Here is a 57,373-nt window from a genome sequence, read left to right on the forward strand (position 1 = left end):
ACCTCGGCCTCCTTCCAGGCCTCTGCTGCGAAAGACGCGGCGGTGCTGAGCAAAAGCGCGGCCAACCCTAGTGTCACGGTTTTCATCGAAATCTCCCTGCTGATCCGAGGATGCGCGGCAATCGCGGCCTCGCTCGATCAACGCGCAGGCACCGACGTTTATTCCCGGGCATGCCAACACAATGGTGATTGGCAGAGGGCCCCGGGCGTCGCTATATCGGCGCCGTAAAGTCGGAGTTCTGGAATGGCACTCGATATAGGCTATGTCAGCGCGGTCGGGGCAGGGGCGATCTCGTTCCTGTCGCCTTGCGTGCTGCCGCTCGTGCCGCCCTATCTCTGCTACATGGCCGGCGTGTCGGTCGACGATTTTCGCGGTAATGCCGGAGCGGCAGCCAAAGCCGGCGCCCGCACCGCGCTGCTTTATTCCTCGATTGCCTTCGTGCTCGGCTTCTCGACCGTGTTCGTCGCGCTGGGCGCCGGCGCCTCGACCATCGGCCGCCTTCTGCGCGTCTGGCAGGAGCCGCTGGCAATGGGCGCCGGCGTGCTGATCATCCTGATGGGGCTGAATTTCCTCGGTATCCTGCGTATTCCGCTTTTGTCGCGCGAGGCGCGTTTCCAGTCGCAGGGCAAACCGGCAAGCGCGGTTGCGGCCTATGTCATGGGACTGGCCTTCGCCTTCGGCTGGACGCCGTGCATCGGCCCGGTGCTGGGGCCGATCCTGACGCTGGCCGGCGGCCGCGAGACAGTGGGCGAAGGCGCATTGCTACTCGCCGCCTATTCGCTCGGCCTCGGTATCCCATTCCTGATCGCGGCACTGTTTTCCGGCGCCTTCATGCGTTTCCTCGGCAAATTCCGCGTCCATCTCGGCCGCGTCGAGAAGGCGATCGGCGCATTGCTGGTCGTCGCCGGCGTGTTTTTCCTCACCGGCGGGGTGCAGGCCGTGTCGTATTGGCTGCTGGAGAATTTTCCGCTGCTGGGCCGGCTGGGATAAGGCTGTCGGTATCGGGTGCGCACAAGATTGAACCTGTGACCCGCTGATTAAGAGTCGGCTGCTCACCATCTCACCGGAATTTAACCGCATTGGTGCAGCATGGCGCCCACTGCTAGCATGATTTGATTCCCAACGCTTTTCCTATGGTTGTCCTTCCATGAACCAGAGAACATGCCTATCCGTCATCCTCGCCGCCGGCGAAGGCACGCGCATGAAGAGCGCGCTGCCCAAGGTGCTGCACCAGATCGCCGGGCTGCCGATGGTCGCGCATGTGGTCAAGGCGGCCGAGGCAGCGGGCGCCGGCGACCTTGCGCTGGTGATCGGCCACGGCGCCGAGGAGATGCGCAAGGCGGCGCAGAAATTCGCGCCGGAGGTAGAGGCTTTCGTGCAGGAAAAGCGCCTCGGCACTGCGCATGCGGTGCTTGCCGCGCGCGCTGCTATATCAAAAGGTTACGACGATATCCTCGTCATGTTCGGCGATACGCCGCTGATCGATCCGGACGCCCTCACGGCCGCGCGCCTGAAGCTGGCGCAAGGTGCTGCCGTCGTGGTCATCGGCTTCCGCACGGCGAACCCCACCGGCTATGGCCGCCTGATCGAAAAAGGTGGCAAGCTCGTCGCCATCCGCGAGGAAAAGGACTGCTCCGACGAGGAGAAGAAGATCACCTTCTGCAATGGCGGGCTGATGGCGATTGCCGGCAGCCAGGCGATGAAACTGCTCGACGCCGTCGGCAACAGGAACGCCAAGGGCGAATACTATCTCACCGATATCGTCGAGCTTGCCAGCAACCAGGGCCTCGATGTCGTCGCCACCGAAGCCAGCTTCGAGAATGCGCTCGGCATCAACAACCGCGCCGAGCTGGCACAAGCCGAAGGCATCTGGCAGGCACGCCGTCGGCACGAAGCGATGCTTTCGGGCGTGACGTTGATCGCGCCAGAAACGGTGTATTTCTCGCACGACACCGAGATCGGCGCCGATACTATTGTCGAGCCGAACGTCTGGTTCGGGCCCGGTGTGAAGATCGCAGGCGGCGCCAGGATTCACGCCTTCAGCCATATCGAAGGCGCCATCGTCGCCGCTCATTGCGATGTCGGCCCCTTCGCGCGGCTGCGGCCGGGCGCCGATCTCAAACAGAAAGCCAAGGTCGGCAATTTCTGCGAGGTCAAGCAGGCCGTCATCGAGGAGGGCGCCAAGGTCAACCATTTGACCTATATCGGCGACGCGCGGGTGGGCGCCGGGGCCAACATCGGCGCCGGCACGATCACCTGCAATTATGACGGCTATCTGAAGCACTTCACCGATATCGGCGAGGGCGCCTTTGTCGGATCGAATTCCTCGCTTGTCGCGCCGGTCACCATTGGCAAGGGCGGCTATATCGCCTCGGGCAGCGTCATCACCGAAAGCGTGCCCGACGATGCGCTGGCCTTCGGGCGCGCCCGCCAGAAGACGATCCCCGGCAAAGGCAAGGAATTGCGCGAGCGCTTCGCGTCGGCCGCGGTTGCCAAAAAGAGGTAAAACCGGTCTTCAAAAACTGAACGATTGCAGTAACTGGATTGCAAGTGCGCTGTGTCATGATGCATGCGTACGAGACTGTTCCCATTACACGGAACGAAACGCAAAGTAACTTTCGCGAGAGCCCGGCAATCCGTAGATAGCGCCGGGTTCTGCCGGGGATTGGGGACTGTCTGCATGTGCGGTATCGTTGGAATTGTCGGCCATTCGCAGGTTGCGCCGCTCATCGTCGATGCGCTGAAGCGGCTTGAATATCGAGGCTACGATTCGGCCGGCGTCGCCACCATAGAGAAGGGGGCGCTTGGCCGCCGCCGCGCCGAAGGCAAGCTGGTCAATCTCGAACGCCGGCTGAAGGACGAGCCGCTCGACGGCACGATCGGCATCGGTCACACCCGCTGGGCCACGCATGGCGTGCCGAACGAGACCAACGCGCACCCGCATTTCTCCAATGGCGTCGCCATCGTCCACAACGGCATCATCGAGAATTTCGCCGAGCTGCGCGACGAACTGATCCGCGACGGCTATTCCTTCTCGTCGCAGACCGACACCGAGGTCGTCGCGCATCTGGTGGCGCGGGAAGTCGCGAAAGGCTTGAAGCCGGTCGATGCCGCGCACAAGGCGCTCAAGCGGCTGGAAGGCGCCTTTGCGCTGGCGATCATGTTCACGGGCGACGAGGACCTCATCGTTGGCGCTCGCAACGGCCCACCGCTGGCGGTCGGCCATGGCGACGGCGAGATGTTCCTGGGCTCCGACGCCATCGCGCTTGCCCCGTTCACCAATTCGATCACCTATCTGGAAGACGGCGACTGGGCGGTGGTGCGCCGCAGCGGTGTCGCCATCTTCGACATCGACGGCGAAAAGGTCGACCGCAAGCGCCAGCAATCGCTCTCGACCAGCTTCATGGTCGACAAGGGCAATCGCCGCCACTTCATGGAGAAGGAAATCCATGAGCAGCCGGAGGTGATCTCGCACACGCTGGCCCATTATGTCGATTTTGTTTCCGGCGTCTCCAAGCCGCTCGACCTGCCGTTCGACTTTGCTACGATTAACCGGCTGGCGATTTCGGCCTGCGGTACCGCCTATCTCGCCGGACTGATCAGCAAATACTGGTTCGAGCGCTATGCTCGGCTGCCGGTCGACATCGATGTCGCCTCCGAATTTCGCTACCGCGAAATGCCGCTGTCGAAGAACGACGCCGCCTTCTTCATCTCGCAATCGGGCGAGACCGCCGACACGCTGGCCTCGCTGCGCTATTGCCGCAAGGCCGGCATGAAGATCGGCGCCGTCGTCAACGTGCGGGAATCGACCATGGCGCGCGAATCCGACGTCATCTTGCCGACGCTGGCCGGGCCGGAGATCGGTGTCGCCTCGACCAAGGCCTTCACCTGCCAGTTGTCGGTGCTGGCCTCGCTCGCCGTCCGGGCAGGCGTGGCGCGCGGCACGATTTCACGGGACGAGGAAAAGTCGCTGGTGCGAGCGCTTTCCGAGGCGCCGCGCTATGCCAACCAGGTGCTCAAGCTCGAAGAGCAGATCGAACGGATCGCGCGGGACCTGTCGCGCTACAAGGACGTGCTCTATCTCGGACGCGACACCAATTTCCCGCTCGCCATGGAAGGCGCGCTGAAGCTCAAGGAGATCTCCTACATCCACGCCGAAGGCTATGCCGCGGGCGAGTTGAAGCATGGCCCGATCGCGCTTATCGACGAGAACATGCCGGTCATCGTCATCGCACCGCATGACCGCATCTTCGAGAAGACGGTGTCCAACATGCAGGAGGTGGCGGCGCGCGGCGGCAAGATCATCCTGATCACCGACGCCAAGGGCGCCGCGCAGGCGAGCGTGAAGACGATGGAGACGATCATCCTTCCGGACGTGCCGGAAATCATCTCGCCGATCATCTACGCGCTGCCGATCCAGATGCTGGCCTATTTCGCCGCCGTTTTCATGGGCACCGACGTCGACCAGCCGCGCAATCTGGCGAAATCGGTGACGGTGGAGTAGGCGTTTTTTAAACAGGTGCTTTAAAAACTTCGCAGTTCCAAAGCGGCTTCCGGTTCACTAGTGTTTGCGCTGCAACTCGCGCCCCGGTGAACCATGTCAGATGCTCTCAAGACCTCCGGCATGACCCGGCTGAGGAACTATTTCCTCACAGGCTTCGTCGTCTGCGCGCCGCTGGCGATCACCGCCTATATCGCGTGGTCCTTCATCGGTTGGGTGGATTCCTGGGTCAAACCCTATATTCCGGCACGCTACAGTCCCGATACCTATCTGCCGTTCCCGGTTCCGGGGTTCGGGCTGATCGTGGCGCTCGTCTTGATCACGCTGATCGGGTTCATGACCGCCAATATCGTCGGCCGCGCCATCGTCAATTTCGGCGAGCGCCTGCTTGGCCGAATGCCGCTGGTGCGGGGCATCTATCGCTCGCTGAAGCAGATTTTCGAAACCGTGCTGTCGAACAAAGGTGACATGTTCCGCCAGGTCGGCTTGGTCGAATATCCGCGCAAGGGGGTGTGGTCGCTGGTGTTCGTGGCCAGCGAGAAGGAAACCGAGATCAACCAGAAGCTTGACCAGGAAGGCGATCCGCTGACCGCTGTCTTCATGCCTTGTACGCCCAATCCGACGACGGGCTTCCTGATGTATGTGCCGAAGTCGGACATCGTGCTGCTCGACATGACGATCGAGGATGGCGCCAAGCTGATCGTCTCGGCCGGGCTGGTGGCGCCGGAGGTGAAAACGAAGCTGGTGACACTGAATGGCGAGCCGATCACCGGCACCCTGGCCAATCCGCCGCTCGGGCCTTATCCCGCCCGCAGGAGCCGCACCGCCTCGTCGCGGCCGAACAAGTAGAGCAGCAGGCGCAGCGCTTCGCCGCGCTCGGTCTGCAGGTCCGGATCACGCGACAGGATCAGCCTTGCGTCATCGCGGGCCGCTTCGAGCAGGTCCGCATGCGCCTCGATGCGCGCGACCTGGAAGCCCGGCGTGCCGGACTGACGGGTGCCAAGCAATTCGCCTTCGCCGCGCAGCTTCAGGTCCTCCTCGGCGATCACGAAACCATCCTCGGTCTCGCGCATCACCGACAGGCGCCGCTTGGCCGTTTCGCCGAGCGGATCCTTGTAGAGCAATACACAGGACGAAGGCTTGTCGCCGCGCCCGACGCGGCCGCGCAACTGGTGCAGCTGGGCGAGGCCGAAACGTTCGGCGTGTTCGATGACCATGATGGTCGCGTCCGGCACGTCGACGCCGACCTCGATGACGGTTGTGGCAATCAGGATACGTGTCTCGCCCTGCTTGAAGGCGCGCATCGCTTCGTCCTTCTCGGCGCCCTTCATGCGGCCGTGGACGAGGCCGATCCGGTCGCCGAACAGCGGCTTCAGGGAAGCAAAGCGGTCCTCGGCCGACATCAGCTTTATCTCTTCGGATTCTTCCACAAGCGGGCATATCCAGTAGATTTTCTGACCGCCGGCCACCGCTTCCACCATGCGATCGACGAGTTCGTCCAGCCGCTCAAGCGGCAGCGTGACGGTGCGGATCGGCTGCCGGCCGGCCGGCTTTTCCGTCAGCTTGGAGACGTCCATGTCGCCGAAGGCGGTCAGCACCAGCGTGCGCGGAATGGGGGTTGCTGTCATCACCAGCATGTCTGGCGCGTCGCCCTTGGCGGTGATGGCAAGCCGCTGGTGAACGCCGAAGCGATGCTGCTCGTCCACGACGGCAAGGACGAGGTCGTGGAACGCCACCGTTTCCTGGAACAGCGCGTGGGTGCCGATGACGATGTCGATCTCGCCGCCGGCCAGTCCCGCCAGCGTTTCGGCGCGTTCGCGGCCCTTTTCGCGACCGGTGAGGATGGCCGTGCGCATGCCTGCCCGTTCCGCCAAAGGGGCGATCGTCGCCAGATGCTGGCGCGCCAGGATTTCGGTCGGCGCCATTAGGGCAGCCTGGCCGCCAGCCTCGACGGCACGCGCCATGGCCAGGAGCGCAACGACCGTCTTGCCGGAGCCGACGTCGCCTTGCAGGAGGCGCAGCATGCGCTCGGGGTCGGCGAGGTCTGCATTGATTTCGGCGAGCGCGAATTCCTGGGACGCGGTCAATGTGTAGGGCAGGGCCGCGCGCAGCTTGTCGACGATCCGGCTGTCGCCGGTGAGCGGCCGGCCGGACAGCCTGCGGACCCTCGACCGGACCAGGGCGAGTGACACCTGGCCCGCCAGCAACTCGTCATAGGCGAGGCGCCGCCATGCGGCGCCTTCGATGGCGACATCGATCGGGTCCGCGGGATGATGGATGCGGGCCAGCGCGTCACCGAAAGACGGGAAACTCTGGCGGCGCATGAAAGCACCATCCTGCCACTCAGGCAGTTCCGGCAGACGGCCGAGCGCCTGGCCGATGGCGCGGCGCAGCACCTTGGCGGACAGCCCCGCCGTGAGCGGATAGACCGGCTCGACCAGCGGCAGGTTTTCGGCGTCGCCGGCCAAGGCGATATGATCCGGGTGGACCATGGTCGGGCGCCCGTTGAACCATTCCATGCGTCCGGAGACCACGACATGCTCGCCCACAGGCATCGATTTTTCCAGATAGGCAGCATGGGCGTGGAAGAAGGTCAGCGCCACTTCGCCGGTATCGTCATGGGCGTAGACCCGGTAAGGCACCGACCTGTTGCCGCGCGGCGGCGGCTGGTGGCGGTCGATGCGCAGGTCGAGCGTGACAATGGCGCCTTCGGCCGAGCCGGCAATGCCCGGCCGGTTGCGGCGGTCGATGACGGTATGCGGCAGCACGAACAGAAGATCGCCGGCGCGCGCCGCTCGGTCGCCGAGATCGGCCGCGACGACTTTTTCGATCAGCGCACCGACCTTCGGCCCGACACCGGCGAGCGACGTGATCGGGACGAAAAGCGGGTCAAGGATGGAAGGACGCATGATGTCAGCTTATGTCGCGACGGCTGCAGCGCAAGGCTGACAGCCTCTTCTATCCACGCTATATGCGCCGCAGCAAGCGAGGATGCGGCACAATGACGGGAACGAAACGATCAAGCGAGGGGCTCGACGCCCGCCGCCGCAAGCTCTTGTTTCGCTCCTGGCACCGCGGCATGCGCGAGATGGACCTTATCCTTGGCACCTTCGCCGATGCTGAGATCGGCGCCTTGACCGGCGATGAAATCGACCAATATGAAAAGCTCCTCGATATTCCCGACACCGAGTTCCTGCCCTTGATCACCGGCGAACGTCCTGTTCCCGCCGAAATTGATTGTGCGGTCCTGCAAAAAATCATGGCTTCACGCCGGACAATGACCTTTTGAAGAACGCTTCCATGAGCCTCATTCCCACCATCGGCTTGCCGAAAGGCCGTGCCGGCCAGTTCATCGTCGACGGCGTCGCCGACGGCTATGAAGCCTTCGCGCTGGTGCAGGCGGCGCGCGAGATCGCGCCCGACAAGCCGGTGCTGTTCGTGGCGCGCGACGGGCAGCGCCTGCCGGCAATCACAGAGGCGCTGGCCTTTGCCGCTCCCGGCCTGCCCGTGCTGGAACTGCCCGCCTGGGACTGCCTGCCCTATGACCGCGTCTCGCCCGGCTCGGATGCGGCCGCCCGGCGGCTCGACGCGCTCGCCGCCATGATCGCGCTGGCGAGGAAGCCGCATCGCGCCGTCATTCTCACCACCGCCAATGCGCTGCTCCAGCGCATTCCGCCCGCGGATCTCATCGAGGCGCAGACCTTTCACGCCAAACCTGGCAACCAGATCGATATGAACGCGCTGGTGTCGCGGCTGGAGACATCGGGCTTCGAGCGGGTGCCGACGGTGCGCGGCATCGGCGAGTTCGCCGTGCGCGGCGGCATCCTTGACCTGTTCGCGCCTGGCTGGACCGAGGCGCTGAGGCTGGATTTTTTCGGCGATACGCTGGAATCGATCCGCGTCTTCGACGTGGCCACGCAGCGCACCACCGGGCAGCGCAAGTCCATGGCGCTGCAGGCGATGAGCGAGGTGGCGCTGACGCCCGAGACGATCAGCCGCTTCCGCCGCGCCTATATCGAAGCGTTCGGCGCGCCGTCGCGTGACGATGGGCTTTACGCCGCGGTCAGCGAAGGCCGGCGCTTCGCGGGCATGGAACATTGGCTGCCGTTCTTCTACGAGCGGTTGGAGACCGTGTTCGACTATCTGCCGGACACGCCTGTCGTTTTCGACCATCTGGCGCATGAAGCGCTTGCCGAACGCCACACGCTGATCCTCGATCACTACGAGGCGCGCAAAAAGCAGGCCGAAGGTGCGCTGAAGGACGCGGTGCCCTACAAGCCGGTGGCGCCGGACCTGCTTTACCTCTCGCCGGAAAATCTCGTCGCTTCTCTCGGACCGCGCGAAGCGATCGACTTCACCGCCTTCGACGCACCGGATGCGGGAGCAAGAAAGGTCTTCCACGCCGGCTCGCGCCATGGCCGCAGCTTCGCGGAAGAGCGCGCCGACCCCAACGTCAATGTCTTCGACGTGGCGGTGAAGCACATCGCCGACGAACGCGCGGCACGCCGCCGCGTCATTGTCGCCGGCTGGACCGAGGGCTCGCTCGACCGGCTCGGCCAAATTCTCGCCGAACATCGTCTGGGCAATCTTGCGCCGGTGGCGACCTTGGCGGAGGCGGAGAAACTCGAGCCGGGGCAGGCGGCATTGGCCGTGCTGCCGCTGGAATCCGGTTTCGAGACCGAAAGACTGGTCGTCGTCGCCGAACAGGACATTTTGGGCGACCGGCTGATCCGGCGCTCCAAGCGCAAGAAGCGCGCGTCCGACTTCATTGCCGAAGCCTCGGCCCTGTCGGCTGGCGACATCGTCGTCCATGCCGACCACGGCATTGGCCGCTTCATCGGCCTGCGCACAATCGAAGCCGTCGGGGCGCCGCATGATTGCCTGGAAATCCACTATGCCGGCGACGACCGGCTGTTCCTGCCGGTGGAAAACATCGAGCTCCTGTCGCGCTACGGCTCCGATACAGCCGAGGCGACACTCGACAAACTCGGCGGCGGCGCCTGGCAATCGCGCAAGGCGCGGCTGAAGAAACGCCTGCTCGACATGGCCGGGCAGTTGATCCGCATCGCCGCCGAACGGCAGATGCGCGCTGCACCCCCGCTGGTGCCGGCGGAAGGCCTCTATGGCGAGTTCGCCGCGCGCTTCCCCTATGAGGAGACCGATGACCAGCAGACGGCGATCGATTCCGTCAGGGACGATCTGGCGGCCGGCAAGCCGATGGACCGGCTGATCTGCGGCGATGTCGGTTTCGGCAAGACCGAGGTGGCGCTGCGCGCCGCCTTCATCGCGGCGATGGAAGGGTTCCAGGTGGCGGTCGTCGTGCCGACAACCCTGTTGTCCCGCCAGCATTTCAAGACCTTCTCGCAGCGCTTTTCCGGCCTGCCGATCCGCGTCGCCCAGGCATCGCGGCTGGTCGGCGCAAAGGATCTGGCAGAGACCAAGAAGGGCATTGCCGAAGGGACGGTGGATATCGTGGTCGGCACCCACGCGCTGCTCGGCAGCGCGATCTCGTTCAAGAATCTCGGCCTACTGATCATCGATGAAGAGCAGCATTTTGGCGTCAAGCACAAGGAACGGCTGAAGGACCTGAAGACCGACGTCCACGTGCTGACGCTGTCGGCGACGCCTATCCCGCGCACGCTGCAACTGGCATTGACCGGCGTGCGCGAACTGTCGCTGATCGCCACGCCGCCGGTCGACCGCATGGCGGTGCGCACCTTCATCTCGCCCTTCGATCCGCTGGTCATTCGCGAGACGTTGTTGCGCGAGCGTTATCGCGGCGGCCATTCCTTCTATGTCGTGCCGCGCATCAGCGATCTGGCGGAAATCCATGATTTCCTGAACCAATCCGTGCCGGAACTGAAGGTGGCGGTGGCCCATGGCCAGATGCCGCCGGGCGAACTCGACGACATCATGAACGCCTTCTACGACGGCCAGTACGACGTTCTCTTGTCGACCACCATCGTCGAATCCGGCCTCGACATCCCGACCGCCAACACGCTGATCGTCCATCGCGCCGACATGTTCGGCCTGTCGCAGCTCTATCAGTTGCGCGGCCGTGTCGGGCGCTCGAAGGTGCGCGCCTACGCACTGTTCACACTGCCGGCCAACCGCAAGCTGACCGACACCGCCGAACGTCGGCTGAAAGTGCTGCAGTCGCTCGACACGCTGGGCGCCGGCTTCCAGCTCGCCAGCCACGACCTCGACATCAGAGGCGCAGGCAATCTGCTCGGCGAAGAGCAGTCCGGCCACATCAAGGAAGTCGGCTTCGAGCTCTACCAGCAGATGCTGGAGGAGGCGGTCGCGGAGGTGAAGGATTCCGGCGAGGTGCTGGATGGCGGCTGGTCGCCGCAGATCGCCGTCGGCACGGCGGTGATGATCCCGGAGAGCTATGTGCCGGACCTGCAGCTCAGGCTGGCGCTCTATCGGCGCCTCGGCGACCTCGAGAGCACCGAGGAAATCGATGCTTTCGGCGCCGAGCTGATCGACCGTTTCGGCCCGCTGCCGGAGGAGGTGAAGCATCTGCTCAAGATCGTCTTCATCAAAGCCCTCTGCCGCAAGGCCAATGTCGAGAAGCTCGATGCCGGGCCGAAGGGCGTGGTCATCCATTTCCGCAAGCGCGAGTTTTCCAACCCGGTCGGACTGGTCAAATTTATCGGCGAGCAAGGCTCGTTGGCAAAGATCCGGCCGGACCAAAGCGTCGTCTTCACCCGCGACTGGCCAACGGCGGAAAAGCGTTTGGCGGGCTCGGCTGTCGTCATGACGCAACTGGCGCGGCTGGTAGAGAAGGCGGCGTAGCCAGCCCGGCCCATTCGCCAGCGCTGAAATTCCGGTCTAGAATAGGAAATCGGCTTCGTGTATGGAGCCGCCACCCCACATGGGGGCTGGAAATGGCGGGCGAGGGTGCTTGCCGGAAAGAGCGTTGGGTGCAGCGATGACGAAATGGTCGCCGAATTCGTGGAGGGCAAAGCCGATCAAGCAGGTCCCTGCTTATCCGGACCTTGCCGTGCTGAAGAACACGGAGGCCCAGCTCGCCACCTTTCCGCCGCTGGTTTTTGCCGGCGAGGCGCGCAAGCTGAAGAAGCAACTGGCCAGCGTTGCCGCCGGCGAGGCGTTCCTGCTCCAGGGCGGCGACTGCGCCGAGAGCTTTGCCGAACATGGCGCGGACAACATCCGCGACTTCTTCCGCGTCTTCCTGCAAATGTCGGTGGTGCTGACCTTCGCCGGTGCGCAGCCGGTGGTGAAGATCGGCCGCGTTGCGGGCCAGTTCGCCAAGCCACGCTCGTCCGACAACGAGACCAAGGGCGAGGTGACGCTGCCGAGCTATCGCGGCGACATCATCAATGGCATCGAATTCGACCTCAAGTCGCGCATTCCCGATCCTGCCCGCCAGGAAATGGCGTACCGTCAGTCGGCGGCAACGCTCAATCTTTTGCGCGCCTTCGCGCAGGGCGGCTACGCCAGCCTGGAGAATGTGCATCGCTGGATGCTCGGCTTCGTCTCCGACAGCCCGCAGGCCGAAAAATACGAGTCGCTTGCCAACCGCATCACCGAGACGATGGATTTCATGCGCGCGGTCGGCATCACCTCCGAAACCAATTTCGCGCTGCGCGAGACTGATTTCTATACCAGCCACGAGGCGCTGCTGCTCGGCTATGAGGAAGCGCTGACGCGTGTCGATTCGACCTCCGGCGACTGGTACGCGACGTCTGGCCACATGATCTGGATCGGTGACCGCACCCGCCAGCCCGACCATGCGCATGTCGAATATTGCCGCGGCATCAAGAACCCGCTCGGCCTGAAATGCGGCCCGTCGCTGACGCCGGACGGCTTGCTGGAACTGATCGACCTGCTCAACCCCGAGAACGAGCCAGGCAGGCTGACGCTGATCGCGCGCTTCGGTTCCGACAAGGTCGCCGAGCATCTGCCGAAGCTGGTGCGGGCGGTGCAGAAGGAAGGCCGTAGCGTCGTCTGGTCGTCAGACCCGATGCATGGCAACACGATCGAGGCGGCCGGCTACAAGACGCGGCCGTTCGACCGCATCCTGAAGGAGGTGCAGACGTTCTTCGAGGTGCACCGCGCCGAAGGCACGCATCCGGGCGGCATCCATGTCGAGATGACCGGCAAGAACGTGACTGAATGCACTGGCGGTGCCCGCGCCATCACCGCCGAGGAATTGCAGGACCGCTATCACACCCATTGCGACCCGCGCCTCAATGCCGACCAGGCCATCGAACTGGCGTTCCTGGTGTCGGACCTGCTCAAGAAAAGCCACCCGGTGCAACACAAGCAGGTCGCCAACGGCTGACCCCCGTCCAAAGCAGTTCACAGGAAAAGCGCTTCCTGCGAAAAATCAGTCTTGCTTGTAGAGCAGCCAGCTCTTGCCGGCGCGGCCCGCCATCGTCGAATGCCTGGTCACGCGGTTACGTCCGCTGACCTTTGAGCGGTAAAGCGCCCGGTCTGCCTTGCTGTAGAGGTCTTCAGGGCCCTCGGCTTCGGATGCCATGCAGATGCCCATCGAGACGGTGACGGTGCCGTAATTCATGCCGGTCTGGCTGCTGGTGAAAGGCGATTGCTCGATCAGCGCGCGAATGCGTTCGGCGATTTCGTAGGTGGCGTCCTCGCTTGCGCCCTCGACGATCAGCGCGAATTCCTCGCCGCCGGTGCGGGCGACGAACATGTCGGCGCGAATGCTGGTCTGGAATATATCGGCGATGATCTGGAGGATCTTGTCGCCGACGGGATGGCCGTACCTGTCGTTGATGTCCTTGAACCGATCGATGTCGGCGAGGATCAATGCATTGAACAGGATGCCTTTGTTGCTGTTGTAGATCCTGGTGATTTCCTTGTCGAAGGCGCGACGGTTCCAGATTTGCGTCAGGGGGTCGGTGTCGGCCAGGCGCTTGTATTCCTCGAGCTTCGACTTGACGCTTTCCAGTTCCTCGGTCTTGTCGCTGAGCGTCGAGGCAACTTGCCGGCCATGATCGATCGTCGAATTGGTGGCGACCGCCATGGCGTTGACGATCTTCTGCAGAACATCCGGCGACAGCAGGCTGTTTCTGCCGAGTCCGCTCGACGTTTCGTTGAGGATCCTGCCGTATTTCTCGATGTGGCTGCGCTCGCTCCTCAGCAGCGAAGCGATGTCCTCAAGTTCATTGGCGATGACTTCCCTGGCGTGCTCGACGATGCCGGAGCCATGGTTCTGGGCAAAGAAGGCGCGTCCGATCCGGTCGAGGTCGTCCTGTGTCGGTCGGCCGCTCAGCGACACGACGGCAAGGCTGAGCTCGCGATTGGATCCGCTCAAGGCCTCGTAGAAGATCTCGTAATTGCGTGGCAGGCCGAGCACGCCGAGCTGGCGCATTGTGGCGAGGACGGTGCTCGCAATATCGGTGCTTCGTTCGCTCTGGGCGGCTGCCGGCTGCATGTTCTGTTCACTCTTCCCCGGGAACACGCTGCATTCGCAGGCATCCAATGTCGCCGACCTGGGGAACGCTGGCCATTCCAGTCCATCTTGCGAAGAAGGCGCGTCCCCACTCACGACTTTCGCTTGCGAGGATCATAGATGCAGCAGCGCTAAAGTTTCCTTAATCCGCTGAATCCGGCCTGTTTTTCGCTGATTCCGGCTTTACACGCCTTCATCCGTGAACAAACAATTCCCGAGCGCGCCAAATGCATGTCGCATTTTCTTGCGCGCAGCCACCGAAAAGCTGGGATCCTGTCAGCAGCGATTTCTTTTGGGATGGTGCGATGAGTGAAAATCATACGGGATCGTGTCTCTGCGGAGCGGTTCGCTTCAGGACGCGAGGGCCGTTGCGCGGCGTCATCTATTGCCATTGCTCGCAATGTCGCAAGCAGAGTGGACATTTCTATGCCGCAACCAATGTCCCGGACGCCAATATCGATATCGACGGCGCCGACAACATCAGCTGGTATGAGGCGTCCGCCTTCGCCGGGCGCGGTTTTTGCAAGACATGCGGATCGCTGCTTTTCTGGAAACCGCGGGACGACGCCTATGTTTCGGTTCTGGCGGGATCGTTCGATGAACCGACAGGCCTCGAGGGCCAATGCCACATATTCGTGGGTGACAAGGGCGATTATTATTCTATCGACGACGCGCTGCCTCAATTCGAGAAGTCGACCCCATCGGTGAAGGTCGCCGACGAATGAATTTTGGGTGAGCCAGCTTATTCCATTGATCGGGCCATTGCTTTATCCCGTGCCGGTGATTCGCAAAGGGGTTTGGCATGCAGCGGCTGATCGACGCTTATTTCAACTCGCTGCGGGCGTTCCGCAAGCTGGCCGCAACTGAAAAAGCTTTCCAGCAGGAGCTGGCGCTGCTCGCCCTTGCCCTTCCGATCGGCTGGTTCGTTTCGGTGTCGTGGCGCGGCTACGCGCTGCTGATCGGCGCGGTGCTGCTCCTGATCATGGTCGAGGTGCTGAACACCGGCATCGAAGCGGCCTGCGATGCCTTTAGCCGCGAATTCAATGTCGACATCCAGCTGGCCAAGGACTGCGGTTCGCTGGCGGTACTGATCTCCGTGGCGATCGTCGCCGGCGTCTGGGGCATCGCGATCATCGAGCGTATCGTCGGGCTGCCGATCTGAGCTTTCGACCGCCGGCCGGCGGTCAGTTTTCCCTGGCGCGTTCCTTTCGGGCGAAATGGCGGGCGATGAGCCAGGCGAGTACGGCCACGGCCAGGCCGATAGCCAGGCCCACCAATATCCGCTCATGGCGAAGCAGCGCCTGGCCGATGAAATGCTCGGCGCCCAACCCGAAGACATAGCCGATGGTGCTGAACAGCACCGCCCAGACTGCCGAGGAAATGGCGTTCAAGACGATGAAGCGGGGTGCGGCGATGTTCGACAGGCCGGCCGCGATGCCACCGACCAGGCGCATGCCATAGACGTAGCGGTTCGACAGCACGAAGATGTTGGGATGGGTGTTGAGCAGACGATAGGCGCGGCGGAAGCCGGGCCGCTTGCGCAACCCGACGACATAGCGATGGTCCGCGAAACTTCTCCCCAGGATGAAGAAGCAGGTGTCGCCGGCGAAGGCCCCAAGCGCTGCCACGACGACAGTCTGCCAGAGGACGAAGATATGCTGATGGGCGAAGAAGCCACCGAGTATGGCGGCACTCTCGCCCTCGGCGACACAGCCCAGAAAAACGGCGATCAGCCCGTATTGTTCGATGAAATGATGGATCGCGTCGCTCATGACGGCGATTGCTGCGACAGCCTCTCGTCGATCCGCTTGACCAGTTCGGCCAGCCGCACGATCTCGTCGCGCATGCCGATGATCTGGCCGTGGCGCATTTCGTCCAGCTTTTCATGCAGCGCCATGATCTCGATCTCGGCCTTCAGATTGACCTCGTAGTCGTGGGCGGCATCGATGCGGTCGCGCTCGGTCTGGCGGTTCTGCGCCATCATGATCACCGGCGCCTGCAGCGCCGCGACCATGGACAGGACGAGATTGAGGAAGATGAACGGGTAGGGGTCGAAGGCGTCGCGCGCCAGAAGCCAGGCATTGGCTGATGTCCAGACGATCAGGAAGGCAATGAAGCCAAGGATGAACGACCAGGAACCGCCGATGCGGGCGATGCTATCGGCAAGGCGGTCGCCAAAGGTCTGGTGGAAGGCGACGGCCTTGTTGGTGTCCCTCGAGATCGTGGTGCGCTCGAGCGTCGACTGCAGCACCCGGTTCTCCAGGGCACTGAGACCGTCTGGCTTTCGTCTCAGCCAGCGGTTCGCCAGATCGTCGATTGTCTTGTTCATGGCCGTCTCCAAGGGCTTGGCTGGCGATAGAGGTAGAGGCTGCCGGGCCGCGCGGGAAGTGCTAGATTTGATGGGAACCGGAGGGACTTATGGTCGACTTCAAGAAAATTCGCGCTCGCGCCGCAAAGCGCAAGGGCGGCGAGGAGGAACTGGTCTCGCTGCTCGGGCCGATTCCCGACAACGCCGCCGTGGCCGACATCGGCGATGACCGTATCCTGTCGACGATGGCCGAGCGCGTCTTCGCCGCTGGTTTCGTCTGGCGCGTCATCGAGCAGAAATGGCCCGGATTCGAAGAGGCGTTCCTGCGCTTCGAGCCGAAGCGGTTGCTGTTCCAGCCTGACGATTTCTGGCATGAACTGGCATCCGACCAGCGCATCGTGCGCAATCCGCAGAAGATCAAATCCGTTCGCGACAACGCTGCCTTCGTCGAGCGCGTGTCAAAAGAGCATGGCGGCTTCGGCACATTCCTCGCCGAGTGGCCCGCCGACGACCAGGTCGGGCTGATGGCCTATCTCGGCAAGCATGGGAGCCGGCTCGGCGGCAATACCGGCCAGTATTTCCTGCGCTGGCTGGGTTGGGACGCCTTCGTCATTTCGGCCGACATGGCGGCCGCCCTTCGCGATGCCGGGCTTGATATCGCCGAAAGCCCGACGTCGAAGAAGGATCTCGACAAGATCCAGGCCCAGGTCAACCGTTGGGTTGCGGATACCGGCCTGCCGCGCCGGCACATTTCGCGCATCCTGGCGATGTCGATCGGGGAGAACCATTCGCCGCAGGCGCTGCGCGACTATATGGGCAACGACTGATGTCGAAATTGGCCCAAGCAAACGCCATTGCGGGGCGAATTTTGCCGCGCTAAGTCAGCAGCATGACCAAGAAGCCCGACATACTGCGCATCGCCGTTGCCCAGCTCAATCCGACAGTCGGCGACGTCGCCGGCAATCTCGCCAAGGCCCGCGAGGCGAGGGCGGATGCCGCGCGTCAAGGCGCCGATCTCGTGCTCTACACCGAGCTTTTCCTCGCCGGCTATCCGCCTGAGGATCTGGTGCTGAAGCCCGCCTTCCTGAAGGCCTGCGAGCGGGCCGCGCAGGAGATTGCCGCCGACACCGCCGATGGCGGTCCCGGCGTCATCATCGGCACGCCGCTAAAGCGCAAGACCGGCACCCACAACTCGATCGTCTTCGCCGATGGCGGCAAGATCATCGCCGAGCGCTATAAGCTCGATCTGCCGAATTATGGCGAGTTCGACGAGAAGCGCGTCTTCCAGGCCGGACCGGAGATCCAGGGGCCCGTCAATTTCCGCGGCGTGCGTCTGGGAATCCCGATCTGCGAGGACATCTGGGGCGACATCGGCGTCTGCGAGACGCTTGCCGAGAGCGGCGCGGAAATCCTGCTGGTGCCGAACGGCTCGCCCTATTACCGCGCCAAGATCGATGTGCGCCACCAGGTCGTCATCCGCCAGGTCATCGAATGCGGGCTGCCGATGATCTACGCAAACCAGCTCGGCGGCCAGGACGAGCTGATCTTCGACGGCGCGTCGTTTGCCATAGGTGCCGACAAGCGGCTCGCTTTCCAGATGAGCCAGTTCGAGGAGGCGGTCGACATCACCACCTGGAGGAGACGGGGCGAAAACTGGGTCTGTTCGGAAGGACCGATGTCGAAGATCCCCGAACGGGAGGAGGCCGACTACCGCGCCTGCATGCTGGGCTTGCGCGATTACGTCAACAAGAACGGTTTCAAGAACGTCGTGCTCGGCCTGTCGGGCGGCATCGATTCGGCCATCTGCGCGGCCCTTGCCGTCGATGCGCTGGGCGAGGAGCGGCTGCGCGCGGTAATGATGCCTTACCGCTATACGTCGAAGGATTCGCTCAAGGATGCTGAAGACTGTGCCCGCGCACTCGGCTGCCGCTATGACATCGTGCCGATCTTCGAGCCGGTCGAAGGTTTCCTTCATGCGCTGACGCAGCTTTTCGAAGGCACCAAGGAAGGCATCACCGAGGAGAACTTGCAGAGCCGCGCGCGCGGCACCATCCTGATGGCGATTTCCAACAAATTCGGCTCGATGGTGGTTACGACAGGCAATAAGAGCGAGATGTCGGTCGGCTATGCCACGCTCTATGGCGACATGAATGGGGGCTTCAATCCGATCAAGGACCTGTACAAGATGCAGGTCTATGCACTGTCGCGCTGGCGCAACAGCCACGTGCCGCCGGGCGCGCTCGGACCGTCGGGCGAGGTGATCCCGAAGAACATCATCGACAAGGCGCCGTCGGCGGAACTGCGCGAGAACCAGACCGATCAGGATTCGCTGCCGCCCTATCCGGTGCTGGACGACATCCTCGAATGCCTGGTCGAGAACGAGATGGGCGTCGACGACATCGTCGCGCGCGGCCATGACCGGGCGACGGTGACGCGCATCGAGCACCTGCTCTACGTCGCCGAATACAAACGCCGGCAGGCGGCGCCCGGCGTGAAGATCACCAGGAAGAATTTCGGCCGCGACCGTCGCTATCCCATCACCAACCGGTTCAGGGATCGCGGCTAGACACCGTTCCGGCCGAAAATTCGCGTCATGCCGCAGGCGAGGGTAGCGATGCCTGAGTGTGAAATCAGCTTCGACCTGTCACGGATCGACTTCAGGGCGACATCCGACCTGTTGATGGCAAGCTATTGGGGCGGCGGGCGCAGTGACGAGACCCACCGCCGCGCCTTCGCGAATTCGCTCTGCGTCGGCGCTTATGTCGAAGGTAAACAGGTCGGCTTCGGCCGGGCGATCACCGACCGCACAGTGTTTGCCTATCTGGCCGATATCATCGTCTGGCCGCAGCATCGCGGGCAGGGCATCGGCTCGCGGCTGGTGCAGGCGCTGATCGATCACCCCGAGCTCGGTAGCGTTTCGCACTGGAGCCTGTCGACCAGCGACGCGCATGGGGTTTATGAAAGACTGGGATTCAAGGCATCGACCGATGGCCGGTACATGCGCCTCGATCGTAAGCCGATCCGCTGACCAAGCGCCATTGCCGTTGTTGCAAATTTATCCCAGTGCTTGGACCAGATGCCGTTTTGGCGACTGCCAGCCTTGGCGATGCGATGAGGCATCTCTATAAGGACCTCTCCGCGATTCCCTTTAGGGAGGACCGAATGCCAGGATTTGACATCGTTATGCGAGGCCGCGAAGCCTAGGTCCCGACCGGCGCGCCGCAGGGTTTTCACCCTCGGAACGAAGCCGGATCGAGAACAGGCCTTTGCCGATGCCGGTCGCCGCCTTCTTCGGGCAAGCGGCCATTCATAACCGAACCTCCGCATTCCCGGGCATTGAGCCCCTTGCGCGGTTTTTTCATTTTTGACCTTACCGGGATCGGGCTTTTTGCGCCCGAATGACATCATGGCTCGTTTTCGAATCGATTTGCGCGCGAGCGCCTTTCGCAGCGTTCTTGGCTTTACTTTCACCCATTGGCGGCGCCAGCCCTGGCGGCTTTCGCTGATCATGGCTGGTTTCCTGCTGTCGACGCTGGCCGATGTGCTGACGCCGCTCTATTCCGGCCGGCTGGTCGATGCCGTCGCCAGCAGCGCCGGCGCCGACGAGATCGCCTGGAATGCCGCGATGACCGCGTTTTCCATGCTGATGGCGTTGGCGCTGGCAGGGGTCATCCTGCGCAATCTGGCCTTCATGGGAATCGTCGAACTGACGCTGAAGATGATGGCCGACATCGCCGCCGACGCCTTCCATCGTGTCCAGCGCTTTTCCACCGACTGGCATGCCAACAGCTTCGCCGGATCGACCGTGCGCAAGGTGACGCGCGGCATGTGGGCGTTGGACCTGCTCAACGACACGATCCTGATCGCGCTGCTGCCGTCGATCGTCATGCTCGTCGGCTCGACGCTGCTGCTGGGCTGGTTCTGGCCGCTGATGGGAGCGGTTGTCGCCGCCGGCTCGGTGCTGTTCATCGCCGTCACGGCGATGCTGTCGCTTGGTTATGTCGCGCCGGCGGCCAGGCTCGCCAACACCTGGGACACGCGCCTTGGCGGCTCGCTGGCCGACGCGGTGAGCTGCAACGCCGTGGTCAAGGGGTTTGGCGCCGAGGAGCGCGAGGAGAACCGGCTTGCGAAGGTCGTCGCCAAATGGCGTGCCCGCACGCGGCGGACCTGGGTGCGCGGCACCATCAACGGCACCACGCAAGGGGTGCTGCTGCTGGTGATGAGAGCGGCGGTCATCGGCCTGGCGCTGATGCTGTGGTCGTGGGGGCAGGCAACGGCCGGCGACGTCGCCTTCGTGCTGACTTCTTTCTTCGTCCTGCAAGGCTATCTCAGGGATATCGGAACGCATATCCGCAACCTGCAGCGCTCGATCAACGACATGGAGGAACTGGTCGATTTCCAGTCCGAACCGCTCGGCATCGAGGATCGGCCCGGCGCCGGACCGATCCGCATCACGCAAGGGGGCATCGCCTTCGACGACGTCACCTTCCATTATGGCAGTCACCGTTCGCCGCTCTATCGCGATTTCTCGGTCGATATCGCGCCGGGCGAGCGGGTCGGGCTGGTCGGCCATTCCGGGTCGGGCAAGACGACTTTCGTCAAGCTGATCCAGAGGCTCTATGACGTGAACGCCGGCCGGATCCTGATCGACGACCAGGACATTTCGGAGGTGGCGCAGGCGTCGCTGCGCGCGCAGATCGCCATCGTGCAGCAGGAGCCGATCCTGTTCCACCGCTCTCTGGCCGAAAACATCGCCTATGCCCGACCCGGCGCCACGCAGGCCGAGATCGAGCACGCGGCAAAGCTGGCGAGCGCGCACGACTTCATCGTCAACCTGCCGAAGGGCTACGGCACACTCGTCGGCGAGCGCGGCGTGAAGCTGTCGGGCGGCGAGCGCCAGCGCGTGGCGATCGCACGCGCGTTCCTCGCCGATGCGCGCATCCTGATCCTGGACGAGGCGACGTCGAGCCTCGATTCAGAATCGGAGGTGCTGATCCAGCAGGCGATGGAGCGGCTGATGGTCGGCCGCACCACGCTGGTCATCGCGCACCGGCTTTCGACGGTGCGGGCGCTCGACAGGCTGTTGGTCTTCGATCGCGGCAAGATCGCCGAGGAAGGCTCGCATGACGCGCTGATCCGGCTGCCGGGCGGCATCTACCGCCGCCTGTTCGAGCGCCAGGCGCTCGAATTGACCAAGGGACTTGTCACCTGATCGGGGATGGCCTCCGGCTCTGGCCCGGAGGCCATCCCATCAGGCGCCGGCGGCCTGACGGGCGGGCGGCGCGGGACATGCGATTGCTGGCGGAGCCGCGTCCGCCAAGTCTTTTCATTGCTTGCGCCATGTTCTATGTCTGCGGCACGGCACGGGGGCGCGTCTTGTCAATCACAAAAGCATCCGGTACGCCCCGCTCATGACAGTTACCGTTCGTTTCGCCCCTTCGCCGACAGGCCGCATCCATATCGGCAATGCGCGCACCGCCCTGTTCAACTGGCTGTTCGCCATGAACCATAAGGGGCGCTTCATCCAGCGCTTCGACGACACCGATGTCGCGCGCTCGAAGCAGGAATTTTCCGACGCCATCCTTTACGACCTGCATTGGCTTGGCATCTTTCCCGACACCACCGAATACCAGTCGCGTCGCTTCGAGATCTATGACGCGGCGGTCGAGCGGCTGAAGGCGGCGGGTGTTCTCTATGCCTGCTATGAAACGCCGGAGGAGCTCGACCTCAGGCGCAAGGTGCGCCGTACGCGCGGCTTGCCGCCGGTCTATGGCCGCGAGGCGCTGACGCTGACGTCGGAACAGATCGCCGAATATCAGGCCGATGGCCGCCGGCCGCACTGGCGCTTCCTGCTGCCCAATTTCACCGGCGATCCGCAGCAGCCGGAGCGCACCGAAATCCATTGGAACGACCTAGTGCGCGGGCAGGAAACCGTCGATCTCGCCTCGCTGTCGGACCCGGTGCTGGTGCGCGAGGACGGCACCTATCTCTATACGCTGCCATCCGTCGTCGACGATATCGAGATGGGCGTCAGCCATGTCATCCGCGGCGACGACCACGTCACCAACACCGGCGTGCAGATCGCGCTGTTCCGGGCGCTGGGTGCCGAGCCGCCGGAATTCGGCCACCACAATCTGCTGACCACCGTTTCGGGCGAGGGGCTGTCGAAGCGCACCGGCGCACTCTCCATCGAAAGCCTGCGCGAGGACGGCATCGAGCCGATGGCGGTCGCATCGCTGGCCGTGCTCGTCGGCACGTCGGAGAATGTCGCCGCCGCGCACGACCTGACCGAACTCGCCAGCCGTTTCGACCCGGCGGCGACCTCGAAGTCGGCGGCAAAGTTCGACCCGGACGAGCTTTTCGTGCTCAACCGGACGCTGCTGCACCAAATGCCGTTCTCCGAAGCGCAGAATCGGCTGGTGGTGCTCGGCATATCGGGCGAGCAGGCGGAACCGTTCTGGCTGGCTGTGCGCGGCAATCTCGACAGGCTGGCCGATGCTGTCGGCTGGTGGCGCATCCTGCGCGAAGGGCCGCAGGAGAAGCCGGAATTTTCCGACGCCGATCGAGATTTTCTTCACCAGGCCATCGATCTGCTGCCCGAGGAGCCTTGGAACGGGACCGTCTGGAAGGACTGGACGGCCAAGATCAGGGAAGCGACCGGCCGCAAGGGCAAGGCGCTGTTCATGCCGCTGAGGCTCGCCCTTACCGGACTGACTTCGGGACCGGAGCTTGCAGATCTATTGCCGCTGATGGGTCGGGAAGGAACGTTGGCCCGACGACCCTGACCTTCCGCTGTTCCGGCGGCAGCGTCGAGACCGGCGATGCGACCGGTTTGACCGCAAGCCGCTTGATGGCGTCGCGGTCCAGCCCGCCTGCGGCGTTTGCCAGCGTCTCGGGATCGGCACCTGGATCGGGTTTGGAGGCAGGCACCGGAATGAACGGGGCGCCCTCCGTTTGCGGCCGCGACTGTTGCTGGCTTGGCGGATTGCCGCCGATGATCTGGAAGTTCTGCGCGGCGTTGCAGCCGCAGGCCGGCGGCCGCGACAGGTTGGGCTGCTTGTAAAGATAGGCCGTCGGCAGTTCGCTGTAGGGTCGGCCGGTGACCGACGATGTCATGTCGGCTGAATCGTCGCCCATGCCGCGCGAATAGAAGACCTGGATCTCGGTGCCGGGACAGCTCGATTCGCAGTTCTTCTGGTCGCGCTCGAAATCGCCGACCGAGGCGGCATTCGACATCGGAAAGAAGTAGCCGTCGCAGGTGCGCACGCAGGTGGTACGGAACTCGCCGCCGACGCCCGGAAAATCCGGTATGCCGGACCGGCCCGGCACGCGGCGGATATTGCGCTCCTCGTCGGGATCGTCAGACTGGTCGAGCGTATCGAGCCGGCGTGTGTCGCCGCCGAACAGCTGGTCGAACAGATTGCCGTTGCCTTGTTCCCGTTTCGCTTCGCGCAAGAGTTCGCGGCGGGGCGCCACCGCGTCCTCGCGGCAGCCATTGGTGTCGAGCGCGGCCAGGATGCGTGCGCGATCGCGCCGCGAACCGCCGCCGGCGAGGCGGGCGCGCTTGGCCTGCAAGCTATCGAGATTGGCGTTCATGCGCTCGATGGTGGCGTTGAACCCAGCGCATTGGCTGACATTGCGGCTGAATAGAGAGAAGCCGCAGCCGGCGCTGCTGGACTGGCCGCGCGCCTTTGAAATCTGCTCGCGTTGCCGGTCGATCGCGGCGTCATATTTCCGGATCAGGGCCGGACCGCCACTGCCGCGCGAGGTCGCGGCAAGATCGGTCTCGAGCTGGCGGCAGACACGCGAGGCGGCCTGCGGCTCGGAGACGGCGGCGCCCGAAAGCAGCAGGCCAAGCAGCACGGCGAGATGCGCCTGCTTCCACCCTTTGCCCATCATCCGCCGAAACCCTGCTTGGTTGTTCGCCGCACGCTACGTGCTCGTGGTTAAACCGCAGTTTACCCCCGAATTGGTGTTCAGCCCAGATCGACGACAGCTTGCGCCTTGTGGGCGGCCTCGACCACCGCCAGCGCTGTCATGTTGACGACGCCGCGCGAAGTCACCGAGGGCGTCAGGATATGCGCCGGCTTGTCGGTGCCGAGCAGGATCGGGCCGACATGCAGGGCATCCATCATGGTCCTGAGCGCTGTCAGCGTGATGTTGGCGGAATCGAGGTTGGGGAACACCAGGAGATTGGCTTCGCCCTTCAGACGCGAATGCGGATAGACGCGCTGGCGCAGATGTTCCGACAGCGCGGAATCGGCATGCATCTCGCCGTCGCATTGCAGCTCGGGCGCGATGCGCGCCAGGATCGCCGCCGCCTGCCGCATCTTGAGCGCACTCGGCGAATCGCGCGAGCCGAAATCCGAATGCGACAGCAGCGCCGCCTTGGGCTCGATGCCGAAGCGCTGGATCTCCTCGGCCGCCAGCACGGTCATTTCGGCGATCTCGTCGGCGGTGGGGTCGACAGAAACATGGGTGTCGGTCAGGAAGATGATGCCGCGTTGCGAGATCAGCATGGACAGCGTCGACAGATCCCGGTCCTTGATGCCGGTTCGTGGCCCGATGATCAGCGTGACGTTGCGCAGGTGCCGCTCGAAACGCCCTTCGAGGCCGCAGACCATGGCGTCGGCGTCGCCGCGCTTCAATGCGAGGGCCGCGATCACCGTGTTGTCGGTGCGCACCATGGTGCGCGCGGCCTCCGTCGTCACGCCGCGCCGGCCGGCCAGCTCGATCAGGAGGTCGACGTAATGGCGGTAGCGCGGATCGTCCTCCGGGTTGATCAGGCCGAAGTCGACGCCGGGCTTGATGCGCAGTCCGTAGCGCTTCAATCGCACCTCGATGACGTGCGGACGGCCGATCAGGATCGGCTCGGCGATGCCTTCCTCCAAAACCACCTGCGCGGCGCGCAGCACGCGCTCGTCCTCGCCGTCGGCATAGATGACGCGCTTGGCGCTCGACGCCTTGGCCGACGAGAACACCGGCTTCATCACCAGGCCGGAGCGGAAGACGAAGCGGTTGAGCTTGTCGATATAGGCGGAGAAGTCGCTGATCGGCCTTGTCGCGACACCGGTGTCGCAGGCCGCCTTGGCGACGGCCGGGGCGATGCGCAGGATGAGGCGCGGATCGAAGGGCGAGGGGATCAGGAATTCGGGTCCGAACACCGGCGTCTCGCCGGAATAGGCGCGCGCGGCGACATCCGAAGGTTCTTCGCGGGCAAGGGCGGCGATGGCCCGCACCGCGGCCATCTTCATCTCCTCATTGATTGCGCTGGCGCCACAGTCCAGCGCGCCGCGGAAGATGTAAGGAAAACACAGTACGTTGTTGACCTGATTTGGAAAATCGGACCGGCCCGTGCAGATCATCGCGTCGGGGCGCGCCGCCCGCGCCACTTCCGGCATGATTTCCGGATTGGGATTGGCCAGCGCCAGGATCAATGGCTTCGGCGCCATGTGCTGGAGCAATTCCGGCTTCAGCACGCCGGCGGCCGAAAGCCCGAGGAACACGTCTGCGCCCGATATGACGTCGGCCAGCGTGCGCGCCTCCGTGTCCTTCACATAAGGGTCTTTCCAGCGGTCCATCTCATCCGTGCGCCCCTTATAGGCGACGCCGAAACGGTCGGTGACCCAGATGTTCTCGACCTTGGCGCCGAGCGAGACCAGCAGGTTGAGGCAGGCCAATGCCGCCGCACCCGCGCCCGAAGTGACGATCTTGATGTCGGCAATGGTTTTGCCGGCGAATTCCAGGCCGTTGAGCACTGCGGCGGCGACGATGATGGCGGTGCCGTGCTGGTCGTCATGGAAAACCGGTATGCCCATCCGGGCCTTCAGTCGCTCTTCGACCTCGAAGCATTCCGGCGCCTTGATGTCCTCGAGGTTGATGCCGCCGAATGTCGGTTCCAGCGCCGCCACCGTTTCGACCATGCGCTCGATCTCGGGCGCGTCGATCTCGATGTCGAAGACGTCGATGCCGGCGAATTTCTTGAACAGGACCGCCTTGCCTTCCATGACCGGCTTGGAAGCGAGCGGGCCGATATTGCCCAGGCCGAGCACGGCCGAGCCGTTGGAAACGACGCCGACCAGATTGGCGCGCGCCGTGTAGTCGGCCGCGGTCGCCGGATCGTCGCGGATTTCGAGGCAAGGGGCCGCCACGCCGGGCGAATAGGCGAGCGCCAGGTCGCGCTGGTTGCCAAGCGGCTTGGTGGCCTGGATTTCGAGCTTGCCCGGCGTCGGGTGCTTGTGGAAGTAGAGCGCGGCTTCGTCGAGGTCCGAACGTGCCGTTTTCTTGCTCTCGCCGTTCATTCCGGGCCTCCCTGCGATCCTGCGTGCCGCCTTCTTAGCATGCGGCCGAGATTTTTCGCGACGCCAAATGACGCAATCGCCATTCACATCGACGAAGCCGGGATAAGCGATCTATTTCAACGGTTTGAGCGGAATTTCTTCGGCGCCGGCGCTACCGGGTCTCAGAAGGCGCTGACATAGAGGCCGCCGTCCACCGGTATGTTCTGGCCGGTCAGGTAGCCGGCATGGACCGAGCACAGGAAGGCACAGATCTGGCCGAACTCCTCCGGCGTGCCGAGCCGCTTGGCCGGCACGTCGGCACTGATGCGCGCCTTGCGGGCGGCTGCCGCGGTCGGGTCTTCAACGCTGCCGGCCTCGTGCGGACCGCGCAGCCGGTCGGTATCCAGCTTGCCGGGCAGCAGGCTGTTGATGGTCACGTTGCGGTCGATCACCGTGCGCGCCACGCCGGCAAGAAAGGAGGTCAGGCCGGCGCGCGCGCCGGACGACAGATCAAGGCCGGGGATGGGGACATAGACCGATAGCGAAGTGATGTTGACGATGCGGCCAAAACCGCGCACGGCCATGCCGTCGATCACCGCCTGCACCAGCTCGATCGGCGTCACCATGTTCTGGGTCACGCCTTCGAGCATCTTGGCACGATCGAGCTCGCGGAAATCGCGCAGCGGCGGGCCGCCATTATTGTTGACCAGTATGTCGGGTTCGGGGCAAGCGGCGAGAAGCGCCTTCTGCACCTCGGGCTTCGATACATCGCCGACGACTTCCGTGACGGTCACGCCGTAACGCTCGCGCAGCTCCGCAGCGGTTTTGGCCACCAGCTCGGCGTTGCGCCCGTTGACGACGACGTCGCAACCAGCCTCGGCCAGCGCCATGGCGCAGCCTTTTCCGAGCCCCTTGCTCGAAGCGCAGACGATGGCCTTCTTTCCGCGGATGCCGAGATCCATGACGATTTCTCCTGTGATTCGCCGGCAGGCTAGCTCTTGGGCTGGACCAATCGCAACCGTCATACGGTTGTTGCATGAATCGGGGCATAGGCTCGCGAAAGCAACGGTGAATTCGCGATGTCCGGCCAAGAGCCCCGCACGTTCCGCAGCATGTTCATCTCCGACGTCCATCTCGGGTCGAAGGCGGCAAAGGCCGATTTCCTGATCGATTTCCTTAGACATCACGATGCCGACATCATTTATCTCGTCGGCGATATCGTCGATGGGTGGCGCCTGAGACGCAGCTGGCACTGGCCGCAGAGCCACAATGACGTCGTGCAGAAATTGCTGCGCAAGGCGCGCAAGGGCGCCACCATCACCTACATCGCCGGCAACCACGACGAATTCGCCCGCCAGTTCCAGGGCGTGCATTTCGGCGGCATCGTCGTCGCCGACCGCGCCATTCACGAAACCGCCGACGGCAGGCGGCTGCTCGTTATTCATGGCGACCAGTTCGACACGGTCGTGCACAATCAGCGCTGGCTCGCCTATCTCGGCGACCACGCCTACGACGCCGCCATGCAGGTCAACCGTGTGATCACCCGGCTGCGCCAGCTGCTCGGCCTGCCTTACTGGTCGTTTTCGTCCTGGGCCAAGGTCAAGGTCAAGAAGGCGGTGAACTTCATCGGCTCGTTCCAGATGGTGCTCAGCGACGAGGCGCGGCGCTCGCATGTCGACGGCGTCATATGCGGCCATATCCATCATGCCGCGATCGAAAGCTATGGCGACGTCCAGTACATCAACACCGGCGACTGGGTGGAAAGCTGCACGGCGGTGGTCGAACATTTCGACGGCCGGATGGAAATCCTGACCTGGGCGCATGTCTTGCCCGACGCGCCGGACGAACCCTTCATCCCGATGCTGATCGAGGACCGGGTGGTGCAGGCCGCCTGACTGCGGGTGCCAGGCACAGATTCCGGTGTTAATCGATTAGGCCAATCGGTTTCGTCCGGTTTTTCCTCATGTTAAGGGTCAATCCACACTGCTCGCCGTTCGTGGACGGCAGCGTTATTGGATCGATTCATGCCGCTGCCGCCGCTTTCACCCGAACAGCTCGTCAAGCCTCGCCATTTCGAACTGCGCATGAGCCTGATCTTCGCGACATTGTTCGTGTCGCAGGGCACGCATCTGCCTTACTTCCCGCTGTGGCTGCAGGCGAAAGGTTTTCACGCCGAGCAGATCGCCGTCATCCTGGCGGCTCCGATGTTCCTGCGCGTCGTGACGACGCCGCTGCTCACCGCGCTCGCGGACCGGGCGAGGGACCGCGCCGACGTCTATATCGCGCTCGTCGCGGCATCGATGATCATTTCCGCCGGCTATTTTCTGCCGGCCTCCTACGCCGTCGTGCTTGCGGTGTCGCTGGCGCTGACGATCGTATGGACACCGCATTCGCCGATGGCCGATTCGCTCGCGCTTTCGGGCGTGCGCCGCTTCGGCTCCAACTACACCAGCATGCGCAAGTGGGGTTCGATCTCGTATCTCTGCGCCAACGTGGCCGGTGGTTTCATCCTGACCGCGGCAGGGGCGCAAGCCGTCCCGGCGATCATTTTCGCGGCACTGGGTGCCGCGCTCGTTGCCGCGCTGCTTGCGCCGCGCCTTGGGCGGCCGCGCCTTGCCTCACCGCTTTCGGCCGCGGAGATCCAGCATTCGGCGCCGAGCCTCTTCAATGCCTATTTCGTCTATTTCACCCTCGGGGTCGGCATCCTCACCGCCAGCCACGCCTTCCTTTACGGCTTCGTGTCGATCTACTGGAAGTCGATCGGCATCGGCGACACCGTCGTCGGGCTTCTGTGGGCGTGGGGCGTGGTGGCCGAAGTCTGCATGTTCGTGTTTTTCAACCGCATATTCGCCTCCGTGTCGGTCGTCAGGGTGATGGTGATTGCCGGCATCGGCGCGGTCGTGCGCTGGATCGCCTTTCCGCTGATCTGGCCGCTTGGCCTCGGCGTCGCCGGGTTTTTCGGCGTCCAGACCCTGCATTCGGTGTCGGTGGCCATGGTGCTGATCGGCCTGCAGAAAATGATCGGCGAAACGGTCTCGGAAGAGCGCACCGGTGCCGCACAGGGCATCGCCTATTTCTTCAACGGCTTCTTCATGGCCGCCGTGACGCTCGCCTCCGGCCCGCTCTACGACCGTTTCGGGGTCGACGGCTTCCTGGCCATGATCCCGATCGCGATCATCGGCCTGGTGCTGGTCGGACTCGCGGCGCGCTCAGCCCCAAAGCGCCGGATCGGGCGGTGAAACCAAGGATCCCTCATAGGCGAGGCCGGGCACACGATCCCGCGCAAGCAGCAGCGGTCCGTCGAGGTCGACGAAATCGGCGTCCTGGGCGAGCAGCACCGCCGGCGCCATCGCCAGCGACGTGCCGACCATGCAGCCGACCATGACGCCGAAACCCAGTTCGCGGGCGCGGTCGCGCAGCACGAGCGCCGCCGTCAGCCCGCCCGACTTGTCGAGCTTGATGTTGACGGCATCGTAGAGACCGGCGAGCGCGGCCAGATCCCCCGCCTCATGCACGCTCTCGTCCGCGCAGATCGGCACCGGATGCGCGATGTGGCGCAGGATGCCGTCATGGCCCGCCGGCAGCGGCTGTTCGATAAGCGCGATGCCTTGCTCGGCGGCAAAGGCGAGGTTCGCGGCGATGGTGTCGTCGTTCCAGCCCTCGTTGGCGTCGAGGATGATGCGGCTGTCGGGCGCGGCCTGCCGGACGGCGCGGATGCGCGCAATGTCGTTGTCGCCGCCGATCTTGACTTTGAGCAGCGGGCGCGCCGCGTTGGCACGGGCCTGCGCCGCCATCGCCTCGGGTTCGCCCAGCGACAGCGTGTAGGCCGTCTCGAGCTGATGCAAAGGAGCCGGCCAGACCGCGTCAGCCACCGCCTTGCCGCTGATCTTGGCTTCCAGGTCCCACAAGGCGCAATCGATGGCGTTGCGCGCCGCGCCTGCCGGCATGGCGCCGAGCAGGGCTGTCCGGTCGATGCCAGCGGAGATTTGCCCGCGCATGGCCTCTATCGCGGCGCGAACCCCATCCATGGTCTCGCCATAGCGTTTGTACGGCACGCATTCGCCACGGCCCGTGTAATCGCCTTCGCTGATCGTGCAGGTGATCACTTCGGCTTCGGTCTTCGAACCACGCGAAATGGTGAAGGTGCCGGCGATCGGAAAACGCTCGGCCTCGACCGAAATGACACGCGCCATAATTTTCTGCTCCGGCTGTGCGAGAAGGGTCGTCGGCAAATCGACAAGGCCGGACCCGTCAGGCTAAACAGGACGCCATGTTGACCATCGGCAAGCGCGACGCAAGCGGCAAGACCGCCTCGGAGGCTGACCACGAACCGCGCGTGTCGGTCGGTGAGGAAGCAGGCGTTCTCGGCTGCGCCTTCTCGGGAATCTGGACGACGCGCACCGTGGCCGCGATCGACGCAGAGATGCGCAAAATCGAGAAACGGAGCGGTTTCAAGACCTTGGCGCTCGATCTTTCGCATATCGAGAAGATCGACACCGCCGGCGCGTGGCTGATCGACCGCCTGGTCAGCGCTTTCGAGAAGAAAGGTGTCGAGGTCAGGCTGCAGGGCCAGAGCGACGTCGCCTCGATCCTGCTCGGCGCGGTCGGCGATGCGGTGCGGCGCGAGCCCGAATCGGGGCCGGCCGGGCCGCCCAACATCGTCATTCGCGCGCTGGAGGCGGTTGGCCGCCGCGTCTACGAAATGCGCGACGATTTTCTCGCCTCGATGAACATACTGGGCGCCACGATCCGTGGCGCGCAGATGAAGCTCGGCCGCGGCCATGCCGTCAATCCGGCGGCGATCTTCAACCAGATCGACCGCATGGGCGTCGGAGCCATTCCAGTGGTGGTGCTGATGTCGGCGATCGTCGGCGCCATCGTTGCCCAGCAGGGCGCCTACCAGCTCAGCTATTTCGGCGCCGACATCTTCGTCGTCGACCTCGTCGGCGTGCTGATCCTGCGCGAACTCGGCGTGCTGATGACGGCAATCATGATCGCCGGCCGCTCGGGCAGCGCCATCACCGCCGAAATCGGCTCGATGAAGATGCGCGAGGAAGTGGATGCGCTGAAGGTCATCGGGCTCAACCCCATCGGCGTGCTGGTCTTTCCGCGCCTGGTGGCGCTGGTGATCGCCCTGCCTTGCCTGACCATCATCGCCAATTTTGCCGCACTCGGCGGCGGTATCCTCGCGGCTTGGCTCTATTCCGACATCGCACCCGCCGCCTTCATCGACCGGCTGCGCGTCGCCATCGACCTCAGCACCATTTTCGCCGGCCTGATCAAGGCGCCGTTCATGGCCATGATCATCGGCACCATCGCCTCGGTCGAGGGCATGAAGGTCGGCGGCAGCGCCGAATCGCTTGGTCAGCACGTGACCGCCTCGGTGGTGAAATCGATCTTCGTCGTCATCATCCTCGACGGGCTTTTCGCCATGTTCTATGCAGCGATCGAGTTCTGAAATGGCGATGGGAAACGGCATCGAGACCAGGGCCAAGGAGGGCGCGGATGACAGCGAGGTCGTGCTTTCGGCGCATGACATCACCGTTTCCTTCGGCGACAACCTGATCCTCGACAAACTGTCGCTCGATATCTGGCGCGGCGAGATCCTCGGTTTCGTTGGCGCTTCGGGCGCCGGCAAATCAGTTCTGCTGCGCACCATCCTTGGTTTGACGCGCAAGCAGTCCGGCACGATCAAGCTGTTCGGCGTGGATATCGAAAAGGCCGACGATGCCGAACGGCTGCGCATCGACATGCGCCTTGGGGTGCTGTTCCAGCACGGCGCGCTGTTCTCGGCGCTGACGGTGCTGGAAAACGTCCAGGTGCCGATGCGCGAATATCTCGACCTGCCGCGCAAGCTGATGGACGAACTGGCGATGCTCAAGGTCGAACTGGTCGGGCTGCCGCCGGACGCGGCGCAGAAATTCCCGTCCGAGCTGTCGGGCGGCATGATCAAGCGCGCGGCACTCGCTCGCGCGCTGGCGCTCGATCCCGACATCGTCTTCCTCGACGAGCCGACCTCGGGCCTCGATCCGATCAGCGCGGCGGAATTCGACGAGTTGGTGGTCAAGCTGCGCGATACGATGGACCTGACCGTCTACATGGTGACCCACGATCTCGACACGCTTTTCACCGCCTGCGACCGCGTCGCCGTGCTCGGCAAGAAGAAAGTGCTGGTCGAAGGCACCATCGACGACATGCTGAAGAGTGAAGAACCGTGGGTAAAATCGTATTTCCGCGGAAAACGAGCCCGGCAACTTGATCTTGCCGCGCGCGCATAGCCATAAGTGAAGCAATGGAAACCAGAGCCAACTACGTTATTGTCGGCATCTTCACGCTGGTGGCGATCCTCGCGGCGTTCGGCTTCGTCTATTGGACGGCGGCGATCGGCGACAAAGGCGAGACCACATTGTTGCGCGTGCGCATCCCTGGCTCGGCTTCCGGACTTGGCCGCGGCAGCTTCGTGCTGTTCAACGGCGTCAAGGTCGGCGACGTCAGGCGCGTCTATATCGATGTCGACAATCCGACGGTCGCCATCGCCGACACCGAGATCGACCGCATGACGCCGATCACCAAATCGACGCAGGCCGATATCGGCCTGGCCGGACTGACCGGACAGGCCAATATCGAACTCAAAGGCGCCGACCCCAAGGAAGTAAAACTTCTCGACCAGGCCGAAAAGGAAGGCAAGGTCGCCGAGATCGTGGCCAACCCGTCGGCGGTGACCAATCTTTTGCAGACGGCGCAGAACATCTTCACGCGCGCCGACACGGTACTGACGCAGCTGGAGGGGTTCACCAAGGATGTGCGCGGGCCGCTGACGCAGACCGTGCAGAATGTGCAGACGTTCTCCGACGCGCTGGCCAGGAATTCCGACGGCGTCGACAAGTTCCTGTCCGCGGTCAGCGCGCTGTCCGATGAGCTGAAGGGTGTCTCGGGCAAGCTCGACGGCACGCTGAAGGCGGCCGAAGGGCTGCTCAATGCCGTCGACAAGGACAAGATCAAGAGCATCGTCGCCAATGTCGATACGGTGACCGGCAACCTCAAGGAAACGTCCAAACAGCTCGATGGCGTGATCAGGAATGTCGATACGGCCGTGGGATCGGTCAATGATTTCGCCAAGCAGACACAAGGTACGCTGGCCAAGGTCGACGGCGTGCTCGACGGCATCGATCCGGCGCAAGTGCGCACGGCTCTGGCCAACATCCAGAAGGCAAGCGAAAGCGCCGACAAGGCCGCCTCGGACATCGCCGAGGTGACCGGCAAATTCGCGAACAGGGCGGACGACATAGACGAGACGATCAAGGATGCAAGGCAGCTCGCGCAGCGGCTCAACGACGCCTCGGTGCGCGTCGACGGCATCCTGGCCAAAGTCGACAAGCTGCTCGGTTCGGGGCAGGCGGACGGCGTGATGGCGGACGCCAGGGACACGCTGAGGTCGTTCAAGCAGGTTGCCGATACGCTGAATTCGCGGCTTGGCGTCATCACCGACAATATAGCCCGGTTCTCCGGCCAGGGCCTTTCGAATGTCGAAGCGCTGGTTCAGGACAGCCGCCGTTCGATCAGCCGCATCGAGGAGGCGGTTACCGACCTCAGCCGCAATCCGCAGCGCATCCTGTCGGGCGGCGAGGGCGAGGTTCGGCAGTATGATGGCAGGGCGCGGCGTTGACTTCGGTCTCGGCTCGCCGCAGAAACAGTGTCTGCATCCGCGGGTTGTTTTTACAATCCAGGGATAGTGAGGCCGGGGACAGCAGGGATCGCGCGTGAAGTCGACGATTGTGTTCAGATCGGGCGTGGCCTTGCTTGCCTTGACCCTTGCCGGTTGTGCCGCGCTGCCGGGCGGCGGGCCTGCGCCGCTTGACACGTTCGAACTGTCGGCGCCATCGGTCGAGGCGCATGGCCACAGCCGTCGCCAGATCCTGATCGCCCAGCCGTCCGCGCTCAAGGCGCTGGACAGCCAGAACATCGTCATAAAGCCGTCCCCACGCTCGATCCAGTACCTCAAGGGCGCGCAATGGGCGGACCGGCTGCCGCTGATCGTGCAGGCTCGGCTGGCCGAGACGTTCCAGCGCTCGGGCAGCTTCGCCGGCGTGGGCAAGCCGGGCGAGGGACTGGCGATCGATTACCAGGTCATCGTCGAGATCCGTTCGTTCGAAGTCCGTGTCGACGGCGGCGATCATGCCGAGGTCGACCTGTTCGTGCGCATCCTCAACGACCGCAACGGCGAGGTGCGTGCGTCCAAGAGCTTTACGGCGACCGCGCCCGTCTCGGGCAGCGGCAACCAAGGCTATGTCGGCGCGCTCGATGCTGCCTTCGGCGACGCGGCCAAACAGATCGTGCGCTGGACCGATTCGGCGATCTGAGCGGCGAGCCCGGGCGGGCGCCAGCCACCAGGCTACAAGCGGTCGAAGGCGTCCGGCCGCAGCTTTCCAGTCTTCATCAGGTGCTGCAGGGTGTAGGTTACGGACAGCGCGTCATCGAGCGCATCGTGTCCCTGCAATGGCGGGTGTTGAACGCCATAATAGTCGGCAAGCTTGTTGCTCGGCGTCCTTGCCAGGTCCTCGATCGGCATCCCGGCCGAGATCAGCAGCTTTACGGCATTGTCAAAACGGGCGGCCGGGATGGAAGCGGGGATGCCTGCGATATAGCAGCTGATGGCTATCATGTTCAGTTCGTCCTTGCCCCAGGACCAGAATCGCGCCCCACCCGAGAAACGATCGATGTCAACAAGGGCTTCTCCTAGCGCGACCCCCTCGATCTCCAGCTTTTCTTCTGTGATGCCAGTCAGCTCGGTGAAGAAAGGGTCGAGCGCGTATCTCCTGCCAAACCGGTCGATCGGTCTGACATAGGCCTTGTGCGTGCCCAGGACGGGAAAGTCGTCTTCGAGCCCAAGCCTGACCGCGCCGATCTGCGCGATGACCGGGTCGGGATCGTGGGCCGCGCACCAGAATCTGCGTTGCGAGCCCTCAAGGCAAAGAAACTCGCAGTCGAATATGATCGCCGTCTTCACAAGTCAGAGATCCAGTTCCGGATGCGACGTCCACCCTTCCAAGCCAAAAGGCGGGAGACAAGTCCCCCGCCTTTTTTCATTGGCTGTCTGCCGCTGCCTAGTGCAGGCGGCCGCTGGCGTGGGCCAGCATGGTGTAGACCTTGCCTGTATCCGAGGTCAGGTAGGTCTGCGCCATGATGTTGTCGCGGTCGTTGCGCGACACGTCCTTCAGCAGCTTCTCGAAATCATCGCAGTAGCGGTCGACGGCGGCGCGGAACTCTGCCTCCGTCTGGTACTTGCGACGGATCTCGTCGAACGTCTGCTGGCCCTTCAGCGTATAGAGCCGCCGCGTGAACACGTCACGCTCGCCGCGCCGGTACCGATTCCACAGTTCGATCGACGCATCGTGATCGATGGCCCGTGCGATGTCGACGGACAGCGAGTTCAGTGATTCCACGACGTGAAGCGGCGAACGCTGGGCAGGGGCGGCGCGCGGTGCGTCGGCGGGTGTTGCCGGCTTGGCTTCGTCCTCGCGCGACGCCCCGCTCAGGAGATCGCGCACCCAGCCGCCCTGTTGCGTGCGGGCGCCGGCGTCGGGACGCTGGCGCGGCGCCGTGTCGGCGGGGCGCTCCAGGTCAAGCGTGCCGCGTAGCGCCGTGCCGCCCGCCGGCGCCTGCGGCGCGCGAAGTTCCGGCTGTGGCGCGGGAGCGCGGCGCGGCGGCTCTGCCGCGCGGGGCGCTGCCGGGGCTTGCGGCGCCGGGCGCAGATTGCGCGATTCCAAGGGCTCTCCACCACTGCGGCCGGACTTCGCAACGATGTCCGAAAGCTCCTTCAGGGCGTTGATCTGCTCGGAAACCGCGCGGCGGATGGCCGATGTCGATTCCTTGGCCTCTTCCGGCATCTCGATGACGCCCTTCTTGAGCTCGGCGCGGGTGAGGTCGAGCTCGCTCTTGATGGCGCCGGCGGTGCGGCGCATCTCCTCGGTCGCGTCGGAGAAGCGCTTGGTCGCCGAATCGACGACGTCGGTGATGGCGTTGCGGATCTTGTCGGCCGATTCCAGCGTCCTGCCTTCCGCATTTTGCAGCGTCTGGCCGACCAGATTCTCGAACGAGCGCATGACCCTTTCGAGATCTTCCGACTTCTTGACCAGGCCGACAGCGAGATCCTCGAGCGAAGACTGCCTTTCGAGCGTGTGTTCGAGGTTGCTCTGGGCCGAGCTCAGGAGGTCCGAAGCACCGGCGAGCAGGCGGCTGTGTTCATCGAACTTGGTGGCGATCGACGCGACCTCGCGCAAGGTCGACGACGACAGTTCCGTCAGCCTTGTCGTGTTCGAATCGACCAGCCTTGCCGAGCTGGCGAAGGTCTGCGCCGCTTTCTCGGTGGTTGCCGCGAAGCTTTGCGTGCTGCCGGTCAGGCGTTCGTCGACCTGGCCGAGATTGGCCGCGGCCTGTTCGATCAGCTGACCGAGCTGCGCGCTCGACGTGGTCATTCGGCCGATCAGGTCGGCGACACTGTCGGATAGCGACGAGCGGGCACCTTCGACCGCCGAAAGGGTCTCGGCGGTGCGGCTGGCGAGCGCGTTGACGAGGGCTGCGTTTTCGCTGCGCAGCTTCTCGGCGGCACGTTCGGTGACCTCTTCCATGCTCTTTTGCAGTTCCGAGCCGCCCTGGGCGAAACGCTCGACCAGCGGCCGCGCGGTCTCGTCGAGGATCTTCGACATCTCCGCCGACCGTGCCGCGAGCATGGTGTTGAGCTCGCGGGTGTTGGCGCCGATCGTCTTGGCGGCGTCGTTGGTGCTCTGGCCGATATGCTGGCCGACCGCGGTGAAGGTCTCCGCGATGACATTGGCGCGCGACACGAGTTGCGCCTCGGCGCTCGACACCTGCTCGTTGAGCTTCTGGCCCATCGTCTCGGCGGTATGGGCGAGCCGGTTCTCGACGCTGGCGATCTGCTCTTCGACGCGGGCAGCAGCCGTTGCCGCGGTCGATGCGAGCCGCTCGTCGGCGCCGGCGAGCGCCTGCTCGATTTCACGGGCATGCGCGGCCAGCTCCTGGCCGGTCTGGCGCGCACGGTCGGCGACCCTCTGCTCCGTGCTGGTGAAGGCGCCGACGATGCTCTGCGCATGTTCGCCGATGGTCGAGGTGCTGGCGGCGATGCGGGAAACCAGTCGGTTGTCCGCATCATCGAAGATGCGGGCGATTTCGGAGGCGCGGCCTGACAGCGCTTCCGAACCTTCGGCGATGCGCGAGACCAGGTGCTGGTCGGCGGCGTCGAAGATGCGGCCGAGATCCGCTGCACGCGCGGCAAGAGCTTCGGCCGATTCGCCGATGCGCATGCCGAGCCGCTGATCGGCGCCTTCGAAATTGCGCAGGATATCGCCGGCGCGGGCGGCCAGCGACTGTGCCGTTTCGACGGCCCGGGCAACCAGCTTCTGGTCGGCCGCGTCGAAGGTGCCGGCAATCTCGCTCACCCGAGCCGCCAACTGGTCGGCGGTCTCCTGGGCGCGGGCGGCCAGCTTCTGGTCGGCCGCGTCGAACGTGCCGGCGATTTCGCTTGCACGGGCCGCAAGCTGATCGGCGGTTTCATGGGCTCGCGCCAACAAGGAACTGGACGCATCGTCCGCGCGGGCAAGCAAGGCGCTCGACGTGTCTTCCGCACGGGCGTGGAGACGGCGATCCGCCTCCTCGAAGGTGCGGGCGATGTCTTCGGCCCGCGCCAGCAGGGCGGCCGAGGTCTGCTCGGCGCGCTCGGCGATCTTGCGATCCGCATCGGAGAAGGCTTGGCCCGCCTGCTCATGCAGGACGCTGGTGACCTCCAGGACCTTCTCGCGCAAGGCACCGGCCACGAAGACGGCGCTCTTCTCGAGCACGTTGCGCACATTGTCGACGCCTGTCGACAGCGCACGCTCCATGGTGCCCGCACGCTCCTCGATGATGCCGGTCTGGCGACTGAACGCCTGCTCGATCTTGTCCACGTCGGCGGCGATCGCAGCGGAGATGTCGGTGCTCCTCGCCGCGATCTGGTCGATGTGACCCGACAGTGAACGATCGATATCCTTGCGGGTCTCGGCGAGCCTGCCGAGATCGTCTTCCAGCGCGCGGCTCAGCACGTCGCGGCCTTCGGCCAGCTTGCCGACATGTCCGGCGATGATGCCGTCGAGATCGCCACGGCTCTCCGACAGCCTCTGCAAATCGGCCTCCAGCGCGCGCTTGAGGATGTCGCGGCCTTCGGCCAGCTTCTCGACCTGGCCGGCGACAAGGCCGTCGATGCTCGAGCGGCTTTCGGCCAGCTTGGCGAGATCGTCCTCGAGTGCCTTCGACAGCACCGAACGCTCCTGGACAAGCCGCTCGGAGTGGCTATTGACCAGTCCGTTGACGTTTTCCAGATCGTCTTCGAGTGCCTTCGACAGCGCCGAACGATCCTGGACAAGCCTTTCGGAGTGGCTGTTGACGAGAGTGTTGACGTTTTCGAGGTCGGCTTCGAGCGCCCGGGCGAATTGTCCCCGATCTTCGACCAGTTTCTGGGACTGGTCGGCGACGGTGCTCTTGATCGTATTGAGATCGGCTTCCAGCGCACGGCGCAGGATGTCGCGGCCTTCGGCCAGCTTCTCGACCTGGCCGGCCACCAGCCCGTCGATGCTCGAGCGGCTCTCGGCCAGCTTGGCGAGATCCTCCTCAAGCGCTTTCGACAAGGTCGAACGGTCCTGGACCAGCTTGTTCATGTGGTCGGCAATGACGCTGTTCACGTTCTGCAAGTCCGCCTCGAGAACCCGCGACAGCTGCCCGCGGTCCTCGGCCAGCCTCTCGGACTGGCTCGATATGACGCCCTTGATCGCGTTGAGGTCGGATTCCAGCGCCCGCCTGAGAATATCGCGGCCTTCGGCCAGTTTCTCGACCTGACCGGCGACCAGGCCGTCGATGCTCGAGCGGCTCTCGGCGAGCTTGGCAAGGTCGGCTTCAAGGGTCTGCGACAGCAGGCTGCGATCCTCGGCCAGGCGGCCCGAATGGTCCTCGATCAGCCCGCGTATGCTGGACAGATCGTCCTCCAGCGAACGGCCGAGCTGCGAGCGGTCTTCCGCCAGTTTCGCCGAATGCGCCTCGATGAGGTCCTTGATGCCGGCGATGTCGTTCTCCAGCGCCCTGGCGAGTACCGCGCGGCCCTCGGCGATCTTCTCGACCTGACCGGCGACAAGGCCATCAATATCGGCGCGCGTGTCCACGAGCTTGCCGAGGTCGGTTTCGAGCGCGCGCGAGAGAATGTTGCGGCCCTCGGCCAGCTTGCCAACATGTCCAGCAACCATTTCGTCAATGATTGTACGGGCTTGCACCAGCTTTCCGGAGTCTTCGTTGAGAGCCTGGGAGAGCCGGTTGCGGCCTTCTTCCAGCCTTTCGAGGTGGCTGCCGAGCGAAGCGTCGATGGCAGCGCGCGATTCGTTGACCTTGCGCAGATCTTCTTCGAGAGCGCGCGCGATCAGGCTGCGGCCTTCGGCCAGCTTCTGCACCTGGTCGGTTACCGCAGCATCGATGCCGGCACGGCTCTCGGCGAACTTGGCCAGATCGGCCTGCATCGCGGCCGCCATGCGCTCGCGGCTCTCGGAAAGGCTGCGGCTGTGATTTTCGACCGCTTCCTCTATGCCCACGCGGGCATCGGCAAGCCGCTGGATATCGGCATCGAACGAGCGCGAGACGACGTGGCGCGCCGCTTCCATGCGTCCGGCGAAATCGCTGGCGCGCGCTTCGAGCATGGACGAGGTCGACGTGACGATATCGGCCATGTCGGCGCCGATCTGGGTCTTGCCCTGGTCGATCATCGCCGTCAGCGTGTCCTTGCTCTCGGCGAAGGTGTGGGCGATTTCGCGCGCGCGTTCGACCAGCGTTTCGTTGATCTGCCGGGCACGGGCTTCGAGTGCTGCGTTGAGCTTCTGCGTGCCGGTGTCGAGAGCCTCGGCGCGGGTCTGGAACTCGCTGATCAGCGCCTGGCCGCGCTCGGCGAGCGTGCGCTCGATGCCGTTGAGGCTGGCCTCGAATTCCGAATTGAGTGTGCGCGCGGCGCCACCAAGCAGCGACACCATGCCGTTGGTGCGATCGTCGAGCAGGTCGGTCAACGACCGGGTCAGGCCGTCTGTCGTGTCCGTCAGCTTGGCGATGCGCGTGTCGAGCAGGCTGGCGAAAGCCTCGCCGGAAGTCGAAAGCTTGTCGGTTATGGTGTCGAGCCGTCCTTCCACCGAATCGAAGATCGACAGCGAACTTTCGTTGATGCGGTCGATAAGCGTGTCGCCGGAATTGGTGATGGTCATCGACAGTTTGGTCGATGCATTGAGAATGCTGTCGCGGATGAGGTCGCTGGCAGCGCCGATTTCGTCCTTGAGGGTGTCGTGCGCGCCGGCGATCGAAGCGCGAACCCGCTCCGCATGGCTGACGACCGCCTCGCGCTCGCTGCCGAGCCCGTCGACGAGCGAGCGGATGCGGGTTTCGTTTTCCGAATAGGAGCGCTCGATCTGGTTGACCTCGCTGTGGACCAGCGTTTCCAGTTCGACGGCGCGGGCCAGCGTGCGTTCGATGCCTTCGCCCATGGCGGCCACCTCGCGGCGGACGGCCTGGCCGATCATCATGACGCGATCCTGGGCCATGTTTTCCGGCTCGGTGAGGCGGAAGGCCACTTCCGTCATCGACTGGGCGGCGATGCGCATGTCCTGCGCGCGGCGAATCATGGCGGCGAAGGCCCAGAACAGGATGACCGGCACGATGGCCGCGACAGCAAGGCCGATCAGTTCGGGACGGGCGAAGAACTGGTCGAGCGTGCGGATCCTCCAGATGCTCGGCCCGAAGAGGAGGTTGGCCAATCCGCCCGCGCCGGCGATCCAGGCCAGCGAAACGAAGGCGATAACCCAGTAGATCGTGTTCGAGGCGCGCCGGTTGAGGCTGTGCAGAAGCGTCTTGTAATCCTTCTGACGATCGTCATTGGCCGGCGAGAAGCCGGCGGGCTGACCGCCATTGCGTGTTTCGACGGGGCGCAGTTCGGCGGGTCTGGTCTTTGGCGCGGGATTCGCGGCCTGGGCTTGGTTGACGACGGGTGCCTGCGTCTGATTGCGTCCCTCGCGCGCCAATTCGTCGGCGGCCTGGGATATCTGCGCTTCCAGATCTTCCATCGAGGCCGCGATATCGAGGTCGCCGCTGCCGGTGTCGCCGCTGAGGTCGAGATCGAGTGCCTTCTCGAGTTCCCTGGCCACATCGTTGTCCAGAGATCTGGTCGTCGTTGTTTTCTTCGCCATGCCTTCGCTACCCTGTACTAGCTGCCGCGGGCTTATGATTTTGGTTGTCGCACCCACGCGCAGGAGGCTGAAAATGGACCCCTCGTATCGTAATGACACAGGGGGGTAAAGAAAACATGCATTCCGCGGGATACGTAAAACTTTAAATATAAGGTTAACGGAAGCGTGATTCCGGCGCCGCTTTCGCAACATTTTTTCCGGCCATCCATTAACCCGTTGTCCATTGGATTCGCCTAGTTTTTCAGGCGGCCGAAGAAGCGGAGTTCGAGTTCATGCGTGGCGAAAGCGGCATTGCCTTCTCAATGCCCGGGGGCGATGTATCGGGAACGAGGCGGTCCCGACCGGTCGATTTGGCACACCTTGCGCGGCAGACGATGGGCGACCGCGGCCTCGAACAGGAGGTGCTGGCGCTCTTTGTACAACAGGCGCTGTCGGTGCGCGACAGGATAGTCGATGCGGACATCAAGGACCGGCTGCTCCTGGCGCACGGCCTGAAGGGTTCGGCGCGTGGTGTCGGGGCCTTTGCCATTGCCGATTGCGCCACCGAGATAGAACGGCAGCCGGAAGACAGCCAGACGCTTACGCGGCTCGGCAAACTGATCGACGAAGTGCGCGATTTCATCGCCGCCATCAACCGCTAGACCCGTTTGCGGAAAAACGTCACCGAGCGGCGCTTTCTCGCCGCAGTTGACTTGTGTGCCCGAGTGATTATCTCGGCGGAAACTCCCTCAGGTGACAAATGACCAAACTGACCTTCATTGCCCATGACGGCACACATTTCGACGTGGATGCCGAGAACGGCTCGACGGTCATGGAAAACGCCATCCGCAATGCCGTGCCGGGTATCGAAGCGGAGTGCGGCGGCGCCTGCGCCTGTGCAACCTGCCACGTCTATGTCGACGAGGCCTGGACGGCGGAAGTCGGCGAGCCGGAAGCAATGGAAGAGGACATGCTGGACTTTGCCTACGACGTCCAGCCGAATTCGCGGCTATCGTGCCAGATCAAGGTGCGCGACGCGCTCGACGGACTGGTGGTGCGGGTGCCCGAGCGCCAAGGCTAAAAGCCGATTTTTGCCCGAGGCAATGAATCCGGGCAGGGGGTTCCTTGGGGGCCGGCTGTTGACGTCGCCTTGAATGGAAAACCCGCCTGTGCGGCGGGCCTCCGGCGCAACTCAGCACCATAACCAAATATCTACCATAGTTGCGGGCACCCCGTCAAGAAAAAATTCCTATCTTGGGAGATGCCGGCCATAAAAAATTGCCGGCGCAGCCGGACTGGCGGTCGTCCAGCCTTTCTTAATCCGGTTCGCAGCTCTGATTTTTGCCGCCACCGCTTGGCAGCAAGCCGGTGGTCATGCAGTCTCACGCCAATCCAGCAGCGAGGCGCGCACCATGACCGGCATCACCAGGACAGACGTACTCATTGTCGGGGCAGGGCCGGTCGGCCTGTTCGCCGTGTTCGAGCTCGGCCTGTTCGACATGAAGTGCCACCTGATCGACATCCTCGATCGGCCCGGCGGCCAATGCGCGGAACTCTATCCGGAAAAGCCGATCTATGACATTCCCGGCTGGCCGTCGATCTCGGCGCAAGGCCTGGTCGACAAGCTGCTCGAGCAGATCGCGCCGTTCAAGCCTGATTTCACCTACAATCGCATGGTCTCCAGTCTCGAGAGACTGGAGGACGGCGGCTTTCGCGTCACCACCGACGAGAACGAGGTGTTCGAGGCCAAGGTGGTGGTGATCGCCGCCGGCGGCGGCTCCTTCCAGCCAAAACGCCCGCCCATCCCGGGCATCGAACCCTATGAGGGCAAGAGCGTCTTCTATTCGGTGCGCCGAATGGAAGATTTTCGCGGCCACGACCTCGTTATCGTTGGCGGCGGCGATTCAGCGCTGGACTGGACGCTCAATTTGCAGCCGGTGGCAAAAAGCGTGACGCTGGTCCACCGGCGCCCGGAGTTCCGCGCCGCGCCCGACAGCGTCAACAAGATGTACGCCATGCAGGAGATGAAGCAGCTGGACTTCCAGGTCGGGCAAGTGACCGGCTTGACCGGCGCCGAGGGCCAACTGACATCCGCCCTGATCAAGGGGCAGGACGGCGACATCGAAGTCCCTTGCACGCGGATGCTGCCCTTCTTCGGCCTGACCATGAAGCTCGGACCGATCGCACAATGGGGGATCAATCTTCACGAGAACCTGATTCCGGTCGACACCGAGAAGTTCCAGACATCGGTTCCGGGCATCTTCGCGGTCGGCGATATCAACTGGTATCCCGGCAAGCTGAAGCTCATCCTGTCGGGCTTTCACGAGGTCGCGCTGATGGCACAGGCGGCGAAGCGCATCGTCAGCCCGGGCGAACGCATCGTCTTCCAATACACGACCTCGTCGACCAGCCTGCAGAAGAAGCTCGGCGTGGTGGAGGCCTCTTGAGGCGTGCCGCTTCAGTCCGCCAGCACGGGGGCTTCGGGACGGCCCCGCAACGGTTTCTCCGGCATCAGGCTGAGCGTCAGCAGCGCCATGATCAACATCACCACGGCGGCGACGAAGATCAGCCCGAAGGCGGCAGCTTCGGCACCGGCGCCGGTCGCCTGCGCGCCTTCGCCCGCCAGCGGCAGCCCGTTGCCCAGGGCGACCGCACCGAGGATAGCAACGCCGAGCGCACTGCCCAGCGAGCGCAGGAACGTCAGAACGCCGGTGGCGACGCCAAGGTGCCTGGGGTCGACTGCGTTCTGGACAGACACCGTGGCCACCGGAAAGGTGGTTCCGCTGCCGAGCCCGACGCATGTCGTCAGGATCTCGACAACCAGCAGCGAGGCGTGCCCCGCCACCAGGCTGAGGGCGCCGAGGCATAGAACGGCGAAGGCCAATCCGAAGATGGCGATCCGCTTGTAATGGACGAAACGCGGAATGGTGCGCCCGCTGAATGTCGCGCCGGCCACCGTGCCAAGCATCAGCCCCAGGAGGGCGGTGCCGGATTCGCTCGCCGACAGGCCGATGACCGACTGGAGATAGACCGGCAGGTAGACAGACAGGCCGATATTGGCCGCCTGCAGAAGGAACATGGAGAGCGTGCCGGCAAGGACGATCGGGTTGCTCAGTACCTCGAGCGAAATCAGCGGCTCGGTTGCGCGCAGCAGCCGCAGCGCAAAGGCGCCCCACAGGACCAGGGAACTGGCGATCAGCCCGAGGATCTCCGTCGACAGCCAGGGGTATTCGCTGCCGCCCCAGTTCAACGCCAGAAGCAGCAGGGCCGTGGCGGCGACGAGAAGCAGCGCGCCCAGCCCGTCTATGCGGTGCCGTCTTGCCGCGACCGGCAGCTTGCGCAGCGGCTTGTTGATGATGGCCATGGCCAGGATGCCGAGCGGAATGTTGATCCAGAAGATCAGCGACCAATGGAGATGTTCAGCGAACGTGCCGCCGAGCAACGGCCCGGCGATGCTGGCGACTGCCCATGTGCCCGAGATCCAGGCCGCATAGCGTGCCCGCTCGCGTGGCGGCACGAGGTCGCCGATGACGGTCTGCGCCAGGGCGAAAAGCCCGCCGCCGCCGGCGCCCTGGATCGCGCGGCCGATCACCAGCACGAACATGTTGGGCGCCATCGCACTGACCAGCGAGCCGGCGAGGAAGATGAGGATCGCGCCATAGACGGTCGGCCGGCGGCCGTAGACGTCGGAGATCTTGCCGTAGAGCGGCGCCATGGCGGTTGCGGTCAGGAGATATCCGGTCACTATCCAGGGCAGGTACTCGGCGTGGCCGAGCGCTCGCGCGATGGTCGGCATGGCCGGCGCCACAATGGTCTGGTCAAGTGCTGCCAGCAGCATCGACAGGAGAACGCCGCCGATAATGGCGTTCTTCTCGCTTTCCGTCAGCGGCGCGCTCGCGGCCGCCACGGCCTGCTTGTCGACAGCCTGGTCCATAGTCTTTCGTCCATATGCTTGCGCGCGCCGTCCGGTGCGTCGGCTGGGCTAGCCGGGTTGCATCCGCGGCGCGATCGGTCGTGATGCTCGTGTTTGAAAGGTCGTGCCCTTGCCAACCCCTGATATGTCGTCCCGTATAGGCCGATTTCGACCGTTGCCCGGAAATTTTTCGAAGCTGGCACTACGCTTCGGCCCGGTTGGCTCGCACCGCCGCCCCTTAGGCGACATACATCAGGACGTTCACGTCGGCGGCAACCGGCCGTTGCCGATGCGCTCGACGCGATAGCGCAGGAGCCGCAGGATGCGGCTTTCGAAATTGACGCTTTCGACGCGATCGAACTGCACCTGGGCACGGTCGTGTCTGGCGAGAATGGCGGCGGTGATCTGGGCGGCCTTGGCCTTCGCCGCATCGCAGTCCTTCTGCGGGTAAGCGGCTTTCAGCGCGTCTTCCAGTTCGCGGGCGTGATTCTTGGCGATCTCGACATGGCGTTCCTCATGGCGCTTGATGTCGGCCGACAGCGTGTCCCAGAACAGCCGCACATCCGCGTCGGCCTTGCGTGGGCGGCTCCATTCGGGAAGGATAACCTTGACCTTGACGGTCACGGCGGCGTCGGCGATCCGGCAGGAGCCGGACTGCCCGGCATAGCTGATGCGCGTGGTGAAGGCCATCTGTGTGGCGCCGGGATGCCGCGAGCCCGTGCTCTTCACCTGCGGACCACGTTTGGAAAGCTGTGCCTCGATGTCTTCTAGCGTCCTGCCGCCGACGGCGAAGTAGCTATATGTCTTGACGAGATTGGCCGCGCCCGCCGGAACGGCGGTGGCGGCAAGCAGCAATGCGCAAAGCAGGGTTCGTTTCATCAGGTTGCCTCTCGTCCTACCTTGCTTTACGGCCATTGCCGGCGCAACGGAATTGATCTGGTGCGGATCACACATGGTTGATGAGCCCCACGGTTGATGAGCCACACGGTTGATGAGCCACACGGTTGATGAGCCCCATGGTTGATGAGCAATGACGGCGAGGCGATGGCAGTTGGCGCACGGGCGTCATCTCGACCTTGGCGAGAAGGCCGTGGTGGTCGGCATTCTCAATGTCACGCCCGACAGTTTTTCCGACGGCGGTCTGTTCGATGCCGCCGAAACCGCGCTGGTCCAGGCGCGCCGCATGCTGGGCGAAGGGGCCCTGGTCGTCGATGTCGGCGGTGAATCGACTAGGCCGGGCGCGTCCGCGATCACGGCGGGCGAGGAGCAGGCGCGCATTCTGCCGGTGATCGAGGCGCTGGCGCGTTCCGGCGAGGTGCTGATTTCGGTCGACACCTATCGTGCGGAGACCGCGCGGCTGGCCGTCGCGGCCGGGGCGCATATCGTCAACGACGTCTGGGGCTTGCAGCGCGAGCCGGACATTGCGCGTGTCGCAGCCGAAACCGGCGTGGGGCTCATCATCATGCATACCGGGCGGGATCGCCGGAAACTGCCCGACGTCATCGCCGACCAGTTCGCGTTCCTCGAAAAATCGCTTGAAATCGCCCGCCGACACGGCATCGCCGACGATCATATCGTTCTCGATGCCGGCTTCGGCTTCGCCAAGGAGACGGCCGAGGATAACCTCGACCTGATGGCGCGGTTTTCCGAGCTCAACGCCCTCGGATTTCCGCTGATGGCCGGAACCTCGCGAAAACGCTTCATCGGCACCGTCACTGGCCGCGATGCCGCCGAAAGAGGGGCTGGGACTGCGGCGACGAGCGTCATACTGAGATTGAAGGGCGCCGACCTGTTTCGCGTCCACGATGTCGCAATCAACGTGGACGCGCTGGCCGTGGCGGATGCTATGCTGGCGCGCGAAACCGCCGCTTCGGAACGCTGAACCATGTATGTCATCCGCCTGAAGAACTGCGCCTTCTTTGCCCGGCACGGGGTGCTGGACGAGGAGGAGGCGCTCGGCCAGCGCTTCTATGTCGACGCCTCGCTCACCGTGGAGCCCGGGCGCGCGCTGGTCGACGATGCCATCGGGGAAACCGTCAACTACGGCGTTGCCTTCACGGTGATCGAGGAGATCATCACCGGACACAGGCGCTTCCTGATCGAGGCGCTGGCCCTGGAAGTCGCAAAAGCCCTGACGGAACGCTTCCCGCAGATCAGGAAAGCCGAAATCACGGTCCGCAAGCCGAATGCGCCGGTGCCCGGCGTGCTCGATTACGTCGAGGTGACCGTTGTCTGGCCGCAGTAACACCGTCTATCTCAGCCTTGGCGGCAATCTCGGCGATCCGGCGAGTTCGATGGCGGCGGCGCTGCGCCTGCTCGACGCCGATGCCGCCACTCGCGTGGCCGCGGTGTCCTCGCTCTACCGCACGCCGCCCTGGGGCAAGCTCGACCAGCCCGACTTCCTGAACGCCGCCGCGGAACTCTCGACACGGCTCTCGCCGCGGGCATTGCTCGACCTGTGCCTCGATGCAGAGCGCAAGCTGAAGCGCGTGCGCGAGGAGCGCTGGGGGCCGCGCCTGATCGATATCGACATCCTGGTTTTCGGCGACCGCGTCATCCACGAAACCGGCTTGGAAGTGCCGCATCCGCGCATGCTTGAACGTGCCTTCGTGCTGGCGCCGCTGGCCGAGATCGCGCCCGATCTTGCGGTAAGCGGGCGAAGCGTCTCGGAGCGGCTGGCCGCCGTCGATGCGGCCGGTATCGAACGCCTGCCGTCGGGCCGCGACTGGTGGCTGGATAGACCAGCGTCAGCCTGAGAACCCGCCATCGTCCAGAAAGGTTTTTTCCTCCGGCGTGGTCTCACGACCGAGCATCTTGTTGCGATGCGGAAAACGGCCGAAGCGCCGGATGATGTCGAGGTGTTCTTCGGCGTATTTGAGGTAGTCCGGCGCGTTGGCCGCGGTGAGCTCGACCGACCGTTCCTGGTCGGCGAGCAATTCCGAATGTTCGAACGGCAGATACAGGAACACCCGCAATTCCGGTTCGAGCGCCAGATCCTGGCCTGACGTTACGGCTTTTTGGGCAAAATGCTTCGCCAGCGGGTCCGTGGCGTACATGTGGCCGGTGCCGCGAAAGCAGTTGCGCGGAAACTGGTCGAGCAGGATCATCAGCGCCAGCGAGCCTTCGGCATGCTCCGACCAGCCGTCGCATTCGCGCCGTGCGGCCGCGTAGTGCAGCTCAAGAAAGCGGTTGCGGAAATCGCCGTCGAAAACATCGCTCTTTTCGAACCATGCGTCCGCTCCGGCATCACGCCAGAATCTGGTGACCGACAGGGCTCTGCTGTCCAAATCCATGCTTTTCTCCTATCAATCCGCCGGCTCGGACTTGTGCAGAACGCCGGCCGTTTCCTCGTTGAGCGCCTGGCCGGGGCGGCGCGGCGTGGAGAGCGGCGTCGGGATCGGCGTGCCGATATTGCCCTTCAGGAAGCGCTGTCCGGAGCGGATGCCTTCGGCGAGTTGCGTCTCGAAGCGGGCGGTGTCGCGGCGGCGGACGTCTTCGACCACCTCGGCGACGTCTTCCGGGTCGACGCCCAGGGCCTCCAGCGTCGAACCGCCAAAAACCAGCGCCGATTCGAATGTTTCACGCAGCTGATAGTCGACGCCTGTGCGGATGAGCTGTAGCGCGGTGCCTCGGTCGAAGGCGCGCGCCAGCACGGTGAGCAAGGGAAACTCGGCTTTGACGAGCTCGGCGATGCGTACGGCGGCATCGGGTTTGTCGACGCAGATGAGCACGGCGCGTGCGCGCCCGGCACCGGCAGCGTGCAGGATGTCCAGCCGCGTGCCGTCGCCGTAGTAGACCTTGAAGCCGAAATCGGCCGCCGCCTGGATCATCTCGACATCGTTGTCGATGATCGACACGTCGATGCCGCGCAGCAGCAATGGCTGGCTGGCGATCTGGCCGAAGCGGCCGAATCCGATGATCAGCACGCTGCCGGTCAGCCCTTCGGCGACGTCGACGCCATCCAGCGACAGCTCGTCGCGCGGCGTCAGATACCGCAACGCGACGATCGCCAGCGGCGTCAGCACCATGGAGATGATGACGATGGCCGTCAGCGTCGCGTTGGCCTGGCCGTCGATGATGCCGACCGAAGCTGCAGCCGAATAGAGGACGAAGGCGAATTCGCCGCCTTGCGCCATGAAGACGGCGCGTTCCAGCGCCTCGCGATGGCCCGACTTCAGGATGCGGGCGACGATGTAGATGCCGAGCGCCTTCATGACCATGTAGGCAACGACATAGACGGCGATCAGCCGCCAGTTCTGAACCATCACATGCAGGTCGAGCGACATGCCCACGGCGAGAAAGAACAGGCCGAGCAGGATGCCGCGAAACGGTTCGATGTCGGCTTCGAGCTGGTGGCGGAAGGTCGATTCGGATAGCAGCACGCCAGCCAGGAACGCGCCCATCGCCATCGACAGGCCGCTGAGCTGCATGGCAAGCGCGGATCCGAGAACGACCAGAAGGGCGGCCGCCGTCATCACCTCGCGGGCGCGGGCATCCGCCAGGATGCGGAAGAAAGGGTTGAGCAGAAAGCGTCCGGCCAGCACCAGGCCGATGATCGCCGCAAGGCCGATGCCGACCTCGGCCAGCCGCTCCGACAGGCTGGTGTCGGTGCCGCCTGGCGCCAGGAACGCGATCAGGGCCAGCAGCGGCACGATCGCCAGATCCTCCAGCAGCAGGATGGAGACGATGCGCTGGCCCTTGGGCGAGGCGATTTCGCCGCGCTCTTCCAGAAGCTGCATGACGATCGCCGTCGAGGTCAGCACGAAGCCGGCTCCGGCGACGAAGGACTGCGCGATGGAAAAGCCTCCGGCTATTCCCACGCCGGTCAGCAAGACCGCGCAGACACCGACCTGAAGCGCGCCCAGGCCGAAGATCTCGCGGCGCAAGCCCCAGAGCCGCGACGGCTGCATCTCCAGCCCGATAATGAACAGGAACATGACGACGCCGAGCTCGGCGACATGGAGGATGGCTCCCGATTCGGAAAACACACCGATGCCGAACGGGCCGATCACCACGCCCGCGGCCAGATAGCCGAGAATCGAACCCAGGCCCATACGTTTGAAGATCGGAACGGCGACAACACCCGCGGCGAGCAGCGCCACCACCTGAACAAGCTCGCTGCCCGCTGCCTCTGCCGCCATTCCCGCCATTCCGCTCGTTTGAGGACCGCACCTGTGCGGTCGGGTCAAGACGCCTCGGATCAGGCGCCAGCGCCCCAAGGATAGGGGCTTCGGCGGGCATGTAACAGCCCGAATCCTGCGGCGGGCAATGTTGCAGGCACGTTACACAAGTTGAGCGCGAGGCCGCGTTGCGTCTGGCTGCAATCGGAGGTTAAGCACGCTCGGCTTCGGCCAGTGGAGGGTGTGGCGATCAAGCCGCGCCCTTTTTGAGGAGATGACTGACATGAAGAAGTTTTTGCTCGTTGCCGTCGGCCTGGCGGTGCTCGCCGGCTCGGCTTGCTCCAAGGCGCCTGAGTGCACGGCCGAGGTCGCCACCAAGAAGGCGCAGGACATGGCCGCCGCGCTGCAGGAGGCGGTTACCAAGGATCCGTCCAAGGCGGCCGATCTGACGGCCAAGGTGCAAGAGGTGACGACCAAATATCAGGGCACCACGACCCTGGCCGACGCCTGCAAGGCCTATGATGAGGTGACGGCGGCGATCAAGGGCTGATCGTTCCTATCGACGTCTTCAAAAGGAGGCGGTGGCGATGGGCCGCCGTCTCTTTTTGTCTGGTTACAGGCGTCGATGCGCGCTCAGTTCGGCGCGATGGAGCCGACTTCGATCGCGTCGACCCGCTTCAGGCTCATGCCGATCACCGGCACCAGCTGGTCCGCGACGCGCACTGCAACCGTCACCGTCATCGAATTGTCGTCGGGGATGCGTGCCTGCATGACGCCGCGCAGCTGGTTGCGGTTGATGGTGAACACCACCTTGCGGGCATCGACCACATTGCCGCCGATGATATCCAGGCCGGCACCGGCCGCGCCGCCCATGAAGGAGCCTTTGTAATCGCGCCCCTTGCGCTCGATCTTGGCCGACATCGGCTGGGTGAACATGCCCACCCGGCAGCCGCCGTCGAGCGTCATGCCCATCTTGCCGTCGGGCGTCGAGCCGGTGAAGCTGCAATTGAACTTCGTGCCCTTGTATTTGCCGGCGACGATCTCGCCCGGGCCCACCCACTTGCCTTCGGCGGACCGGAAGAACTGCTTGTCCGGCTCCGCCGCGGACGCCTGTGCGGCAATGCCGGCGACAGTGGTGATCGCGACCGCCAGGGGCAACAGGCTGGACAGAATTACGCTTTTCATCGACGACACCCGGCAACAAAGAGGCTGTTTTGGAACCAGTGCGACCATGAACAAGATTGGTTAATGCTTCGTCACTGCCAGGTCGTTGGTTCACTTGCCAGGCGGGGTGTTCTCGCTTTCCTTCCTGCTTGCGAACGATGTCAGCGCGGACAGGAAATCACCCAGTCCCGGCCGTTTTGCCGCACTGAACGGCAGGGGGCGCGCCGTCTCCATCGCGGCGATGCCGATGCGCGCCGTCATCATGCCGTTGACGACGCCTTCGCCGAGCTTGGCGGAGAGGCGCGCGGCCAGGCCGTGGCCCACGATCTGCTGGACGAAACTGTCGCCGACGGCGATCGAACCGGTGACCGCCAGATGCGCCAGCACGCTGCGCGCCAGGCGAAAGAAACCCAGTGTTCCCGGCCGCCCGCCATAGAGTTCCGAAAGGCGCCGGATGAGGCGCCCGGCCTCGAACACGACATAGGCTACGTCGACGAGCGCACGCGGACTGACGGCCGTCACCAGCGACACGCGTTTGGCGGCTTCCAGGATCATGATCTTGGCCCTGGCGTCGAGAGGGCCAAGGATCTCCGCCTCAGCCAGACGCACCAGATTGGCGCCATCGATGATCTCGTCGCGCAGATCGGCCAGCGCGCGCCTGCCCGCAGCCGTTTCGGGTTTGGCCGCGACGAAGGCCGACAGCTCGTCGACCACCAATCGCGCCGCCTTGGGATCGTCGCGTGCAATCGCATCGAGCGCACGTTTCTGCAGCTTTTCGACCTCGGCAAGCCGGGCGATCGCCAGGAACTCGCGAGTCAGGATCACCACCAGCGCCAGCACGGCGACGGCAGCCATGCCGGCGGCCAGCCAACCCAACCACTCGGCGCGCGCGAACAGATCGCGAATGAGCTGATCGGTCCACAGGCCGATGGCCAGCGAAACCAGCACCCCGAACGCGCCGAAGAAGATGGAGCCAAGCAATGAACGTTTCCTGCGAGCGACCGCCGGCGGCGGTTCGGCAGCGACGATGTCCGGCTCGTCGAACACGTCGATCTCCGACGGGATGACCAGCGCGACATCGCTCTTCACCGCGCGGGGCTTGCGCTGTGTGTCGGTCTGGACACGGCGCGCCTCCGGCGCCCCGGCCTGGGCACGGCGCGCCTGCGCCGCGTCCTGCTGCGATGTGGCCTCCGGTTCGATGCGGAATGCCGCCGGCTTGCGGGGCGCGGTCATGCCAGATGGTCTCCGATCAGGAACTGCAAGGCACGGTCGAGCCGGATATGCGGCAGTGACAGCATGACGCCCTCGGCCGTGCGCTCGAGTTTTGGCGGGCGAAAACGCACGAAGCGGATCGCCGGGTCGGTATTGTCCTGCCTGTGCGCTCCCCCGGGAGCTTCGAAGACAGCATCAATTTTCTCCGGTAAATCACCGGGAAATATAGCTGTTTCAGCTTTCCCGTCAAAGGCGTCGCCATTGATCGTCTCGCCCGCGAGCGGTGTGCCGATGATGACCGGCAATGTCTCGCGGCCCTGTTTGACGGTGCCTTCCCGTGTTGCGCGCACCGCCGCCATGGCGACGACGTCGACGCCGGCGCCGGTGAAATTCGCCCGCGCCACGGCGCGGTCTGCCAGCCGCCGCACGATCGCCTGCAAGCGGTCATGGCTGTCGTGATGCAGGTGGTCGGCCTTGGTGGCGGCGATCAGGATACGATCGATGCGCCGCGAGAAAAGATCGGTGAGGAAGCTGCCGCGTCCAGGACGGAAACAGGCGAGGATCTCGGTCACCGCGCGCTCCAGGTCGGCCATGGCGCCGGGGCCGGCGTTCAGCGCCTGCATGGCGTCGATCAGCACGATCTGGCGGTCGAGCCGGGTGACGTGTTCGCGGAAGAAGGGTTTGACGACATGGGTCTTGTAGGCCTCGTAGCGCCTTTCCATCATCGCGTGCAGCGAGCCGCTGCGCGGGCGCTTGTCGCCCAGGCTGGCCAGAGGCGCGAAGGTCAATGCGGGCGAGCCTTCGAGATCGCCAGGCATCAAGAAACGGCCCGGCGGCAAAGTCGAAAGCGCCCGCTCGTCGAGCTTGCAGGCTTTGAGATAGGCGGCGAAATCCTCGGCCAGGCGGCGCGCCGTCATCTCCTCGGCATCGGCGTTCGGGTCGATCTCGGCCGATAGCGCCCGCCAGGCCCGCGACAGGTCCTCGCGCACCGGCAACGCAGCCATTTCAAGGGCTTCGCGCGAAAAATCGGCGAAGGATTTTCCGAGCAGCGGCAGGTCGAGCAGCCATTCGCCGGGATAGTCGACGATGTCGACCGACAGTTTTCCGGAGGAAAACATCCTGTTCCAGCCGGAAGCCGATTCATATTCGATGGTCAGCCGCAATTCGGAGATGGCGCGTGTCGAATCGGGCCAGACGCGGTCGTTCACCAAGGCGGCGATATGGTCCTCGTACTGGAATCGCGGCACCGCGTCGTCGGGCTGCTCTTCGAGGAAAGCGCGCGCGATGCGCCCGGATTTCTGCGCCTCGAACAGCGGCAGGCGCCCGCCATGAATAAGGTTGTGGACCAGCGCCGAGATGAAAACCGTCTTGCCCGCCCTGGAAAGGCCCGTGACGCCCAGCCGCAGCGACGGCGAAAATAGCCCGCTGGCGCGGCCCGAAAGCGTGTCGAGCGCAATTCTCGCCTCGTCGGTGAAAGTGGTCAGCGATGACGCCAAAATTGTCTCTCGATGCTGCGACAGGTCCGATATAGGCGTTGCCGTGCTGGTTTGAAATGGCGTCAGAGGTCAGCCGGCGTCAGGAATGCCTCGAGATAGCCGGCACCCTGGGCGGCCCCGGCAAGATCGCCGCTGAAGCGCACGACCGCCAGGCCCGAGGTCGGGAAACCATGATTGAGCATGGCGCGGGCGCTTTCCTCGCCATCGCCGGATACCGCCATGGCGAGATCCTCCGTCATCGGATTGTGGCCGACGAGCAGCATCGAACCCACCCCACCATTGTCCCGGATGAGGCTGAGGTACGCGGCCGCGTCCTCGCTGTAGAGCGCGTCGACGAACAGAACCCGGCCGGTGTCGGCCCGACCGGCCACGCCTTCCAGCGTCTCCTTCGCGCGCCGGGCTGTGGAGCAAAGCGTCAGATCGGGCACATAGGAGCGCGACCGCATGGCGATGCCCATCGCCTCCGCATCAGCGCGGCCGGACGCATCGAGAGGGCGATCGAAATCACGCATGCCGGGCAGCGCCCATCCGGCTTTGGCGTGCCTCAACAGATAAAGCCTGCTCACCCAACCTCCACCGTGCCAACAGCCCGAACCGTGCTGTGATTAGCCATAAGAACGGCGTGGCGCACAATGGCAGTCGTTTTTCGGACATGACGAATCATCAGCCGGCGGCCGCCAGTACGAAGGATCCGGTACCTAAGACCAGCCCGAATCACCTCAATCGCGCTCATCGAGGCAGACTAACAATTGCGTGAATCGGTAATCGATTGCGCTTGTGCAGGCGTTTGACCGCGAATATATAGGCGCCAAATTTGGGGCTGTTTGGGTGAGTCGAATGAACGATGCCGTTACCGCCGATTACGTACCCTCCGAAGACGAGCCGTTCATGAACGAGCGGCAGAAATCCTACTTCCGCTCAAAGCTCGTCACCTGGAAGAATGACATATTGCGCGAAGCGCGCGAAACCCTCGAAATCCTACAGCAGGAAAACGCCAATCATCCCGATCTAGCCGACCGCGCCTCTTCGGAAACCGACCGCGCCATCGAACTCAGGGCGCGCGACCGCCAGCGGAAACTCATTGCAAAGATCGATTCGGCCTTGCAGCGCATCGAGGAAGGCACTTACGGCTATTGCGAGGAGACTGGCGAACCGATCGCGCTGAAGCGGCTGGATGCCCGCCCGATTGCAACCTTGTCGATCGAAGCGCAGGAGCGCCACGAGCGCCGCGAGAAGGTCTATCGCGACGATTAGCCTGCGGTCTGCATTCAAGAAGATTTCAGCGATATCGCTCTCGAAATGGCCGGTTTTCCGGCCATTTCTTTTTTCAGAACCCGGGCGATGCGCGCAAAACCCCGATCGGTTTTTCGGACCGGGCGCAAGCGCTGCTCATCTTTTCTGGCTGGAGAGTTCGCCCAGAAGCCTAGTCATCTCGTCGTCGAGCGACGACGGTGTTTTTGCCACCGGCTTATTCGCCGGACTGCTCGAGCGGGGCTGGTCGAGCGAAACCTCGAGTTCCTTCATCAGCGTTTCATCGATGCTTTCCTGCCCCGGCGGTGGTGAAGCCGGCGGCGGGGCATGCCGGACGGCATTGACGTTTGCGGAGCCGTAGGAAGGCAGCGGCGTGACATTGGTCGGCTGATAACCCTGCGCCGCCGGCTTCGGCACCGGCTCCGGAGCGCGCTGGCGGGCGGGTGGCGCTGCACTCACCGGCTGCGGAGCAGGTGCCTGTCTCGCCGGCGCCGGGGTGGGCTGATGCGGACGCGGCTTTGCCACCGCGACAGGCTGCTGCGAACCGCCATCTCCGGTCAGCGCGGGACGGCGTGGCGCAGAAAGGCGGATGTCACGCTCGACGACGACATCGGTGGGGCCGCCGATCAAAAGCAGATGCTCGATGTCGTCGCGGCGCACCAGCACTAGGCGGCGATGGCTGTCGACGGCGGTGGCGTCCATGACCGCAAGCCGCGTCTTGCGGTTCCGGCCGCCCGCGACAAAGGTGCCGAAGGTCAGGTTGCGAACGAGTTTGACGATGATGAGGACGATAACCAGCAGGACCAGCGCCGCGAAGGTCCACAGCAGTGCCGCTACATAGCCGGGGCCCGCTACGCTATCCAGCCATTGCAGCATTGGTTCCCCCTGATCGGTTTGGAAGTGACGCGACACTAGACCGTTGCGGCGGGCTACCGCAAGTTGCCTTTCACGCTTCATGAACAGCTTGAAACACTGGAGGGCTGGCCGACGTCATTTTTATCTGACATTTGCCGCCCGGGCCTTTTCGGGACCAGGAGAATGTGATTCAACCCGACAGGGGCGGGCGTCGGCACACATTGCGGCGAGTATCGGAACACCGGACTTCAAGAGCAGGGGGCACATGGCCAAGGAAACGCGCGGCGATTTCTATCCGGTACCGATCGTCGATCAGAACACGCGGCCGGGCGCCGTTACCCGGCTCGTCATCTTCATTGCCGTCCTGACGGGGGCCGCGATCGTTTTCGGCCTGTTTCGCGAGCGGCTCGGCGACCCTTTCCTGCTGGGCATGCTCGGCGTGCTGGCGATGATCGGCGTCGGCTTCCTGTTCGCCACGGCGATCGGCTTCGTGCAGATCACTCCACGCTCGACGGGCGATGAACTGTCGAAGGCATTCGTCGATTCGATGTCGCAGGGCCTTCTGGTCACGGACACCAAGGGCCGCGTGGTCTAT

The 57,373-nt window shown here is 64.1% G+C and carries 49 protein-coding genes (1 of these 49 cut by a window edge); 30 read left to right on the plus strand and 19 right to left on the minus strand.

The features are described from left to right. The 5 genes from FJ953_RS30700 to FJ953_RS22045 form a co-directional block, all read left to right on the plus strand. Window positions 1-228: hypothetical protein (locus tag FJ953_RS30700; protein ID WP_210242382.1), on the plus strand; the 228-nt coding region annotated here is incomplete at its 5' end. Window positions 229-243: 15 nt separating this feature from the next. After that, window positions 244-990, plus strand: coding sequence for a cytochrome c biogenesis CcdA family protein (locus FJ953_RS22030; protein ID WP_140625060.1), 747 nt, complete (start codon window positions 244-246; stop codon window positions 988-990). A 157-nt stretch (window positions 991-1,147) separates the two neighbouring features. After that, window positions 1,148-2,506, plus strand: a complete 1,359-nt coding sequence (gene glmU / locus FJ953_RS22035) for a bifunctional UDP-N-acetylglucosamine diphosphorylase/glucosamine-1-phosphate N-acetyltransferase GlmU (protein WP_140625061.1) — start codon at window positions 1,148-1,150, stop codon at window positions 2,504-2,506. A gap of 174 nt (window positions 2,507-2,680) precedes the next feature. Next, window positions 2,681-4,504, plus strand: a complete 1,824-nt coding sequence (glmS, locus tag FJ953_RS22040) for a glutamine--fructose-6-phosphate transaminase (isomerizing) (protein ID WP_140560900.1) — start codon at window positions 2,681-2,683, stop codon at window positions 4,502-4,504. A gap of 93 nt (window positions 4,505-4,597) precedes the next feature. Next, on the plus strand, window positions 4,598-5,350 hold the full coding sequence (locus FJ953_RS22045; protein ID WP_140525397.1) for a DUF502 domain-containing protein: 753 nt from the start codon (window positions 4,598-4,600) through the stop codon (window positions 5,348-5,350). Here FJ953_RS22045 and recG read toward each other — a convergent pair. Next, window positions 5,302-7,410 carry an ATP-dependent DNA helicase RecG gene (gene recG, locus FJ953_RS22050; protein WP_140564469.1) on the minus strand — a complete coding sequence of 703 codons (2,109 nt, stop codon included), beginning with the start codon at window positions 7,408-7,410 and terminating at the stop codon, window positions 5,302-5,304. The two genes, FJ953_RS22045 and recG, sit on opposite strands and share 49 nt — an antisense overlap. A gap of 92 nt (window positions 7,411-7,502) precedes the next feature. Here recG and FJ953_RS22055 point away from each other — a divergent pair, with 92 nt between their 5' ends. The 3 genes from FJ953_RS22055 (at window position 7,503) to FJ953_RS22065 (ending at window position 12,809) form a co-directional block, all read left to right on the plus strand. Further along, entirely contained in the window at window positions 7,503-7,790 is a 288-nt protein-coding gene (locus tag FJ953_RS22055; protein ID WP_140498959.1) for a succinate dehydrogenase assembly factor 2, read from the plus strand. Between the two features lie 11 nt (window positions 7,791-7,801). Further along, window positions 7,802-11,299 (plus strand): transcription-repair coupling factor, encoded by a 3,498-nt coding sequence (gene mfd, locus FJ953_RS22060; protein ID WP_140625062.1) that lies wholly within the window; start codon window positions 7,802-7,804, stop codon window positions 11,297-11,299. 136 nt (window positions 11,300-11,435) lie between these two features. Continuing rightward, complete coding sequence (locus FJ953_RS22065) at window positions 11,436-12,809, plus strand: 3-deoxy-7-phosphoheptulonate synthase class II (RefSeq protein ID WP_140625063.1); 1,374 nt, start codon at window positions 11,436-11,438, stop codon at window positions 12,807-12,809. Window positions 12,810-12,854: 45 nt separating this feature from the next. Here FJ953_RS22065 and FJ953_RS22070 read toward each other — a convergent pair whose 3' ends face one another. Then, window positions 12,855-13,925 carry a diguanylate cyclase gene (locus tag FJ953_RS22070; RefSeq protein ID WP_140625064.1) on the minus strand — a complete coding sequence of 357 codons (1,071 nt, stop codon included), beginning with the start codon at window positions 13,923-13,925 and terminating at the stop codon, window positions 12,855-12,857. A gap of 323 nt (window positions 13,926-14,248) precedes the next feature. On the opposite strand from FJ953_RS22070, the gene FJ953_RS22075 reads away from it, so the two are divergent. Continuing rightward, window positions 14,249-14,668: a GFA family protein gene (locus FJ953_RS22075; RefSeq protein WP_140625065.1), complete on the plus strand. Its 420-nt coding sequence runs from the start codon at window positions 14,249-14,251 to the stop codon at window positions 14,666-14,668. A gap of 77 nt (window positions 14,669-14,745) precedes the next feature. Continuing rightward, on the plus strand, window positions 14,746-15,105 hold the full coding sequence (locus tag FJ953_RS22080) for a diacylglycerol kinase (RefSeq protein ID WP_140557810.1): 360 nt from the start codon (window positions 14,746-14,748) through the stop codon (window positions 15,103-15,105). Window positions 15,106-15,127: 22 nt separating this feature from the next. On the opposite strand, the gene FJ953_RS22085 is transcribed toward FJ953_RS22080, so the two are convergent. Together FJ953_RS22085 and FJ953_RS22090 are read right to left on the minus strand one after the other, a co-directional pair. Continuing rightward, a complete protein-coding gene (locus FJ953_RS22085; RefSeq protein WP_140498949.1) occupies window positions 15,128-15,715 on the minus strand; it encodes a DedA family protein in 588 nt (195 codons plus the stop codon). Next, window positions 15,712-16,272 carry a DUF1003 domain-containing protein gene (locus FJ953_RS22090; protein ID WP_140625066.1) on the minus strand — a complete coding sequence of 187 codons (561 nt, stop codon included), beginning with the start codon at window positions 16,270-16,272 and terminating at the stop codon, window positions 15,712-15,714. Before FJ953_RS22090 ends, FJ953_RS22085 begins: the two co-directional genes overlap by 4 nt. 89 nt (window positions 16,273-16,361) lie before the next feature. On the opposite strand from FJ953_RS22090, the gene FJ953_RS22095 reads away from it, so the two are divergent. From FJ953_RS22095 to gltX, 5 genes are all read left to right on the plus strand, one after another. Further along, a complete protein-coding gene (locus tag FJ953_RS22095) occupies window positions 16,362-17,078 on the plus strand; it encodes a DNA-3-methyladenine glycosylase I (protein WP_140525391.1) in 717 nt (238 codons plus the stop codon). Between the two features lie 62 nt (window positions 17,079-17,140). Beyond that, entirely contained in the window at window positions 17,141-18,817 is a 1,677-nt protein-coding gene (locus FJ953_RS22100) for an NAD+ synthase (RefSeq protein WP_140515270.1), read from the plus strand. Window positions 18,818-18,865: 48 nt separating this feature from the next. Then, a complete protein-coding gene (locus tag FJ953_RS22105) occupies window positions 18,866-19,279 on the plus strand; it encodes a GNAT family N-acetyltransferase (RefSeq protein WP_140498941.1) in 414 nt (137 codons plus the stop codon). 378 nt (window positions 19,280-19,657) lie between these two features. Next, window positions 19,658-21,463 (plus strand): ABC transporter ATP-binding protein, encoded by a 1,806-nt coding sequence (locus tag FJ953_RS22110; RefSeq protein ID WP_140625067.1) that lies wholly within the window; start codon window positions 19,658-19,660, stop codon window positions 21,461-21,463. Between the two features lie 199 nt (window positions 21,464-21,662). After that, the gene (gene gltX / locus FJ953_RS22115) at window positions 21,663-23,036 is read left to right on the plus strand and encodes a glutamate--tRNA ligase (RefSeq protein WP_140584338.1); all 1,374 of its coding nucleotides are present in this window, start codon (window positions 21,663-21,665) and stop codon (window positions 23,034-23,036) included. Here the strand turns inward: gltX and FJ953_RS22120 are convergent. From FJ953_RS22120 to FJ953_RS22130, 3 genes are all read right to left on the minus strand, one after another. Beyond that, window positions 22,954-24,150: a DUF2865 domain-containing protein gene (locus FJ953_RS22120; RefSeq protein WP_140525386.1), complete on the minus strand. Its 1,197-nt coding sequence runs from the start codon at window positions 24,148-24,150 to the stop codon at window positions 22,954-22,956. The genes gltX and FJ953_RS22120 overlap by 83 nt on opposite strands. 77 nt (window positions 24,151-24,227) lie before the next feature. Beyond that, the gene (locus FJ953_RS22125; protein ID WP_140498933.1) at window positions 24,228-26,552 is read right to left on the minus strand and encodes an NADP-dependent malic enzyme; all 2,325 of its coding nucleotides are present in this window, start codon (window positions 26,550-26,552) and stop codon (window positions 24,228-24,230) included. Between the two features lie 161 nt (window positions 26,553-26,713). After that, entirely contained in the window at window positions 26,714-27,493 is a 780-nt protein-coding gene (locus FJ953_RS22130; protein ID WP_140557802.1) for an SDR family oxidoreductase, read from the minus strand. Window positions 27,494-27,610: 117 nt separating this feature from the next. Here FJ953_RS22130 and FJ953_RS22135 point away from each other — a divergent pair, with 117 nt between their 5' ends. Further along, window positions 27,611-28,426, plus strand: coding sequence for a UDP-2,3-diacylglucosamine diphosphatase (locus FJ953_RS22135; protein WP_140515274.1), 816 nt, complete (start codon window positions 27,611-27,613; stop codon window positions 28,424-28,426). Between the two features lie 129 nt (window positions 28,427-28,555). After that, window positions 28,556-29,770, plus strand: a complete 1,215-nt coding sequence (locus FJ953_RS22140; protein ID WP_140515275.1) for an MFS transporter — start codon at window positions 28,556-28,558, stop codon at window positions 29,768-29,770. Here the strand turns inward: FJ953_RS22140 and dgcA are convergent. Then, window positions 29,741-30,724 carry an N-acetyl-D-Glu racemase DgcA gene (dgcA, locus tag FJ953_RS22145; protein ID WP_140625068.1) on the minus strand — a complete coding sequence of 328 codons (984 nt, stop codon included), beginning with the start codon at window positions 30,722-30,724 and terminating at the stop codon, window positions 29,741-29,743. The genes FJ953_RS22140 and dgcA overlap by 30 nt on opposite strands. A 77-nt stretch (window positions 30,725-30,801) precedes the next feature. Here dgcA and FJ953_RS22150 point away from each other — a divergent pair, with 77 nt between their 5' ends. The 4 genes from FJ953_RS22150 (at window position 30,802) to FJ953_RS22165 (ending at window position 34,891) form a co-directional block, all read left to right on the plus strand. Then, complete coding sequence (locus FJ953_RS22150; protein ID WP_140625069.1) at window positions 30,802-31,989, plus strand: ABC transporter permease; 1,188 nt, start codon at window positions 30,802-30,804, stop codon at window positions 31,987-31,989. 1 nt (window position 31,990) lies between these two features. Further along, a complete protein-coding gene (locus tag FJ953_RS22155) occupies window positions 31,991-32,809 on the plus strand; it encodes an ABC transporter ATP-binding protein (protein WP_140498922.1) in 819 nt (272 codons plus the stop codon). A gap of 14 nt (window positions 32,810-32,823) precedes the next feature. After that, window positions 32,824-34,197, plus strand: coding sequence for an MlaD family protein (locus FJ953_RS22160; protein WP_140564477.1), 1,374 nt, complete (start codon window positions 32,824-32,826; stop codon window positions 34,195-34,197). A gap of 94 nt (window positions 34,198-34,291) precedes the next feature. After that, window positions 34,292-34,891 carry an ABC-type transport auxiliary lipoprotein family protein gene (locus FJ953_RS22165; protein ID WP_224518948.1) on the plus strand — a complete coding sequence of 200 codons (600 nt, stop codon included), beginning with the start codon at window positions 34,292-34,294 and terminating at the stop codon, window positions 34,889-34,891. A gap of 32 nt (window positions 34,892-34,923) precedes the next feature. Here the strand turns inward: FJ953_RS22165 and FJ953_RS22170 are convergent, their stop codons facing one another. Together FJ953_RS22170 and FJ953_RS22175 are read right to left on the minus strand one after the other, a co-directional pair. Continuing rightward, window positions 34,924-35,538, minus strand: coding sequence for a 3'-5' exonuclease (locus FJ953_RS22170; RefSeq protein WP_140625070.1), 615 nt, complete (start codon window positions 35,536-35,538; stop codon window positions 34,924-34,926). A 97-nt stretch (window positions 35,539-35,635) separates the two neighbouring features. After that, on the minus strand, window positions 35,636-41,788 hold the full coding sequence (locus tag FJ953_RS22175) for a kinesin (protein WP_140625071.1): 6,153 nt from the start codon (window positions 41,786-41,788) through the stop codon (window positions 35,636-35,638). 272 nt (window positions 41,789-42,060) lie between these two features. On the opposite strand from FJ953_RS22175, the gene FJ953_RS22180 reads away from it, so the two are divergent. The 3 genes from FJ953_RS22180 to FJ953_RS22190 all read left to right on the plus strand — a co-directional run bounded on the left by FJ953_RS22180 (window position 42,061) and on the right by FJ953_RS22190 (window position 44,214). Next, window positions 42,061-42,429 (plus strand): Hpt domain-containing protein, encoded by a 369-nt coding sequence (locus FJ953_RS22180; RefSeq protein WP_140525377.1) that lies wholly within the window; start codon window positions 42,061-42,063, stop codon window positions 42,427-42,429. A gap of 98 nt (window positions 42,430-42,527) precedes the next feature. Then, window positions 42,528-42,848, plus strand: a complete 321-nt coding sequence (locus tag FJ953_RS22185) for a 2Fe-2S iron-sulfur cluster-binding protein (RefSeq protein ID WP_137931040.1) — start codon at window positions 42,528-42,530, stop codon at window positions 42,846-42,848. Between the two features lie 331 nt (window positions 42,849-43,179). Further along, window positions 43,180-44,214 carry an NAD(P)/FAD-dependent oxidoreductase gene (locus tag FJ953_RS22190; RefSeq protein WP_140625072.1) on the plus strand — a complete coding sequence of 345 codons (1,035 nt, stop codon included), beginning with the start codon at window positions 43,180-43,182 and terminating at the stop codon, window positions 44,212-44,214. An 11-nt stretch (window positions 44,215-44,225) separates the two neighbouring features. On the opposite strand, the gene FJ953_RS22195 is transcribed toward FJ953_RS22190, so the two are convergent. Together FJ953_RS22195 and FJ953_RS22200 are read right to left on the minus strand one after the other, a co-directional pair. Next, window positions 44,226-45,701: an MDR family MFS transporter gene (locus FJ953_RS22195; protein ID WP_140625073.1), complete on the minus strand. Its 1,476-nt coding sequence runs from the start codon at window positions 45,699-45,701 to the stop codon at window positions 44,226-44,228. Between the two features lie 240 nt (window positions 45,702-45,941). Beyond that, window positions 45,942-46,559: a DUF922 domain-containing protein gene (locus FJ953_RS22200; RefSeq protein WP_181165355.1), complete on the minus strand. Its 618-nt coding sequence runs from the start codon at window positions 46,557-46,559 to the stop codon at window positions 45,942-45,944. A 151-nt stretch (window positions 46,560-46,710) separates the two neighbouring features. Here FJ953_RS22200 and folP point away from each other — a divergent pair, with 151 nt between their 5' ends. From folP to folK, 3 genes are read left to right on the plus strand one after another with little or no spacing between them, the layout of a single operon-like run. Continuing rightward, on the plus strand, window positions 46,711-47,562 hold the full coding sequence (gene folP / locus FJ953_RS22205) for a dihydropteroate synthase (RefSeq protein WP_140625074.1): 852 nt from the start codon (window positions 46,711-46,713) through the stop codon (window positions 47,560-47,562). 3 nt (window positions 47,563-47,565) lie between these two features. Beyond that, the gene (gene folB, locus FJ953_RS22210; protein ID WP_140498905.1) at window positions 47,566-47,925 is read left to right on the plus strand and encodes a dihydroneopterin aldolase; all 360 of its coding nucleotides are present in this window, start codon (window positions 47,566-47,568) and stop codon (window positions 47,923-47,925) included. Then, window positions 47,909-48,436 carry a 2-amino-4-hydroxy-6-hydroxymethyldihydropteridine diphosphokinase gene (folK, locus tag FJ953_RS22215; protein WP_140498903.1) on the plus strand — a complete coding sequence of 176 codons (528 nt, stop codon included), beginning with the start codon at window positions 47,909-47,911 and terminating at the stop codon, window positions 48,434-48,436. Before folB ends, folK begins: the two co-directional genes overlap by 17 nt. On the opposite strand, the gene FJ953_RS22220 is transcribed toward folK, so the two are convergent. Beyond that, a complete protein-coding gene (locus tag FJ953_RS22220) occupies window positions 48,428-48,973 on the minus strand; it encodes a DUF924 family protein (protein ID WP_140525372.1) in 546 nt (181 codons plus the stop codon). The two genes, folK and FJ953_RS22220, sit on opposite strands and share 9 nt — an antisense overlap. Before the next feature lie 12 nt (window positions 48,974-48,985). Continuing rightward, window positions 48,986-50,821: a monovalent cation:proton antiporter-2 (CPA2) family protein gene (locus tag FJ953_RS22225; protein ID WP_140625075.1), complete on the minus strand. Its 1,836-nt coding sequence runs from the start codon at window positions 50,819-50,821 to the stop codon at window positions 48,986-48,988. A gap of 262 nt (window positions 50,822-51,083) precedes the next feature. On the opposite strand from FJ953_RS22225, the gene FJ953_RS22230 reads away from it, so the two are divergent. Next, window positions 51,084-51,350, plus strand: coding sequence for a hypothetical protein (locus tag FJ953_RS22230; protein ID WP_140547541.1), 267 nt, complete (start codon window positions 51,084-51,086; stop codon window positions 51,348-51,350). Between the two features lie 83 nt (window positions 51,351-51,433). Here the strand turns inward: FJ953_RS22230 and FJ953_RS22235 are convergent, their stop codons facing one another. From FJ953_RS22235 to FJ953_RS22250, 4 genes are all read right to left on the minus strand, one after another. Then, window positions 51,434-51,985, minus strand: a complete 552-nt coding sequence (locus FJ953_RS22235; protein WP_140498896.1) for a hypothetical protein — start codon at window positions 51,983-51,985, stop codon at window positions 51,434-51,436. Window positions 51,986-52,075: 90 nt separating this feature from the next. Then, a complete protein-coding gene (locus tag FJ953_RS22240; protein ID WP_140625076.1) occupies window positions 52,076-53,197 on the minus strand; it encodes a YcjF family protein in 1,122 nt (373 codons plus the stop codon). Next, window positions 53,194-54,672: a YcjX family protein gene (locus FJ953_RS22245; protein WP_140625077.1), complete on the minus strand. Its 1,479-nt coding sequence runs from the start codon at window positions 54,670-54,672 to the stop codon at window positions 53,194-53,196. Before FJ953_RS22245 ends, FJ953_RS22240 begins: the two co-directional genes overlap by 4 nt. A gap of 62 nt (window positions 54,673-54,734) precedes the next feature. Continuing rightward, window positions 54,735-55,238: a histidine phosphatase family protein gene (locus FJ953_RS22250; RefSeq protein WP_140498890.1), complete on the minus strand. Its 504-nt coding sequence runs from the start codon at window positions 55,236-55,238 to the stop codon at window positions 54,735-54,737. Between the two features lie 271 nt (window positions 55,239-55,509). On the opposite strand from FJ953_RS22250, the gene dksA reads away from it, so the two are divergent. After that, complete coding sequence (dksA, locus tag FJ953_RS22255) at window positions 55,510-55,926, plus strand: RNA polymerase-binding protein DksA (protein WP_140498888.1); 417 nt, start codon at window positions 55,510-55,512, stop codon at window positions 55,924-55,926. Window positions 55,927-56,061: 135 nt separating this feature from the next. Here dksA and FJ953_RS22260 read toward each other — a convergent pair whose 3' ends face one another. Then, on the minus strand, window positions 56,062-56,799 hold the full coding sequence (locus tag FJ953_RS22260; RefSeq protein WP_181175042.1) for a flagellar biosynthetic protein FliO: 738 nt from the start codon (window positions 56,797-56,799) through the stop codon (window positions 56,062-56,064). A gap of 244 nt (window positions 56,800-57,043) precedes the next feature. On the opposite strand from FJ953_RS22260, the gene FJ953_RS22265 reads away from it, so the two are divergent. Further along, window positions 57,044-57,373, plus strand: partial view of a response regulator gene (locus FJ953_RS22265; RefSeq protein WP_140515292.1) — the beginning only. 2,247 nt of this gene lie beyond the right edge of the window; the window shows 330 of its 2,577 coding nt (coding positions 1-330); the start codon lies at window positions 57,044-57,046; the stop codon falls past the right edge of the window.

The sequence above is a fragment of the Mesorhizobium sp. B2-3-6 genome, assembly GCF_006442305.1.
Lineage (GTDB): Bacteria > Pseudomonadota > Alphaproteobacteria > Rhizobiales > Rhizobiaceae > Mesorhizobium.

Bases quoted from the DNA above. Each gene is read 5' to 3' on its own strand.
- FJ953_RS22185 (WP_137931040.1), top strand. From the start codon at position 42,528: ATGACCAAACTGACCTTCATTGCCCATGACGGCACACATTTCGACGTG.
- FJ953_RS22225 (WP_140625075.1), bottom strand. From the start codon at position 50,821: ATGGCGGCAGAGGCAGCGGGCAGCGAGCTTGTTCAGGTGGTGGCGCTG.
- FJ953_RS22045 (WP_140525397.1), top strand. From the start codon at position 4,598: ATGTCAGATGCTCTCAAGACCTCCGGCATGACCCGGCTGAGGAACTAT.
- FJ953_RS22095 (WP_140525391.1), top strand. From the start codon at position 16,362: ATGGTCGACTTCAAGAAAATTCGCGCTCGCGCCGCAAAGCGCAAGGGC.
- FJ953_RS22110 (WP_140625067.1), top strand. From the start codon at position 19,658: ATGGCTCGTTTTCGAATCGATTTGCGCGCGAGCGCCTTTCGCAGCGTT.
- gltX (WP_140584338.1), top strand. From the start codon at position 21,663: ATGACAGTTACCGTTCGTTTCGCCCCTTCGCCGACAGGCCGCATCCAT.
- FJ953_RS22220 (WP_140525372.1), bottom strand. From the start codon at position 48,973: ATGGATTTGGACAGCAGAGCCCTGTCGGTCACCAGATTCTGGCGTGAT.
- glmS (WP_140560900.1), top strand. From the start codon at position 2,681: ATGTGCGGTATCGTTGGAATTGTCGGCCATTCGCAGGTTGCGCCGCTC.
- mfd (WP_140625062.1), top strand. From the start codon at position 7,802: ATGAGCCTCATTCCCACCATCGGCTTGCCGAAAGGCCGTGCCGGCCAG.
- FJ953_RS22140 (WP_140515275.1), top strand. From the start codon at position 28,556: ATGCCGCTGCCGCCGCTTTCACCCGAACAGCTCGTCAAGCCTCGCCAT.
- FJ953_RS22030 (WP_140625060.1), top strand. From the start codon at position 244: ATGGCACTCGATATAGGCTATGTCAGCGCGGTCGGGGCAGGGGCGATC.
- FJ953_RS22260 (WP_181175042.1), bottom strand. From the start codon at position 56,799: ATGCTGCAATGGCTGGATAGCGTAGCGGGCCCCGGCTATGTAGCGGCA.
- dksA (WP_140498888.1), top strand. From the start codon at position 55,510: ATGAACGATGCCGTTACCGCCGATTACGTACCCTCCGAAGACGAGCCG.
- FJ953_RS22090 (WP_140625066.1), bottom strand. From the start codon at position 16,272: ATGAACAAGACAATCGACGATCTGGCGAACCGCTGGCTGAGACGAAAG.
- FJ953_RS22235 (WP_140498896.1), bottom strand. From the start codon at position 51,985: ATGAAAAGCGTAATTCTGTCCAGCCTGTTGCCCCTGGCGGTCGCGATC.
- glmU (WP_140625061.1), top strand. From the start codon at position 1,148: ATGAACCAGAGAACATGCCTATCCGTCATCCTCGCCGCCGGCGAAGGC.
- FJ953_RS22125 (WP_140498933.1), bottom strand. From the start codon at position 26,552: ATGAACGGCGAGAGCAAGAAAACGGCACGTTCGGACCTCGACGAAGCC.
- FJ953_RS22190 (WP_140625072.1), top strand. From the start codon at position 43,180: ATGACCGGCATCACCAGGACAGACGTACTCATTGTCGGGGCAGGGCCG.
- FJ953_RS22105 (WP_140498941.1), top strand. From the start codon at position 18,866: ATGCCTGAGTGTGAAATCAGCTTCGACCTGTCACGGATCGACTTCAGG.
- FJ953_RS22180 (WP_140525377.1), top strand. From the start codon at position 42,061: ATGCGTGGCGAAAGCGGCATTGCCTTCTCAATGCCCGGGGGCGATGTA.
- folB (WP_140498905.1), top strand. From the start codon at position 47,566: ATGTATGTCATCCGCCTGAAGAACTGCGCCTTCTTTGCCCGGCACGGG.
- FJ953_RS22120 (WP_140525386.1), bottom strand. From the start codon at position 24,150: ATGATGGGCAAAGGGTGGAAGCAGGCGCATCTCGCCGTGCTGCTTGGC.
- FJ953_RS22065 (WP_140625063.1), top strand. From the start codon at position 11,436: ATGACGAAATGGTCGCCGAATTCGTGGAGGGCAAAGCCGATCAAGCAG.
- FJ953_RS22230 (WP_140547541.1), top strand. From the start codon at position 51,084: ATGAAGAAGTTTTTGCTCGTTGCCGTCGGCCTGGCGGTGCTCGCCGGC.
- dgcA (WP_140625068.1), bottom strand. From the start codon at position 30,724: ATGGCGCGTGTCATTTCGGTCGAGGCCGAGCGTTTTCCGATCGCCGGC.
- FJ953_RS22080 (WP_140557810.1), top strand. From the start codon at position 14,746: ATGCAGCGGCTGATCGACGCTTATTTCAACTCGCTGCGGGCGTTCCGC.
- FJ953_RS22130 (WP_140557802.1), bottom strand. From the start codon at position 27,493: ATGGATCTCGGCATCCGCGGAAAGAAGGCCATCGTCTGCGCTTCGAGC.
- FJ953_RS22135 (WP_140515274.1), top strand. From the start codon at position 27,611: ATGTCCGGCCAAGAGCCCCGCACGTTCCGCAGCATGTTCATCTCCGAC.
- FJ953_RS22070 (WP_140625064.1), bottom strand. From the start codon at position 13,925: ATGCAGCCGGCAGCCGCCCAGAGCGAACGAAGCACCGATATTGCGAGC.
- FJ953_RS22175 (WP_140625071.1), bottom strand. From the start codon at position 41,788: ATGGCGAAGAAAACAACGACGACCAGATCTCTGGACAACGATGTGGCC.
- FJ953_RS22075 (WP_140625065.1), top strand. From the start codon at position 14,249: ATGAGTGAAAATCATACGGGATCGTGTCTCTGCGGAGCGGTTCGCTTC.
- FJ953_RS22100 (WP_140515270.1), top strand. From the start codon at position 17,141: ATGACCAAGAAGCCCGACATACTGCGCATCGCCGTTGCCCAGCTCAAT.
- FJ953_RS22160 (WP_140564477.1), top strand. From the start codon at position 32,824: ATGGAAACCAGAGCCAACTACGTTATTGTCGGCATCTTCACGCTGGTG.
- FJ953_RS22085 (WP_140498949.1), bottom strand. From the start codon at position 15,715: ATGAGCGACGCGATCCATCATTTCATCGAACAATACGGGCTGATCGCC.
- recG (WP_140564469.1), bottom strand. From the start codon at position 7,410: ATGCGTCCTTCCATCCTTGACCCGCTTTTCGTCCCGATCACGTCGCTC.
- folP (WP_140625074.1), top strand. From the start codon at position 46,711: ATGACGGCGAGGCGATGGCAGTTGGCGCACGGGCGTCATCTCGACCTT.
- FJ953_RS22195 (WP_140625073.1), bottom strand. From the start codon at position 45,701: ATGGACCAGGCTGTCGACAAGCAGGCCGTGGCGGCCGCGAGCGCGCCG.
- FJ953_RS22150 (WP_140625069.1), top strand. From the start codon at position 30,802: ATGTTGACCATCGGCAAGCGCGACGCAAGCGGCAAGACCGCCTCGGAG.
- FJ953_RS22200 (WP_181165355.1), bottom strand. From the start codon at position 46,559: ATGAAACGAACCCTGCTTTGCGCATTGCTGCTTGCCGCCACCGCCGTT.
- FJ953_RS22240 (WP_140625076.1), bottom strand. From the start codon at position 53,197: ATGACCGCGCCCCGCAAGCCGGCGGCATTCCGCATCGAACCGGAGGCC.
- FJ953_RS22155 (WP_140498922.1), top strand. From the start codon at position 31,991: ATGGCGATGGGAAACGGCATCGAGACCAGGGCCAAGGAGGGCGCGGAT.
- FJ953_RS22055 (WP_140498959.1), top strand. From the start codon at position 7,503: ATGACGGGAACGAAACGATCAAGCGAGGGGCTCGACGCCCGCCGCCGC.